Annotated in this window: 59 protein-coding genes, 5 tRNA genes, 1 pseudogene, 1 riboswitch and 1 other annotated feature; of the genes and pseudogenes, 26 read left to right on the top strand and 39 right to left on the bottom strand. The window is 50.3% G+C overall.

The annotated features are described in order from the left end of the window. A partial coding sequence (locus FEK47_RS03205; RefSeq protein WP_138183098.1) for a transposase occupies positions 1 to 294 on the top strand: 294 nt, incomplete at its 5' end. A gap of 158 nt (positions 295 to 452) precedes the next feature. Here FEK47_RS03205 and hisIE read toward each other — a convergent pair. The 9 genes from hisIE to hisL form a co-directional block, all read right to left on the bottom strand. Next, complete coding sequence (hisIE, locus tag FEK47_RS03195; RefSeq protein ID WP_135487595.1) at positions 453 to 1064, bottom strand: bifunctional phosphoribosyl-AMP cyclohydrolase/phosphoribosyl-ATP diphosphatase HisIE; 612 nt, start codon at positions 1062 to 1064, stop codon at positions 453 to 455. After that, positions 1058 to 1834: an imidazole glycerol phosphate synthase subunit HisF gene (gene hisF / locus FEK47_RS03190; protein ID WP_000880192.1), complete on the bottom strand. Its 777-nt coding sequence runs from the start codon at positions 1832 to 1834 to the stop codon at positions 1058 to 1060. The genes hisIE and hisF overlap by 7 nt, the downstream gene beginning before the upstream one ends. After that, a complete protein-coding gene (hisA, locus tag FEK47_RS03185; protein WP_000586449.1) occupies positions 1816 to 2553 on the bottom strand; it encodes a 1-(5-phosphoribosyl)-5-[(5-phosphoribosylamino)methylideneamino]imidazole-4-carboxamide isomerase in 738 nt (245 codons plus the stop codon). The genes hisF and hisA overlap by 19 nt, the downstream gene beginning before the upstream one ends. After that, positions 2553 to 3143: an imidazole glycerol phosphate synthase subunit HisH gene (gene hisH, locus FEK47_RS03180; RefSeq protein ID WP_001103560.1), complete on the bottom strand. Its 591-nt coding sequence runs from the start codon at positions 3141 to 3143 to the stop codon at positions 2553 to 2555. Before hisH ends, hisA begins: the two co-directional genes overlap by 1 nt. Further along, a complete protein-coding gene (gene hisB, locus FEK47_RS03175; RefSeq protein ID WP_000080093.1) occupies positions 3143 to 4210 on the bottom strand; it encodes a bifunctional histidinol-phosphatase/imidazoleglycerol-phosphate dehydratase HisB in 1068 nt (355 codons plus the stop codon). The genes hisH and hisB overlap by 1 nt, the downstream gene beginning before the upstream one ends. Next, positions 4210 to 5280 carry a histidinol-phosphate transaminase gene (gene hisC, locus FEK47_RS03170; RefSeq protein ID WP_138183096.1) on the bottom strand — a complete coding sequence of 357 codons (1071 nt, stop codon included), beginning with the start codon at positions 5278 to 5280 and terminating at the stop codon, positions 4210 to 4212. The genes hisB and hisC overlap by 1 nt, the downstream gene beginning before the upstream one ends. Then, positions 5277 to 6581 (bottom strand): histidinol dehydrogenase, encoded by a 1305-nt coding sequence (gene hisD / locus FEK47_RS03165; protein WP_135487597.1) that lies wholly within the window; start codon positions 6579 to 6581, stop codon positions 5277 to 5279. Before hisD ends, hisC begins: the two co-directional genes overlap by 4 nt. Before the next feature lie 5 nt (positions 6582 to 6586). Beyond that, the gene (hisG, locus tag FEK47_RS03160) at positions 6587 to 7486 is read right to left on the bottom strand and encodes an ATP phosphoribosyltransferase (protein WP_000131782.1); all 900 of its coding nucleotides are present in this window, start codon (positions 7484 to 7486) and stop codon (positions 6587 to 6589) included. A 46-nt stretch (positions 7487 to 7532) separates the two neighbouring features. Next, positions 7533 to 7656 (bottom strand) — a sequence feature (His leader region). After that, on the bottom strand, positions 7632 to 7682 hold the full coding sequence (gene hisL / locus FEK47_RS03155; RefSeq protein WP_001364200.1) for a his operon leader peptide: 51 nt from the start codon (positions 7680 to 7682) through the stop codon (positions 7632 to 7634). Its footprint overlaps the feature before it by 25 nt. A 281-nt stretch (positions 7683 to 7963) precedes the next feature. Here hisL and yefM point away from each other — a divergent pair, with 281 nt between their 5' ends. The 6 genes from yefM (at position 7964) to plaP (ending at position 11973) form a co-directional block, all read left to right on the top strand. Further along, on the top strand, positions 7964 to 8215 hold the full coding sequence (yefM, locus tag FEK47_RS03150; RefSeq protein ID WP_001259255.1) for a YoeB-YefM toxin-antitoxin system antitoxin YefM: 252 nt from the start codon (positions 7964 to 7966) through the stop codon (positions 8213 to 8215). Next, on the top strand, positions 8212 to 8466 hold the full coding sequence (gene yoeB / locus FEK47_RS03145; RefSeq protein WP_000767829.1) for a type II toxin-antitoxin system mRNA interferase toxin YoeB: 255 nt from the start codon (positions 8212 to 8214) through the stop codon (positions 8464 to 8466). The genes yefM and yoeB overlap by 4 nt, the downstream gene beginning before the upstream one ends. Positions 8467 to 8548: 82 nt before the next feature. Continuing rightward, a complete protein-coding gene (locus FEK47_RS03140; RefSeq protein WP_135487598.1) occupies positions 8549 to 9373 on the top strand; it encodes an SDR family oxidoreductase in 825 nt (274 codons plus the stop codon). 45 nt (positions 9374 to 9418) lie between these two features. After that, a complete protein-coding gene (locus tag FEK47_RS03135) occupies positions 9419 to 10348 on the top strand; it encodes a LysR substrate-binding domain-containing protein (protein WP_130216377.1) in 930 nt (309 codons plus the stop codon). Between the two features lie 214 nt (positions 10349 to 10562). Further along, positions 10563 to 10625, top strand: coding sequence for a membrane protein YoeI (gene yoeI, locus FEK47_RS03130; RefSeq protein ID WP_010723108.1), 63 nt, complete (start codon positions 10563 to 10565; stop codon positions 10623 to 10625). Beyond that, positions 10615 to 11973: a putrescine/proton symporter PlaP gene (gene plaP / locus FEK47_RS03125; protein ID WP_000019197.1), complete on the top strand. Its 1359-nt coding sequence runs from the start codon at positions 10615 to 10617 to the stop codon at positions 11971 to 11973. Before yoeI ends, plaP begins: the two co-directional genes overlap by 11 nt. Positions 11974 to 12046: 73 nt before the next feature. Here plaP and sbcB read toward each other — a convergent pair whose 3' ends face one another. After that, positions 12047 to 13471 (bottom strand): exodeoxyribonuclease I, encoded by a 1425-nt coding sequence (sbcB, locus tag FEK47_RS03120; protein WP_135487599.1) that lies wholly within the window; start codon positions 13469 to 13471, stop codon positions 12047 to 12049. Positions 13472 to 13682: 211 nt separating this feature from the next. Between sbcB and dacD the strand changes: the two genes are divergently transcribed. The 4 genes from dacD to FEK47_RS03100 all read left to right on the top strand — a co-directional run bounded on the left by dacD (position 13683) and on the right by FEK47_RS03100 (position 17203). After that, positions 13683 to 14849, top strand: a complete 1167-nt coding sequence (dacD, locus tag FEK47_RS03115) for a serine-type D-Ala-D-Ala carboxypeptidase DacD (RefSeq protein ID WP_135487600.1) — start codon at positions 13683 to 13685, stop codon at positions 14847 to 14849. Positions 14850 to 14967: 118 nt separating this feature from the next. Continuing rightward, positions 14968 to 15441 (top strand): DNA gyrase inhibitor SbmC, encoded by a 474-nt coding sequence (gene sbmC / locus FEK47_RS03110; RefSeq protein WP_130216383.1) that lies wholly within the window; start codon positions 14968 to 14970, stop codon positions 15439 to 15441. Between the two features lie 202 nt (positions 15442 to 15643). Then, on the top strand, positions 15644 to 16702 hold the full coding sequence (locus FEK47_RS03105) for an FUSC family protein (RefSeq protein WP_135405056.1): 1059 nt from the start codon (positions 15644 to 15646) through the stop codon (positions 16700 to 16702). A 171-nt stretch (positions 16703 to 16873) separates the two neighbouring features. Continuing rightward, positions 16874 to 17203: a DUF496 family protein gene (locus FEK47_RS03100; protein WP_000450409.1), complete on the top strand. Its 330-nt coding sequence runs from the start codon at positions 16874 to 16876 to the stop codon at positions 17201 to 17203. 109 nt (positions 17204 to 17312) lie between these two features. Here the strand turns inward: FEK47_RS03100 and FEK47_RS03095 are convergent, their stop codons facing one another. Genes FEK47_RS03095 through pduA form a run of 19 tightly spaced genes read right to left on the bottom strand, consistent with a single transcriptional unit; the run spans position 17313 to position 31844 of the window. Further along, positions 17313 to 17756 (bottom strand): EutP/PduV family microcompartment system protein, encoded by a 444-nt coding sequence (locus tag FEK47_RS03095; RefSeq protein ID WP_135487601.1) that lies wholly within the window; start codon positions 17754 to 17756, stop codon positions 17313 to 17315. Between the two features lie 4 nt (positions 17757 to 17760). Then, positions 17761 to 18111, bottom strand: a complete 351-nt coding sequence (gene pduU, locus FEK47_RS03090) for a propanediol utilization microcompartment protein PduU (RefSeq protein ID WP_130208681.1) — start codon at positions 18109 to 18111, stop codon at positions 17761 to 17763. Next, a complete protein-coding gene (gene pduT, locus FEK47_RS03085) occupies positions 18111 to 18665 on the bottom strand; it encodes a propanediol utilization microcompartment protein PduT (protein ID WP_135487602.1) in 555 nt (184 codons plus the stop codon). The genes pduU and pduT overlap by 1 nt, the downstream gene beginning before the upstream one ends. 2 nt (positions 18666 to 18667) lie before the next feature. Further along, entirely contained in the window at positions 18668 to 20011 is a 1344-nt protein-coding gene (locus FEK47_RS03080) for a 4Fe-4S dicluster domain-containing protein (protein ID WP_135487603.1), read from the bottom strand. Further along, a complete protein-coding gene (locus FEK47_RS03075) occupies positions 20008 to 21120 on the bottom strand; it encodes a 1-propanol dehydrogenase PduQ (protein WP_135487604.1) in 1113 nt (370 codons plus the stop codon). Before FEK47_RS03075 ends, FEK47_RS03080 begins: the two co-directional genes overlap by 4 nt. Positions 21121 to 21130: 10 nt before the next feature. Next, on the bottom strand, positions 21131 to 22516 hold the full coding sequence (pduP, locus tag FEK47_RS03070) for a CoA-acylating propionaldehyde dehydrogenase PduP (protein WP_130257604.1): 1386 nt from the start codon (positions 22514 to 22516) through the stop codon (positions 21131 to 21133). After that, a complete protein-coding gene (pduO, locus tag FEK47_RS03065; protein ID WP_130222289.1) occupies positions 22513 to 23520 on the bottom strand; it encodes a two-domain cob(I)yrinic acid a,c-diamide adenosyltransferase PduO in 1008 nt (335 codons plus the stop codon). Before pduO ends, pduP begins: the two co-directional genes overlap by 4 nt. Positions 23521 to 23531: 11 nt before the next feature. Next, positions 23532 to 23807, bottom strand: coding sequence for a EutN/CcmL family microcompartment protein (locus tag FEK47_RS03060; protein WP_130208669.1), 276 nt, complete (start codon positions 23805 to 23807; stop codon positions 23532 to 23534). 3 nt (positions 23808 to 23810) lie between these two features. Then, positions 23811 to 24302: a microcompartment protein PduM gene (gene pduM / locus FEK47_RS03055; RefSeq protein WP_138183095.1), complete on the bottom strand. Its 492-nt coding sequence runs from the start codon at positions 24300 to 24302 to the stop codon at positions 23811 to 23813. Continuing rightward, positions 24299 to 24931: a phosphate propanoyltransferase gene (locus FEK47_RS03050; protein ID WP_135405071.1), complete on the bottom strand. Its 633-nt coding sequence runs from the start codon at positions 24929 to 24931 to the stop codon at positions 24299 to 24301. The genes pduM and FEK47_RS03050 overlap by 4 nt, the downstream gene beginning before the upstream one ends. Positions 24932 to 24933: 2 nt before the next feature. After that, entirely contained in the window at positions 24934 to 25356 is a 423-nt protein-coding gene (locus FEK47_RS03045; RefSeq protein ID WP_205713533.1) for a BMC domain-containing protein, read from the bottom strand. A 23-nt stretch (positions 25357 to 25379) separates the two neighbouring features. Continuing rightward, positions 25380 to 25655 (bottom strand): propanediol utilization microcompartment protein PduJ, encoded by a 276-nt coding sequence (gene pduJ / locus FEK47_RS03040; RefSeq protein WP_001057752.1) that lies wholly within the window; start codon positions 25653 to 25655, stop codon positions 25380 to 25382. A 19-nt stretch (positions 25656 to 25674) separates the two neighbouring features. Next, entirely contained in the window at positions 25675 to 26025 is a 351-nt protein-coding gene (locus FEK47_RS03035) for a glycerol dehydratase reactivase beta/small subunit family protein (RefSeq protein ID WP_000444000.1), read from the bottom strand. Continuing rightward, entirely contained in the window at positions 26015 to 27847 is a 1833-nt protein-coding gene (locus tag FEK47_RS03030) for a diol dehydratase reactivase subunit alpha (protein ID WP_135487606.1), read from the bottom strand. Before FEK47_RS03030 ends, FEK47_RS03035 begins: the two co-directional genes overlap by 11 nt. Positions 27848 to 27856: 9 nt before the next feature. Continuing rightward, the gene (pduE, locus tag FEK47_RS03025; RefSeq protein ID WP_085458842.1) at positions 27857 to 28375 is read right to left on the bottom strand and encodes a propanediol dehydratase small subunit PduE; all 519 of its coding nucleotides are present in this window, start codon (positions 28373 to 28375) and stop codon (positions 27857 to 27859) included. 14 nt (positions 28376 to 28389) lie between these two features. Continuing rightward, positions 28390 to 29058, bottom strand: coding sequence for a propanediol/glycerol family dehydratase medium subunit (locus tag FEK47_RS03020; protein ID WP_135487607.1), 669 nt, complete (start codon positions 29056 to 29058; stop codon positions 28390 to 28392). 9 nt (positions 29059 to 29067) lie between these two features. Further along, entirely contained in the window at positions 29068 to 30732 is a 1665-nt protein-coding gene (gene pduC / locus FEK47_RS03015) for a propanediol dehydratase large subunit PduC (protein WP_135487608.1), read from the bottom strand. 18 nt (positions 30733 to 30750) lie between these two features. Beyond that, on the bottom strand, positions 30751 to 31563 hold the full coding sequence (gene pduB, locus FEK47_RS03010; protein WP_064529394.1) for a propanediol utilization microcompartment protein PduB: 813 nt from the start codon (positions 31561 to 31563) through the stop codon (positions 30751 to 30753). Further along, the gene (pduA, locus tag FEK47_RS03005) at positions 31560 to 31844 is read right to left on the bottom strand and encodes a propanediol utilization microcompartment protein PduA (protein ID WP_001183614.1); all 285 of its coding nucleotides are present in this window, start codon (positions 31842 to 31844) and stop codon (positions 31560 to 31562) included. Before pduA ends, pduB begins: the two co-directional genes overlap by 4 nt. 513 nt (positions 31845 to 32357) lie before the next feature. On the opposite strand from pduA, the gene pduF reads away from it, so the two are divergent. The 7 genes from pduF to ldtA all read left to right on the top strand — a co-directional run bounded on the left by pduF (position 32358) and on the right by ldtA (position 38717). Further along, a complete protein-coding gene (pduF, locus tag FEK47_RS03000; protein ID WP_135487609.1) occupies positions 32358 to 33167 on the top strand; it encodes a propanediol diffusion facilitator PduF in 810 nt (269 codons plus the stop codon). Between the two features lie 203 nt (positions 33168 to 33370). After that, positions 33371 to 34285, top strand: a complete 915-nt coding sequence (gene pocR / locus FEK47_RS02995; RefSeq protein WP_135410117.1) for a regulatory protein PocR — start codon at positions 33371 to 33373, stop codon at positions 34283 to 34285. 83 nt (positions 34286 to 34368) lie between these two features. Next, a riboswitch (cobalamin riboswitch) is annotated at positions 34369 to 34544 on the top strand. A 217-nt stretch (positions 34545 to 34761) separates the two neighbouring features. Next, on the top strand, positions 34762 to 35196 hold the full coding sequence (locus FEK47_RS02990) for a cobalamin biosynthesis protein (RefSeq protein WP_135487610.1): 435 nt from the start codon (positions 34762 to 34764) through the stop codon (positions 35194 to 35196). A 134-nt stretch (positions 35197 to 35330) separates the two neighbouring features. Further along, positions 35331 to 35876, top strand: coding sequence for a bifunctional adenosylcobinamide kinase/adenosylcobinamide-phosphate guanylyltransferase (gene cobU / locus FEK47_RS02985; protein WP_135487611.1), 546 nt, complete (start codon positions 35331 to 35333; stop codon positions 35874 to 35876). Beyond that, a complete protein-coding gene (gene cobS, locus FEK47_RS02980; RefSeq protein WP_135487612.1) occupies positions 35873 to 36616 on the top strand; it encodes an adenosylcobinamide-GDP ribazoletransferase in 744 nt (247 codons plus the stop codon). The genes cobU and cobS overlap by 4 nt, the downstream gene beginning before the upstream one ends. 24 nt (positions 36617 to 36640) lie before the next feature. Next, entirely contained in the window at positions 36641 to 37720 is a 1080-nt protein-coding gene (cobT, locus tag FEK47_RS02975; protein ID WP_135487613.1) for a nicotinate-nucleotide--dimethylbenzimidazole phosphoribosyltransferase, read from the top strand. A gap of 61 nt (positions 37721 to 37781) precedes the next feature. Then, positions 37782 to 38717, top strand: a complete 936-nt coding sequence (ldtA, locus tag FEK47_RS02970; RefSeq protein ID WP_135487614.1) for a L,D-transpeptidase — start codon at positions 37782 to 37784, stop codon at positions 38715 to 38717. Positions 38718 to 38773: 56 nt separating this feature from the next. Here ldtA and FEK47_RS02965 read toward each other — a convergent pair. Then, a tRNA-Asn gene (locus tag FEK47_RS02965) sits at positions 38774 to 38849 on the bottom strand. Between the two features lie 324 nt (positions 38850 to 39173). Between FEK47_RS02965 and nac the strand changes: the two genes are divergently transcribed. Continuing rightward, on the top strand, positions 39174 to 40091 hold the full coding sequence (gene nac / locus FEK47_RS02960) for a nitrogen assimilation transcriptional regulator NAC (RefSeq protein WP_130216427.1): 918 nt from the start codon (positions 39174 to 39176) through the stop codon (positions 40089 to 40091). 101 nt (positions 40092 to 40192) lie between these two features. Next, positions 40193 to 41143: an HTH-type transcriptional regulator Cbl gene (cbl, locus tag FEK47_RS02955; protein WP_135489138.1), complete on the top strand. Its 951-nt coding sequence runs from the start codon at positions 40193 to 40195 to the stop codon at positions 41141 to 41143. A 36-nt stretch (positions 41144 to 41179) separates the two neighbouring features. On the opposite strand, the gene FEK47_RS02950 is transcribed toward cbl, so the two are convergent. Then, a tRNA-Asn gene (locus FEK47_RS02950) sits at positions 41180 to 41255 on the bottom strand. A gap of 160 nt (positions 41256 to 41415) precedes the next feature. Between FEK47_RS02950 and yeeO the strand changes: the two genes are divergently transcribed. Together yeeO and FEK47_RS02940 are read left to right on the top strand one after the other, a co-directional pair. After that, a complete protein-coding gene (gene yeeO / locus FEK47_RS02945) occupies positions 41416 to 42873 on the top strand; it encodes a toxic metabolite efflux MATE transporter YeeO (protein ID WP_346763439.1) in 1458 nt (485 codons plus the stop codon). A 130-nt stretch (positions 42874 to 43003) separates the two neighbouring features. Next, positions 43004 to 43079, top strand: a tRNA-Asn gene (locus FEK47_RS02940). Positions 43080 to 43173: 94 nt separating this feature from the next. Here FEK47_RS02940 and amn read toward each other — a convergent pair. From amn to FEK47_RS02925, 3 genes are all read right to left on the bottom strand, one after another. Continuing rightward, on the bottom strand, positions 43174 to 44628 hold the full coding sequence (amn, locus tag FEK47_RS02935; protein ID WP_135487616.1) for an AMP nucleosidase: 1455 nt from the start codon (positions 44626 to 44628) through the stop codon (positions 43174 to 43176). Between the two features lie 101 nt (positions 44629 to 44729). Continuing rightward, positions 44730 to 46046, bottom strand: a complete 1317-nt coding sequence (shiA, locus tag FEK47_RS02930) for a shikimate transporter (protein WP_135487617.1) — start codon at positions 46044 to 46046, stop codon at positions 44730 to 44732. 347 nt (positions 46047 to 46393) lie between these two features. Further along, a tRNA-Ser gene (locus FEK47_RS02925) sits at positions 46394 to 46483 on the bottom strand. A gap of 93 nt (positions 46484 to 46576) precedes the next feature. Between FEK47_RS02925 and mtfA the strand changes: the two genes are divergently transcribed. The 3 genes from mtfA (at position 46577) to FEK47_RS02910 (ending at position 48974) form a co-directional block, all read left to right on the top strand. After that, the gene (gene mtfA, locus FEK47_RS02920) at positions 46577 to 47374 is read left to right on the top strand and encodes a DgsA anti-repressor MtfA (RefSeq protein WP_138183094.1); all 798 of its coding nucleotides are present in this window, start codon (positions 46577 to 46579) and stop codon (positions 47372 to 47374) included. 100 nt (positions 47375 to 47474) lie between these two features. Continuing rightward, positions 47475 to 47550 (top strand) — tRNA-Asn (locus FEK47_RS02915). Between the two features lie 161 nt (positions 47551 to 47711). Next, positions 47712 to 48974: an integrase arm-type DNA-binding domain-containing protein gene (locus tag FEK47_RS02910; protein ID WP_135487618.1), complete on the top strand. Its 1263-nt coding sequence runs from the start codon at positions 47712 to 47714 to the stop codon at positions 48972 to 48974. A 983-nt stretch (positions 48975 to 49957) separates the two neighbouring features. Here the strand turns inward: FEK47_RS02910 and FEK47_RS25315 are convergent. Both FEK47_RS25315 and FEK47_RS02900 read right to left on the bottom strand, forming a co-directional pair. Next, a pseudogene (locus FEK47_RS25315) lies at positions 49958 to 50155 on the bottom strand (DNA-binding protein); the annotation flags it as partial. Between the two features lie 175 nt (positions 50156 to 50330). Then, the gene (locus FEK47_RS02900) at positions 50331 to 51215 is read right to left on the bottom strand and encodes an integrase domain-containing protein (protein WP_135487619.1); all 885 of its coding nucleotides are present in this window, start codon (positions 51213 to 51215) and stop codon (positions 50331 to 50333) included. Positions 51216 to 51456: 241 nt separating this feature from the next. Between FEK47_RS02900 and FEK47_RS25635 the strand changes: the two genes are divergently transcribed. After that, positions 51457 to 51588, top strand: coding sequence for a hypothetical protein (locus FEK47_RS25635; protein WP_276606557.1), 132 nt, complete (start codon positions 51457 to 51459; stop codon positions 51586 to 51588). A 479-nt stretch (positions 51589 to 52067) separates the two neighbouring features. Here the strand turns inward: FEK47_RS25635 and FEK47_RS02890 are convergent, their stop codons facing one another. The 3 genes from FEK47_RS02890 to FEK47_RS25720 form a co-directional block, all read right to left on the bottom strand. Then, the gene (locus FEK47_RS02890; protein ID WP_135487620.1) at positions 52068 to 52322 is read right to left on the bottom strand and encodes a helix-turn-helix transcriptional regulator; all 255 of its coding nucleotides are present in this window, start codon (positions 52320 to 52322) and stop codon (positions 52068 to 52070) included. Continuing rightward, positions 52319 to 52552: a hypothetical protein gene (locus FEK47_RS25725; RefSeq protein WP_205713534.1), complete on the bottom strand. Its 234-nt coding sequence runs from the start codon at positions 52550 to 52552 to the stop codon at positions 52319 to 52321. The genes FEK47_RS02890 and FEK47_RS25725 overlap by 4 nt, the downstream gene beginning before the upstream one ends. A gap of 93 nt (positions 52553 to 52645) precedes the next feature. Beyond that, positions 52646 to 52930 carry an ash family protein gene (locus FEK47_RS25720; RefSeq protein ID WP_205713535.1) on the bottom strand — a complete coding sequence of 95 codons (285 nt, stop codon included), beginning with the start codon at positions 52928 to 52930 and terminating at the stop codon, positions 52646 to 52648. Positions 52931 to 53109 lie beyond the last annotated feature (179 nt).

Raw genomic sequence — 53109 nt, 5'->3', positions numbered from 1 at the left:
GCCAGACAGTTCGCCGCTTTTCGGCGTTATGAATCAGGCAGTAGTGTGAGAGGGGTAAGCCGGTTGAGTAAAGCCGGACATGTGTCGCTTCGCAGGGCGTTGTATATGCCCGCAATGGTAGCCACCAGTAAGACTGAGTGGGGACGGGCGTTCCGCGACCGTCTGGCGGCTAATGGCAAGAAAGGAAAAGTGATTCTCGGCGCGATGATGCGCAAGCTGTCACAGGTGGCGTATGGAGTGCTGAAGTCAGGGGTGCCGTTCGATGCGTCACGGCATAATCCGGTAGCGGCGTAAAAATCGCGGAAGGGATGAAAAAAACAGCGCCTGACGGCGCTGTGTCTGGCATGCCTGCAATCCGGGAAACCGGACCAGGAAAAAACTTGCAGGCCATAACAGTATCTACGTGTTTTGGAATTTGTAGGCTCGATGCGCTGGTACGTACAGCCTGCAACTCACTGATGCCGTTTACGCAGGTTCTCAATTACCGTCGTTAAGTCCAGCTCCTGATCCTGCAACAACACCAGCAGGTGATACATCAAGTCAGACGCCTCGTTGGTCAGCTCAAAGCGATCATGTACCGTTGCTGCCAGTGCAGTTTCCACCCCTTCTTCACCCACTTTCTGTGCAATACGTTTGGTGCCGCTGGCATACAGTTTGGCGGTATAGGAGGTTTCCGGGTCGGCAGATTTGCGTTCGGCGAGCAGTTGTTCCAGTTGATAAAGGAACAGCCACTGGTGAGCGGTGTCGCCGAAGCAGCTGCTGGTGCCTTTGTGGCAGGTCGGGCCGATGGGATTCGCCAGCACCAGTAACGTGTCGTTGTCGCAGTCCGGGGCAATACTCACCACATTGAGAAAATTGCCCGACGTTTCGCCTTTGGTCCACAGTCGCTGTTTAGTGCGCGAGAAGAAGGTGACTTTGCCGCTTTCTATGGTTTTGTCTAAGGCTTCCGGATTCATATAGCCCAGCATTAACACTTCGCCGGATACCGCATGTTGCACAATCACCGGCATAAGTCCGTCGGTTTTTTCCCAGTCCAGTTCTCGACGTTGTTGTTCTGTTAACATATCCTGATCTCCACGCCCTGTGTTGCCAGGTACGCTTTTAATTCACCAATATTGATTATTTGTTTGTGGAATACGGAAGCTGCCAGCGCGCCGTCAACGTCGGCATCGCGGAAGGCTTCAAGGAAGTGTTCCATGGTGCCCGCGCCACCGGAGGCAATCAGCGGGACGTGGCAAACTTCACGCACTTTTTTCAGTTGTTCGAGGTCGTAACCGTTACGCACGCCGTCCTGATTCATCATGTTGAGGACGATTTCTCCGGCACCGCGTTTTTGCACTTCCTCTACCCAGTCGAGTGTTTCCCACTGAGTAACGCGGGTGCGGCTTTCGTCGCCGGTATATTGATTCACATGATATTTACCGGTTTCGCCGTCGTACCAGGTATCAATACCGACCACAATACACTGCACGCCAAAACGATCCGCCAGGCGAGTAATTAACGTCGGGTCCGCCAGCGCAGGAGAGTTGATGGAAATTTTATCCGCGCCAAAGGAAAGAATTTTCGCGGCATCTTCCAGAGACTTAATCCCACCCGCCACGCAGAACGGAATGTCGATCACTTCCGCCACGCGAGATACCCAGCTTTTATCTACCACACGGCCATCGCTGGAAGCGGTAATATCGTAGAATACCAGTTCGTCAGCGCCTTCTTCAGCGTAGCGTTTTGCCAGCGGCACGATATCGCCAATGATTTCATGGTTGCGAAACTGTACGCCTTTCACCACCTGACCATCACGAACGTCGAGACATGGGATTATGCGTTTTGCCAGCATGCGATGGCCTCCTTCACGGTGAATTTACCTTCCAGTAATGCACGACCAACTATTACGCCGCGCACGCCAGTGCCACGCAGGGCAGCAACATCGTTAATGTCACCAATGCCGCCGGATGACTGAAATGCCACCTGCGGATATCTGGCGCACACTTCTTCATATAAAGAGACGTTAGAACCTGCCAGCGTACCGTCGCGCGAGATATCGGTACACAGCACATGTTTCAGGCCGACGGGCAGATAGGTTTCCACCAGTTGTTCCAGCGACACACCCGAATTCTCTTGCCAGCCGCTGACTGCCACCTGCTTGTTGCCTTGCTCGTCAATACGGACATCCAGCGCCAGCACTAAGGCATCGGCACCGAAACGTTCAAACCAGCCTTTCACCATTTCTGGTGATTTCACCGCGGTGGAGCCGACCACCACGCGCGCAACGCCCGCTTCCAGTAACGCCGCCACGTCTTCTTCGCTACGCACGCCGCCGCCAACCTGCACCGGAACGTTAACGCCCGCGACCAGGGTTTTAATCAGCGGGATTTGACGTTTAGCCGGATCTTTTGCCCCGGTCAGATCCACCAAATGCAGCACTTCGGCACCCTGCGCGGCGTAATCCTGTAAGCGCGGTAGCGGGTCGTTACCGTAATCGCGCTGTTTGCCGTAATCGCCCTGATGGAGACGCACCACGGTGCCGTCGATTAAATCTAATGCCGGAATAATCATTACATCTCCAGGAAGTTTTTCAGCAACTTAGCGCCAGCGGCACCAGAACGCTCCGGGTGAAACTGCACGCCGTAGAAGTTATCTTTTTGTACCGCCGCGGTGAACGGTTCGCCGTAATTACACTGGGCGATGGTCCACGGATTGACCGGCATTGCGTAACTGTGAACAAAGTAAAAGTACGCGCCGTCTTCAATCCCCTGAAACAGGCGGTTGCCTGCCTGCGGGTAAACGCGGTTCCAGCCCATATGCGGCAGGGGCAGACCAAAGTCGGTCATTTTCGGCACGTCTTCGTCGATGATGCCCAGCAAATCGACGCCGTTGCTCTCTTCGCTGCGCCGCCCCAGCAATTGCATCCCTAAGCAGATGCCCAGCACCGGTTGGGTACAGGCTTTGATGAGATCAAACAGCTCGCGCTCACGCACCTGATCCATCGCTGCTTGTGCGGTGCCAACGCCGGGTAAAAATAGTTTATCGGCCAGCAACACGACGTCCGGGTCACGGCTGACTTTTGGTTCATAACCGTGGCGCGCAATGGCAGACTTCACCGAGTTCAGATTGGCGCAGCCGGTATCAAGGATCACCACGTTCATTACAGCACTCCTTTCGACGAGGGCAGGGTATCGCCTTCCACGCGGATGGCCTGGCGCAGGGTGCGACCAAAAGCTTTGAACAGGCTCTCTACACGGTGGTGATCGTTTTTACCTTTGGTTTTCAGGTGCAGGGTCACGCCCATGGTGTATGAGAGCGAACGGAAGAAGTGCTCGATCATTTCGGTGCTGAGATCGCCCACGCGCTGGTAGGTAAATTCGGCCTTATATTCCAGGTGCGGGCGACCAGAGATATCCAGTGCACAGCGGGCAAGGCATTCGTCCATCGGTAGCACAAAACCAAAGCGACAAATACCGCGTTTATCGCCGAGGGCAATTTTTAACGCTTCGCCCAGCGCCAGGCCGGTATCTTCGACGGTGTGGTGATCGTCGATATAGAGGTCGCCTTTGACGTTGATTTCCATACGGAAACCGCCGTGGGTGGCGATCTGATCCAGCATGTGATCAAAGAAGCCAACGCCGGTGTTAATCTTGCTGCCACCCTCGCGATCCAGCCACACCTGGACGTCAATTTGCGTCTCTTTGGTGTTGCGCACTACATGGGCGTAACGGTCTCGTTTAGTGAGTTGCTCGCCAATCATCGGCCAGTTCAGGGTTTCGCGGTCGTAGCGTAAACCATTAATGCCCATGTTTTCCGCCAGTTGAATATCGGTCGCGCGATCGCCAATCACATAACTATTGGCACGGTCCATCGCTTGCTCAGCCAGATAACGCTCCACCAGTTTTACTTTCGGCTTACGGCAGTCGCACTCATCTGCGGGCAGGTGCGGACAAATCAGCACTTCATCAAACTGCACGCCTTGTGAGGTGAAGATCTGCATCATCAGGTTGTGCGGGCCATCGAAATCCGCCTGCGGGAAACTTTGTGTTCCAAGACCATCCTGATTAGTGATCATCACCAGCTTGTAGCCCGCTTTTTGCAGCTTCAGCAGTTCCGGGATCACGCCCGGTTCAAAGGCGAGTTTGTCAAAACGATCCACCTGAAAATCACTCGGCGGTTCGCTAATCAGGGTTCCATCGCGATCGATAAAAAGATACTTCTGACTCATTAAACTTGCTCCGCACGTAAGGCGTCAATGACGCGCTGGCTTTCTTCACGGGTTCCGACGGTAATTCGCAGGCAGCCGCTTAAAGAGGGTTGTTTATTCTGATCACGTAAGATAATGCCCTGATCCCACAAAGATTTAAACACTGCGCTGGAGGCTTTAAAGCGCGCCAGAATGTAGTTGGTTTCAGAGTCGAAAACCTGCTCCACGCAGGGGATCTCTTTCAGTGCGGCAATCAGGTATTCACGTTCAGCAATAATTTGCGCCACTCGTTCGCGCATGGCGACGATTCCCTGCGGGCTTAACGCCTGGGCCGCAATGTCGGCAACCGGCGTTGAGAGCGGGTAGGGGGCGATCACTTTCATTAGCAGGTTGATGACTTCTTCGTTTGCCAGCGTAAATCCGCAACGAAGCCCCGCCAGAGCAAAAGCTTTCGACAGTGTGCGCAAAATAGCCAGGTGCGGATATTCCGCCAGCCAGCCAGCCAGCGATGCCTGCGGGCAAAACTCGATATAGGCTTCATCGGCAACCACAATCGCTTTACCGCGCGTTAACTCCAGCAGGGTGCGAAAATCCTGCGGGTTGATCAGTTGCCCGGTCGGGTTATTGGGGCTGCAAACATAGACCACTTTTACGCCGTCCAGCTTGTCGGAAACGCCCTGTAAGTCCAGTTGCCAGTTGTCCAGCGTCGGCACTGTGCGGCACTCGACGCCAATGGTTTCAGCGCTGACGCTGTACATGCCGTACGTTGGCGGGCAGTAGAGGATGGCGTCTTTACCCGGTTCGCAAAAAGCGCGAACCAGCAGTTCAATACCTTCGTCCGCGCCACGGCTGACCAGCACCTGCTCCGGTTTTACGTCTGCATACTGCGCGTAATTTTCAATCACCGCTTTCGGCTGGCATTCCGGGTAGCGGTTGAGCGTTTGCTGAGTAAGCTGAAACTCCACGGCAGTGGGGTATTCGTTGGCGTTCAGCCAGACATCGCCGTTACCGCCCAGACGACGCGCTGACTGATACGGCGTCAGGTTGCGGACGTTTTCACGCGCTAAATCGGTAATAGTCACGGTGCTCATGCTTGCTCCTTAAGGGCGTTAACACGCAAAGTAACGGCATTTTTATGGGCGGTCAGGCGCTCGGCGGCGGCCAGTGTTTCTATGGTCGAAGCCAGCACAGAAAAGCCTTCTTTCGACAGTTCCTGCACGGTCATGCGCTTCTGGAAATCCGCCAGCCCGAGGCTGGAACAGGTGGCGGTGTAACCGTAAGTCGGCAGAACGTGGTTGGTGCCGGAGGCGTAATCACCTGCCGATTCCGGTGACCAGTCACCAAGAAATACCGAACCGGCGCTGGTGATGCTATCGACCAGTTCGCGGGCGTTGCGGGTCTGAATGATCAGGTGCTCCGGGCCGTACTGGTTAGAGATCTCTACGCACTGCGCTAAATCGTTGGTCACGATCAGGCGGCTGGCGCTCAGTGCCTGACGTGCGGTTTCAGCTCTCGGCAGTTCTGCCAGCTGGCGTTCGACAGCTTCGGCAACGCGACGCGCCATATCAGCATCGGGCGTCAGTAAAATCACCTGTGAGTCCGGGCCGTGTTCAGCCTGGGAGAGCAAATCAGAAGCCACGAAATCCGGCGTAGCGCCGCTGTCAGCAATCACCAGCACTTCCGACGGGCCTGCGGGCATATCGATCGCCGCACCGTCAAGACGCTGGCTAACCTGACGTTTTGCTTCGGTGACAAAGGCGTTGCCTGGCCCGAAGATCTTGTCCACTTTCGGCACAGATTCAGTACCAAACGCCAGTGCGGCAATGGCCTGTGCGCCGCCGACGTTAAATACGTCCTGCACGCCACACAGTTGCGCCGCGTAAAGAATTTCATCGGCAATCGGCGGCGGTGAGCACAACACCACTTTATTACAGCCGGCAATACGTGCCGGAGTTGCCAGCATTAATACCGTTGAGAATAGCGGGGCGGAGCCGCCAGGAATATACAAACCAACAGAAGCCACCGGACGCGTGACCTGCTGGCAACGCACGCCTGGCTGAGTTTCTACATCAACCGGCGGCAGTTTTTGCGCAGTGTGGAAGGTTTCAATATTCTTTACTGCCACTGCCATCGCCTGTTTCAGCTCGTCGCTCAGGCGTTCGCAGGCGTCGGCAATTTCCTCAGCAGACACCTTCAGTGCGGTAACCGTGGTTTTATCAAACTTCGCGCTGTATTCCCGCAGGGCGTCATCACCGCGTGCTTTCACGTTATCGAGAATATCGTTAACAGTGCGGGTAATGCTTTCAGAAGCGGAGATCGCCGGGCGCATTAACAGCTGGCGTTGTTGCTCTGCAGTACAGCTATTCCAGTCAATGATTGTGTTAAAGCTCATGGCGATCACTCCATCATCTTCTCAATCGGCAGGACCAGGATTGAACTGGCACCCAGCGCTTTCAGTTTTTCCATCGTTTCCCAGAACAGGGTTTCGCTACTGACCATGTGCATCGCTACGCGCTGTTGGTCACCCGCCAGCGGCAGAATAGTTGGGCGTTCGGCACCTGGCAGCAGGGCGATGACTTCATCCAGACGTTCAGTCGGTGCGTGCATCATGATGTATTTTGATTCGCGCGCCTGGATCACACCCTGAATACGGGTCAGCAGTTTGTCGATCAGTTGCTGTTTGGATTCTTCCATTTCGCCATCGCGCTGGATCAGGCAAGCTTTCGAGCGGTAGATAACTTCGACTTCGCGCAGGCCGTTAGCTTCCAGCGTGGCACCGGTGGAAACCAGATCGCAAATCGCATCCGCCAGTCCGGCACGCGGGGCGACTTCAACAGAACCGTTCAGTAAGCAGGATTTAAAAGAGATGCCTTTCTGGTCGAGATAACGCTTGAGCAGGTGAGGATAAGAGGTGGCGATACGTTTACCATTTAAGGAGAGCGGGCCATCCCAGGCTTCATCAACCGGCGTTGCCAGCGAAAGGCGGCAGCCGCCGAAATCCAGTCGACGCAGGGTAAAGTAGCGCGGATCTTCACCCTGAGCGCGGCGGTTAAGCAGCTCTTCTTCCAGCACGTTTTCGCCGATAATCCCAAGGTCTACCACGCCGTCCATTACCAGACCGGGAATGTCGTCGTCACGCACGCGCAGAATATCAATCGGCATGTTTTCTGCCATCGCGATCAGGCGCTGGGTGTGAAGATTAATTTTAATGCCACAGCGCGCCAGCAATTCGCGTGAGTCATCACTTAAACGGCCGGATTTCTGCATAGCTATGCGTAAACGAGTGTTGTCTGTCATTTTCTTATTCCTCTTTAAACCTGTCTGAACCGTTATCAACCGCGCAATAAAAAAGCCCCCGGAAGGTGATCTTCCGGGGGCTTTCTCATGCGTTCATGCACCACTGGAAGATCTGAATGTCTTCCAGCACACATCGCCTGAAAGACTAGTCAGGATGATGGTGATGATGGTGGTGTTTAAATTGAACGCGTGTCATAAAAGTCTCTGTGAATGTTTATTCAACTGATGTCTTTTAACCTAAACCACTTTCACGTTAGAAAGCAAGGGCTTTTTTATATATTTTGTGGCGATGGATTTGTTTAATGAATGAGCGGGGAAAGGAGGGGCTAAGAGGACTGTCCTCTAACCTGACGGCACCATATTAGCGAAGCCTGGATTTTTCGTCACACTGACAATGTCTTGATCTACAAACTAATTAATAAATAGTTAATTAACGCCCATCATTGTACAATGAAATGTACAAAAGAGGAGATTGACATGCGTACAATTAGCTACAGCGAAGCGCGTCAGAATTTGTCGGCAACAATGATGAAAGCCGTTGAAGATCATGCCCCGATCCTTATTACTCGTCAGAATGGAGAGGCTTGTGTTCTGATGTCACTCGAAGAATACAACTCGCTGGAAGAAACGGCTTATCTACTGCGTTCCCCCGCTAACGCCCGTAGATTGATGGACTCAATTGATAGCCTGAAATCAGGCAAAGGAACGGAAAAGGACATTATTGAGTGAAACTAATCTGGTCTGAGGAATCATGGGATGATTATCTGTACTGGCAGGAAACAGATAAGCGAATTGTTAAAAAAATCAATGAACTTATCAAAGATACCCGCAGAACGCCATTTGAAGGTAAGGGGAAACCAGAACCCCTGAAACATAATTTGTCAGGCTTCTGGTCCCGACGCATTACAGAGGAGCACCGTCTGGTATACGCGGTTACTGACGATTCACTGCTCATTGCAGCATGTCGTTATCATTATTGAAGAGATTCATTCATAGAATGAATTGTCAGTTTTGATACGCTGGCGTAGCCTTATAGATCTAAGGTGTATCAGGAGAAAACGGATGAAAAAGGTCGCAATTGTCGGGTTAGGGTGGTTAGGCATGCCGCTGGCGATGTCACTTTCAGCGAAAGGCTGGCAAGTCACCGGGAGTAAAACTACACAAGATGGCGTAGAAGCGGCCCAAATGAGTGGCATTGATAGCTATCTGCTTCGCATGGAGCCCGATTTAGTTTGCGACTCTGACGATCTGGATGCCCTGATGGATGCTGACGCGCTGGTGATTACGCTTCCGGCACGCCGCAGCGGCCCCGGCGATGAGTTCTATTTACAAGCAGTGCAGGAGCTGGTGGATAGCGCGCTGGCTCATCGTATTCCCCGCATTATTTTTACCAGCTCAACGTCTGTCTATGGCGACGCACAAGGTACGGTGAAAGAAACCACTCCGCGTAATCCGCTGACCCATAGTGGACGAGTGTTAAAAGAACTCGAAGACTGGCTGCATAACTTACCTGGTACTTCGGTTGATATTTTGCGTCTTGCGGGGCTGGTCGGGCCAGGGCGTCATCCCGGACGCTTCTTTGCCGGGAAAACCGCGCCAGACGGTGAACATGGTGTGAATTTAGTTCACCTGGAAGATGTTATTGGCGCTATCACACTGTTGTTACAGGCACCTAAAGGCGGACACATCTATAATATATGTGCGCCAGCTCACCCTGCGCGCAATGTTTTCTATCCGCAGATGGCCCGTTTACTGGGGCTGGAGCCTCCGCAGTTCAGAAATAGCCTGGACAGCGGCAAAGGTAAAATTATTGATGGTAGTCGGATCTGTAATGAACTGGGATTTGAATACCAGTATCCCGATCCGCTGGTAATGCCGCTGGAGTAAACCATCACGCCAGCAGGACGCCGCATACACTGCAAGGGGGCGTGTATGAAACCACTGCTGGATGTGTTGATGATCCTCGATGCCTTAGAAAAAGAGGGCAGTTTTGCGGCGGCGTCGGCCAAACTCTATAAGACGCCGTCCGCTCTGAGTTACACCGTTCACAAGCTGGAAAGCGACCTTAATATTCAATTACTCGATCGCAGCGGTCACCGCGCTAAATTTACCCGCACCGGAAAAATGTTATTAGAGAAGGGGCGGGAAGTTCTCCACACTGTCCATGAACTGGAAAAACAAGCGATCAAACTCCATGAAGGCTGGGAAAATGAACTGGTGATTGGTGTTGATGATACCTTTCCCTTTTCACTGCTTGCGCCACTTATTGAAGCCTTTTATCAACATCACAACGTCACGCGTCTGAAGTTTATCAATGGCGTTCTCGGCGGTTCCTGGGAGGCCCTGACCCAGGGCAGGGCCGATATTATTGTTGGCGCTATGCATGAACCACCCTCTTCCAGCGAATATGGTTTCTCTCGGTTGGGCGATCTGGAGCAAGTTTTCGCGATTGCTCCTCATCATCCGCTAGCTCTTGAAGAGGAACCGTTAAATCGCCGTATCATTAAACGCTATCGGGCGATTATCGTGGGTGATACTGCGCAGGCTGGCGCATCTACGGCATCACAACTTCTCGACGAACAAGAGGCCATTACCGTATTTGATTTTAAAACCAAACTGGAATTACAAATCAGCGGTCTTGGTTGCGGTTATTTACCGCGCTATCTGGCGCAACGTTTTCTCGATAGTGGTGCGTTAATTGAGAAGAAAGTGGTTGCGCAATCCCTCTTTGAACCCGTATGGATTGGATGGAATGAACAAACCGCAGGGCTTGCCAGTGCGTGGTGGCGTGATGAGATTTTAGCAAATAGTGCTATTGCTGGTGTTTATGCAAAATATGATGACGGAAAATCAGCCATTTAAATAAAAAATTATATGACAAGCCTCTCATTCTCTTGTCATTTACCCCCCATTTAGGCACAATGCGCCGCTGTCAAAAAATGACTAAAAACCGACGTTTCATCCGCGTCGGTTATTTTTTGCTTCAAACCAATCATTCATACCAAGAGGCCGGGCTTCGTACCGGATAGATATTTACTAAAAATCGACAGTTGTTGTCGCTGAGGAATCCAAAAAAATGGGGCAATTTTTTGCTTACGCGACGGTTATCACCGTAAAGGAGAATGACCATGTCGCATAACGTTACTCCAAACACCTCTCGCGTGGAATTGCGTAAAACGCTTACGTTAGTTCCGGTTGTAATGATGGGTCTTGCCTATATGCAGCCGATGACGCTGTTTGATACTTTTGGTATCGTTTCAGGCCTCACGGATGGTCATGTGCCGACAGCCTATGCGTTCGCATTGATTGCGATCCTGTTTACGGCTCTGAGCTACGGGAAGCTGGTTCGCCGCTATCCTTCTGCTGGCTCTGCATACACTTACGCCCAGAAATCCATTAGCCCGACGGTTGGCTTTATGGTGGGTTGGTCTTCTCTGCTCGACTATCTGTTCGCGCCGATGATCAACATTCTGCTGGCGAAAATCTATTTTGAAGCTCTGGTGCCTTCTATCCCATCGTGGATGTTTGTGGTGGCGCTGGTGGCCTTTATGACCGCCTTTAACCTGCGTAGTCTGAAATCCGTAGCGAACTTCAACACCGTAATCGTGGTGTTGCAGGTAGTGCTGATCGCGGTGATTCTGGGCATGGTTGTTTATGGCGTATTTGAAGGTGAAGGCGCTGGTACGCTGGCGAGCACGCGTCCGTTCTGGTCTGGCGATGCGCATGTTATCCCGATGATTACCGGTGCGACGATCCTGTGCTTCTCCTTTACCGGCTTTGACGGCATCAGCAACTTGTCGGAAGAAACCAAAGATGCAGAGCGCGTGATCCCGCGTGCGATTTTCCTGACCGCGCTGATTGGCGGCATGATCTTCATCTTTGCAACTTACTTCCTGCAACTGTACTTCCCGGATATCTCTCGCTTTAAAGATCCGGATGCATCACAGCCTGAAATCATGCTGTACGTTGCGGGCAAAGCGTTCCAGGTTGGCGCGCTGATCTTCTCCACCATTACCGTACTGGCGTCCGGTATGGCGGCGCACGCAGGCGTAGCGCGTCTGATGTACGTAATGGGTCGTGACGGCGTGTTCCCGAAAAGCTTCTTCGGTTATGTACACCCGAAATGGCGTACTCCGGCGATGAACATTATCCTGGTTGGCGCGATTGCTCTGCTGGCAATCAACTTTGACCTGGTAATGGCAACGGCGCTGATTAACTTTGGTGCGCTGGTGGCGTTCACCTTCGTTAACCTGTCGGTTATCTCGCAGTTCTGGATCCGTGAGAAGCGTAACAAGACGCTGAAAGATCACTTCCAGTATCTGTTCCTGCCGATGTGTGGTGCACTGACCGTTGGTGCGCTGTGGGTTAACCTGGAAGAAAGCTCAATGGTTCTGGGGCTGATCTGGGCGGCTATCGGTCTGATTTACCTGGCTTGCGTGACTAAGAGCTTCCGTAACCCGGTTCCGCAGTACGAAGACGTTGCATAATCTTTAAAGCCGGATGACATAATCATCCGGTAAATCTAAAAAAGCCGGAGTTTATCGCTCCGGTTTTTTTGTTTCAGACGATCTCTTCCGCGTACTGCCAAAGCGCTTTTAACAGCGCTACTTTCTCTTTGTCATCGGCATATTGTTGTGCCAGCATCTGCAATTCATCAGCATAACCTTGCAAAAATTCTGCGGTGAAGACCTGACGGCGGTGCTCCAGCCAGCGTTGCTGCTCGGCGTAATCCAGCGTCCCCGGGAAGTTACGCGCCCGATAATTGAACAACAGTTTCTCAATACGTTTATCGACAAAGGTGATATCCAGTGCCGGTAAATTACGCGGCTCGGTTTCCAGGACAATTTTCATTGCTGCGCGATCGGCGTCACTGAAAAAGCCATTATAGAGCTGTGCATCGACGTTATCTGAAGGTGTAAATGGTTCGGCTTCAGCAAATATCGCCACTACTTTTTCGCGGACTTGCGGGTTATCACGCAGAATTTTCAGGTTATCGAGACAATGCTGACGATTAATTCCTAACCTGTCGGCATCTTCCGGGCGCAGCGTATTCGCCTGCGCCAGCACCGGGCATTTATTGATATGCACCAGCTTAACCGGGACTGCGGCGTTATCGCCCAGATCGGCCTTTGCGGTGTACAGACGCTCGCGCAGCGTGTCGCTGTCCAGCTCCAGGAGTGGCGAGATATCTCCCGCCAAATCCACCATAATCACGGCATTGCGATTTTCAGGATGCCACGCCAGTGGCGCCACCCAGCTGGTATTGCCGCGCCATGCGCCAAACATACCGGAAACATGTACCAGCGGTTTCATCTGCGGCACATCAATCAACGCCGTCAGTTTGTGCTTATTACGATGGGTAAAGAGATAATCAAACAGGCGTGGTTGACGTGTTTTCACCAACTTCGCCATCGCAATAGTGGCGTACACATCGGCCATCGCATCGTGGGCGTTGCTATGTTCAATACCATTAGCTTTGGTTAAATGTTCAAGTCGAAAGCTCGGTAAACCATCTTCATTTTCAGGCCAGTTAATCCCCTCCGGGCGCAGGGCATAACAGGCACGCATCACGTCAAGCAGATCCCAGCGAGAGTTATCCTGCTGCCAACTCCAGGCATAGGGATCGTAAAAATTACGATAAAAGATATTGCGCGTCACTTCGTCGTCAAAACGCACATTGTTGTAACCAAGAATACAGGTCTTCGGTACGGTAAAAAGCGAGTGAATACGGGCGGCAAAGGCAGCTTCGTTTTCCCCTTTTGCACGCGCTTCCTGTGGTGTGATTCCGGTAATTAACACCGCCCCTGGCTGGGGTAAATAATCGTCCGCAGGCTTACAGTAAAAGACTTCAGGTTCGCCGATAATATTGAATTCGCTATCAGTGCGAATGGCGGCAAACTGCGCAGGGCGATCTAACGCGGGGTGCGTGCCAAAGGTTTCGTAATCATGAAACAAAAAGGTAGATTGTTGCTTACCGTCATTCATCGTTAGGTTAAATCCGTTATTTCTGTTGTATGCCAGAGTATCAAATATCACCGTGCTAATCAGCTTTAGAGCGATATTTTGGCTGCGTGTGGAAACAGATAATGTCAGATTAAAATGAGATAACTGTCACATTTTCTTGCACTTTATTCCAGCCAGTTCATCAGGATTTCCGTAAAAAGAACAGCTATTGGAAACACCTGAGGATTTGCTGTTGAAACGCCGTCTTATTATTGCTGCTTCTTTGTTCGTTTTTAATTTATCGTCTGGTTTTGCGGCGGAAAATATTCCCTTTTCACCCCAACCTCCGGAGATTCATGCGGGATCATGGGTTTTGATGGATTACACAACCGGACAGATCCTCACGGCGGGTAATGAGCACCAACAACGTAACCCTGCCAGCCTGACTAAGCTAATGACGGGCTATGTTGTCGATCGCGCTATCGATAGCCATCGCATAACACCAGACGATATTGTCACTGTGGGACGCGATGCGTGGGCGAAAGATAATCCTGTTTTTGTCGGTTCTTCTCTGATGTTTTTGAAAGAGGGCGATCGCGTATCGGTACGTGATTTAAGCCGTGGATTAATTGTGGATTCCGGCAATGACGCCTGTGTGGCGCTTGCGGATTATATTGCCGGGGGGCAACGGCAGTTCGTCACAATGATGAACAATTACGCTGAAAAGTTGCATTTACAGGATACCCATTTTGAAACAGTTCACGGTCTGGATGCGCCGGGCCAGCATAGCTCAGCTTATGATTTAGCTGTGCTTTCTCGCGCCATCATCCACGGCGAACCTGAGTTTTACCATATGTACAGCGAAAAAAGCCTTACCTGGAACGGCATCACCCAGCAAAACCGAAACGGGCTATTGTGGGATAAAACCATGAACGTTGACGGCCTGAAAACCGGACATACATCCGGGGCCGGGTTTAATCTCATTGCTTCGGCTGTGGATGGGCAACGCCGTCTCATTGCAGTGGTAATGGGGGCCGATAGCGCAAAAGCTCGCGAAGAAGAGGCTAGAAAATTACTGCGTTGGGGGCAGCAAAACTTTACTACGGTGCAAATTTTGCACCGTGGGAAAAAGGTCGGTACGGAACGCATCTGGTATGGTGATAAAGAAAACATCGCACTGGGAACGGAACAAGAGTTCTGGATGGTGCTGCCGAAAGCGGAGATCCCTAATATCAAAGCAAAATATACCCTTGATGGTAAAGAACTAACTGCGCCAGTTGCTGCTCACAAGCGGGTAGGGGAAATTGAGCTGTACGACCGCGATAAATTGGTTGCGCATTGGCCATTGGTTACCCTGGAGTCTGTCGGTGAAGGCGGTATGTTTTCCAGATTGAGCGATTATTTCCACCATAAATCCTGACCTTTATTTAGCGCCGACTGGCAGGAGTGCGAGTCTGCTCGCATAATCAACACTCATTCCTTGTGGTATTTACATTGCAAAATACACTGTACAAAAAAACAGTGTATGTGGAGGCGTCATGAACTACGAGATTAAGCAGGAAGATAAACGTACCGTTGCAGGTTTCCATCTCGTTGGCCCGTGGGAACAAACGGTGAAGAAAGGTTTTGAGCAGTTGATGATGTGGGTAGACAACAAAAAAGTTGTGCCTAAGGAATGGATCGCCGTCTATTACGATAACCCAGATGAAACACCCGCCGAAAAGTTACGTTGTGACACGGTGGTTTCCCTAGAGAACAACTTCACTCTACCGGAAAACAGTGAAGGCGTGATCCTGACGGAAATCTCCGGTGGGCAATATGCGGTTGCCGTTGCTCGCGTAGAAGGCGATGATTTTTCTACGCCATGGTATCAGTTTTTTAATACTCTCTTGCAAGACAGTGCTTATCAGATGTCACCTAAGCCCTGTTTCGAAGTTTATCTTAATAACGGAGCGGAAGACGGCTATTGGGATATTGAAATGTATGTCGCAGTGCAGCCGAAAATGGGTTAATGCTGGTGCAACAACAGGGTGTCAACCTGATTGCTTCGCTGTTTTTCGTCATGTAAAAGGGTAAAATTGACCTTCAGACTTCTGATAATCCCTTCGGGAATGTTCCTGATTACTTTTTGTAAGTCGGCTGGACACCTGGTTTAGTGTCTGGCCGCGGTAATCGTTCTGAGTTAACTTTATCCTTATTTAACGGAGTTCCAGCGTGCGAGCTGATAAGTGCCTTAGTCCGTTTGAAATTCGTGTGTACCGTCATTACCGTATCGTGCATGGTACTCGCGTCGCACTAGCATTCCTGCTGACTTTTCTCATTATTCGCCTGTTTACTATCCCGGAAAGCACCTGGCCACTGGTCACTATGGTGGTGATCATGGGGCCTATCTCGTTTTGGGGTAACGTCGTCCCTCGAGCATTCGAACGTATTGGCGGTACGGTGTTCGGCTCGATTTTAGGTCTTATAGCCCTGCAACTGGAGTTAATTTCGTTACCTCTGATGTTGGTCTGGTGCGCGGCGGCGATGTTCCTTTGCGGCTGGTTGGCGCTGGGCAAGAAACCTTATCAAGGCTTATTGATTGGCGTGACGCTGGCGATTGTTGTTGGTTCCCCGACAGGTGAAATTGATACCGCATTATGGCGAAGCGGCGATGTGATCCTCGGCTCCCTACTGGCAATGGTTTTTACTGGCATCTGGCCGCAGCGAGCCTTCATCCACTGGCGTATTCAACTGGCGAAAAGCCTTACCGAATATAACCGGGTTTACCAATCAGCATTTTCACCGAACCTACTGGAACGCCCACACCTGGAAAGCCATCTGCAAAAACTCCTGGCTGATGCCGTGAAAATGCGTGGGCTGATTGCACCCGCCAGCAAAGAAACCCGTATTCCAAAATCGATATATGAAGGTATCCAGACGATTAACCGTAATCTGGTTTGTATGCTGGAGCTGCAAATCAATGCTTACTGGGCCACGAGGCCCAGTCATTTCGTGCTACTGAATGCGCAAAAACTGCGCGACACACAGCAAATGATGCAGCAAATAGTGCTGACTCTTGTTCATGCCCTGTACGAAGGTAATCCACAGCCGGTTTTTGCTAATACAGAAAAACTGAACGATGCTGTGGAAGAGTTGCGCCAGTTGCTCGCTAATCATCATGATCTGAAAGTCGTTGAGACGCCGATTTATGGCTATGTATGGCTAAACATGGAAACGGCGCATCAACTGGAGTTGCTGTCAAATCTGATTTGTCGGGCTTTGCGCAAATAAATTCCGACCTTCAGAATCAAATTGCTGCTGCTTCGATTCAGCAAGGATAAAGGGTATGATAGTGAATAGGGATAAAAGCATTGTCATCTGCGGCAGCTATGAGTAATGTTGGCCCTAACGAATAGCGGTTGCTTAAACGAATCCGACTCTCACATTATCAGGGGTATAAAAATGGAAACTACCAAGCCTTCATTCCAGGACGTGCTGGAATTTGTTCGTCTGTTCCGCCGTAAGAACAAACTGCAACGTGAAATCCAGGACGTTGAGAAAAAGATCCGTGACAACCAGAAACGTGTCCTGCTGCTTGACAACCTGAGCGACTACATCAAACCTGGTATGAGCGTTGAAGCAATTCAGGGCATCATCGCCAGCATGAAAGGCGACTATGAAGATCGTGTTGATGATTACATCATCAAAAATGCTGAGCTCTCCAAAGAACGCCGCGATATCTCCAAAAAGCTGAAAGCTATGGGCGAAATGAAAAACGGCGAAGCGAAGTAATTTCTACTTTATTCAATGAGGATTGCCGGGCAATCCTCATTGTTCATTGATTCTTTTCTCACTGTTGTAAGTCATCATTCCCATCTCATAACATTTTGAAATTTCTGGCTTAACGACAGCCTTCTTCTGTATGTAATAAGGCAAGAAGTTCTGCAACCCCTATGTTATTTACCGCACTGGTCACTAACACCTTTCGTGCTCCAGCTTCCCGTAGCCAGCATTTCACCAAAGATATCTGTTCTTCACTGGCTAAATCCACTTTGGTGACTATTCCAATAACTGGACGATTCATTGACGTGGTAAAACCAGGTGAAAAAGGTGACCACGGTGCGTCCGCATTAAGCACCAGCGCGATAATGTCTGCTTCACAGGCGCTGACCAGCAGCGCACTGTAAAGACTGCGGTTTTCGAGGTATTCCCCGGGAGTGTCAATGGTGGCCGGTGACCAGACGATGGCCTGCGTTTTCTGATACTGAATATTCTCCCCGCGCAGGCATTGCGTGAGTGACGTTTTTCCGCACTGGCTGGGTCCGATGAGCATCATACGTTGCATCGAGTCAGGTCCGGGTAATGGGGCAGGCGGTAAAGCGCATCATTTCGCCCAGCGTGCGGGTAACCTGGCTAAGTGCATATTCGATAGCAGAAACATCGCCAGTCAGAACTACCGCGCCGGTAAAACGATCAAGAAAACCAATCTCTACAGCGCCTGATTTTGTAGCGATATCACATGCGATGATAGATGCTTCGCTGGGGGTAATCGTCAGAATGCCAATAGCGGAAACGGTGTCCGGTAAGCCTAATTTTTTAAACAGATCCTTTCCAGGATTTGCAATAACATGTGCCAGCGTGACCTGTTTACCGGGGACATATTCCTGAATCATTCGTTCAGTCGTGTGCTGAGTTGACATTATCCCTCCACCATCTGACGCCACATGGCTTCATGCGGACGGGCAATTACTGAGCGATAGACCAACAAACCTTTTTCCCCCGCTCGCTCGCTGGCGACAGATACCGCGTTATTAACATCAGAAATATCGCCTGCCACTACCATGTAGCATTTACCGCCAATACCAAAGGCCATATGTACCCGTACGAGCGTGACGTTTGCCGCTTTCACTGCACAATCGGCAGCGTCAATGCAGGCCGCTACACTCCAGGTTTCGACTACACCGACAGCCCGTCGCTGGTCAACATGGTTCAGACCGCTGATTGCGGGCAGGATAGTGGGATGAATATTAGGAAGGACCAGACTGTCGACCAGCATTTCACCTGCAAGGGAAGCGCCGCTGTTGATGGCCTGCTGTACTGCACCGACATCGCCGCCGAGCATCAGCAGAAATTTACCGGGGCAAAGCGTTTTGCTGACCAGTAATTCAACGTTGGCGCTTTTCAGCATGGTATCGCCGGTTTCCATCCCTTTCGCGATACTACTAAGTTCTAAAATACCTATCGCTTTCGACATGGTTAACCTCTCACAAGCGTAATCGCGTTTTCTGTCACATCGCTGACCATGCCATCAATACTGGCATGAATAGGGGCACCTAATGTGCCGTGTGGAATTTGCCCCACGCATTGCCCACGAACGACGCAATCGCCTTTTTGTACACATGGAATTGCGCTGGCACCGATGTGCTGGCGTAACAATAGTGTCACTTTTTCGGGTTGTGGTACGTGTTCAGACAATGGCGCGTCCTGATACCACGGGGTTAAGCCCAATCTGGTTACCAGCCGTTTTACGGGAATCAGCCGATAATTTGCCATGGCATCCTCAGGATTTAAGGCACCTTCGTAGCGGAGATTTTTGGCGCGTAATTCCTGCTTAAGCAGGCGGTTTATGCGCATGGGTGAAATACCTACCGGGCAGGCAACGCTGGCGCAGACGTTGCACTCCGAACAGGTGAGCGCTGTCATTAACAGTTGCGGTGTAGCGAGCTGTTGGTAGTTAACTGCACGTACTAACAAATGCGGTGACAGTTCGTGACCAATTAAATGGCGTGGACAGAGATCGGTACATAAGCGGCATTGTTCACAAACGGTTTTCGCGACGGCAAGTATGCTGCGGTCATCCTGCATTCGACGCTGGATCAGTGAATGAGAGTTGGGTAAAACCAGCAAGCCGCCAGTGGTTTTGCTGACTGGCGTATCGAGCGATGTGATCAAACTCCCCATCATCGGACCGCCATTGATAAAACCAGGATTATCTACCGTTGCGCCTCCCGCCAGCGCCAGTACCTCGCGTAAAGACATTCCAATGGGGACGGTCACCGTTATTGGTTTCGCAACCGCACCATTAATGGTTAGCGTGCGGCGCGTTACTGGATACTGTTGCTCAACGGCTCTGGCAATATTGAGTACGGTCTGGACGTTATTGACGACTACGCCGACGCTAACGGGTAACGCAGCGGGTGGAACACGGCGACCTGTTGCCATCCAGATGGTCAGCACTTCGTCTCCTGCGGGGTAAACGTCGGGCAAAATATGCAGACGGATATCCGGCGGTAGCAGTGGTGTGAGGGCGTTTATTGCCAGTTGATATTTCTCTTTCAGCGCGATGATTCCGCTACTGGCCCCGGTGGCTTTCATCGCGTAGTGAACGCCGCGAAGCAGGCGACTGGCTTGCTGCGCCATTAACTGCTGGTCCACTTTCAACATTGGTTCGCATTCCGCCGCATTCACCAGGAACGTATCAACACGTGCTTGTAGCTTGATATGTGTCGGAAAGCCAGCCCCACCAGCACCAACAACGCCTGCTGCTTGTACTCGCTCGTGGATCGTCTGACCGTCGCAGGATGTAAACTCGACGTTCATAACAACTCCTCAAGCAGTTCGGCAATAGCATTGGCATCAGCCACACGTGGGTTGGTACGCAATGTCGCATCCGCCAGCGCCGCCTGAACCATATCGGGAATACGTGATGACCATTCTGCTCTTTTTTCTTTCAGAGCATTGGCGAGAGTCGGTATTGAACACGCTTTTTTGAGCTGTTCAATATGTTGAATGAGTGCATTCAGGCTTGCGGTGTCATTGGCATTGTCCGGGCATAAATGACACGTTTTAGCCAGCCGGGCGTAGCGTTTGGCGGCGCGAGGATCGCCAGCATTAAAACGAATAACTGACGTCAGCAGGAGCGCATTCGCCAGACCGTGGGGCAAATGAAACTGCCCACCGAGTTGATGGGCAATCGCATGATTTAATCCCAGTCCGGCCTGGCTAAAGGCAATTCCTGCAAGTGTAGAGGCATTATGCATTTTACCGCGGGTGGCAAGACAATCGCCTTTCTTCACTGCCGTGGGCAGGTAACGAAAAACAATTTGCACGGCTTTTTCGACCAGTGCATCCGTGAAGTCGCTGGCGCGGGGAGAAACATAGCCTTCAAGCGCATGGGTTAAAACATCCATTCCAGTATTGGCTGTTATTGCCGGTGGCACGCTGACGACCAGAGATGGATCAAGGATCGCGATATCCGGATAAAGTTCATTATCGAAAAGGGGATATTTAATCCCCTTCTCAGGATCGCTGATGACACAGGCGCTGGTCACTTCTGAACCAGTGCCGCTGGTAGTGGGGATGGCTACGCAGGTTTCAATTTCGATAGCACACTGGCGACTAAACCAGACAATCGCTTTTGCAGCGTCCAGTGCAGAGCCGCCGCCAAAACCGATAACCACATCCGGGCGTAAAGTTTGCATCTGAGTGATGCCTTTTACCACTGTCTGGATAGTTGGATCGGGCGTTATTTCGCTAAAAATACTGAGGCGATTGCTGTCGGGTAGCGCCAGGCGCAAGGTATCAATCAACGGTGATCGCGCCAGAAAGGCGTCGCAAATAATCCAGATGTGCCTATTCGTGAAACGGCTAAGTACTTTGAGACTTCCCGGTCCGCTGTATAAACGCGTCTGCAGTGAAAAAGTATTCATTTCCGTTTCTCTAGCGAATGGAAAAGCCGCTGGTTAATACACAGCGTCGTGAGCGGGCAAAAGTCCGGGCTGACGTTGTCCCTTCTCCGGTCGGTGTAGCAATGGTGAAGGTCGTAAAGCCTTCGCCGCCGACCCCAATACCCGCCCAGGAAGGACCGTTTTTGACAAAGATTGAAGTTTGCATAACGCGCGCGGCAAGGTTGAGCCGTGAGATGTTCTGCGAGTGCATGATTGCGGTGTGATGCAAACTGTCTTCTACATTCAGCGCAAGTGTGAGGGCGCTATCAAAATCGTTGACCTTCACAATGGGTAGCATTGGCATGAGTTGTTCGCTGGTAACCCAGCTATCATCGGCGTCAACAACGGCAATCAGCAAGCGGGGCGCTTTTGCTGGCAAAGGGAGGCCTGCGGCTTCCAGCAAGGCTGATGGACTTTTGCCGACCAGTTTTTTGTTGGCCACGCCGTCTGGCAGGCAAACAGCACGCAATTTTTCAGTTTGTTCATGGTTAAGAAGAAGGGCGCCAAAACTTTGCATCTGCTGAATTAAATAATCTGCCACTGAGGTCACGACGATCAGGCTTTTTTCAGCGATACACGGCAGGTTGTAATCAAATGAGGCTCCGTTGATGATGTCTTCGGCAGCTTTCACAATATCTGCCGTTTCATCGACGATGCAGGGGGGATTACCCGCACCGGCACCAATCACTTTCTTGCCACTTTTCATTCCCATGGCGACGATACCCGGACCACCGGTAATCGCCAGAACGCTGATTTTAGGGTGCACCATCATCTGTTCGGTTGCGGCAAAGGTCGGTTCAGATACAGTAACGATCAGGTTATGAATGCCACTACAGCGAAACGCGATGTCTTCGATTATGGCGATCAATTTCAGCGAGACGTTTTGGGCTCCCGGGTGTGGACTGAAGTAGACGCTATTACCAGCTGCCAGCATGCTGATGCTGTTGTTAATGATGGTTTCCGTGGGATTGGTACTTGGCGTGACCGAGCCAATAACTCCAAACGGGGAGTATTCAAACAAAACCATGCCACCATCACCGGTCAGTGCGGTGGTGGTTAAATCTTCAATTCCAGGTGTGTTATCGAGCGCCGCTTTGTTTTTTAAGTACTTATCTTCTTTATTTCCCATTCCCGTTTCGTTAGCGCTCTCTTCCGCCAATTCTGTAAGACGTGGCGTTAATTCTTCGCGAATAGCGCTGATAATGGCGCTGCGAGTCTTAAGCGGACACTGTTGAAAGCGCAAAAAGGCCTGGTGTGCAGCGCCGATAGCTTCATCGACAGTCTGGAAAATACCGTTTTTTTGCGTTTGTGATGTCGTGGGGACTAGCTGCTCGCGCAGAATATTGCGGATCAGTGTTTCTAATTCAGAGTTATTCATTGGTTTTCTCCCACGTTAATTGCCGTCATTGCGCTTTGGGCAATATCCATGTCTTGTTCAACGCTACCACCACTAATCCCAAGCCCTCCAAGCAATATTCCGTCACGCCAGAGGGGGAAGCCGCCACCAAAAGTGACGACTTTGCCTTGCATATGGCTTTCTAGCCCGTAAAGTGGCGCCCCCGGTTGCACGGTATCCGTAAGCTTGTGTGTTGCCGTTTTCATCGCCACGGCGGTCCAGGCTTTTTTCGGTGCCAGTTCACTGCTAACCAGCAGTGCATCAGGCATCCGCCAGGTAACACTTTCTGTTCCGTTGGCATCGACAATGCTGATAACAACGGGAATATGCAGTTCATCCGCACGCATTGCCGCGCTACGGATGAGCTGATGAAGATCCTGAAAAGTGAGCGACATCGTGCGTTCCTTCAATGCTGAAGTGTGGTTGGCTTCGTGATAACGTTTTGTGATTTCCTGAATCATCAGGTTCTGATGAGCAACGTTGTCTTCCACGCGGGCGAGGGCATACAGGCAATCGGAAAGTCGGTTGATATAGTGCAATAAAACATGGCGGACGCTGGATTCCGTTGTCAGTTCAACCAGGCGTCTTTCAGCCCGCCGGGCTACCGTGCGCGCGAAATGCATGCGGCTCGCGGCTTCACAACGTCCAGGCAGAATGAAGCAGTGAACTGGAGGAACAGCGCTCATTGCGCTATCGATCGCTTTTTCAAGTGCGGCAATTTCTTCCGTACTGATGTAACGCTGCTGCGCTGATGGCTGTTCGCTTTCACTGGCGAGCTCGGCGCTAAACCAAAATATCTGTTGCTGAATGGCTTCCAGTAATATGCGATGGCTTTCGATGGCGGTGGCGCAATAACACAGACTGAGTGTCGCGTTCAGTTCATCCAGTGTGCCGTAGGCTTCGACGCGTAGATGAGTTTTACTCACGCGTTGTCCGGTAAATAGAGACGTACTTCCTGAATCACCTGTGCGGGTATAAATCGCCATCTTTCAACTCCTTAGCGCGAAATCGTATCTACAATGCCGACCACTGCCAGGTCGATGGCTTCGTTGGGGCCGCTAAAAACATGTCTGGCGCTGGAGCCACTGCTGAGGAGTACCAACTCACCGACGCCAGCGCCAACTGAATCAACAGCAACTTCGTCGCCAGTTAATGGCGTGAGAGGCAATTCGCCGTCAGCACTGACCCGGCGAACCAGCAGCAGTTTTTTCCCGACCAGGGAAGGTGATTTTTGCGTGGATACCACCGCGCCAGTGACTCGAGCCAGATGCATGGGTTACTCCTGCCTGATTAACTGAATGTTTCGGGTCATTGCCGCTTCACGCGCAAGTGCGGTCACACAGCATTTCCGTTGCAACACCACTATCCCTGCGCATAACTGCACTACGTCGGCATAACTTAAAAGTTGACCACGATGAAGGTAGATCGGTTGTCCTTGTTCGTCGCACCAGGTTAGCGGTAGATGGGCGAGATGCTTCAATTTGATGGCGTTCAGGAAATGACTCTGCAACGACAATTGAATGTGTATTCCCCAGGCTAACGCCTCGTGAATGTGGATTACCGCTCGATCTGACGTTTCGTTCTCCGCAAGTTGTCGCAGCAACGGTAAATCGACGAATCGAATTTGTAACGAAGCATACTGATGAACTATCTCGTGAACGCTGGCTGCTCGCAGTTGCGAAACCGTCAGCACGAGTGTTTTCCCCGCACGTTGTTTCAGGCGAAAAATCACTTCTTCAACAATGTGTTGCATCAGTTTGTTATTCATGGCACCGACACCAGCGTGGCAAAAACGTCAGGATTATCAGCGCCTGCGGCGTTGGCCTCGTCGGTATCAATATGCATTTCAAGGCGCATATCTGGTGAGACGCGAACAGCAACGTTATCGAATATCAGTCGTCGTTCATTACCTTCAATGGCGACCGCCACTTTATCGCCATGTGTAACGCCATAAATCAGGGCATCAAGCGAAGACATATGAATGTGCCGTTGTGCGACAATAACGCCAGAAGCGATTTCCAGCTCTGCAAACGGGCTTATCAGACGAATCCCCGGTGTGCCGCTGAGATCGCCAGACATACGTAGCGGGGCGGTGATCCCTAATGTTCTGGCGTCAGTCCGGGAAATCTCCACCTGGCTTGAGTTACGTAGTGGCCCTAACAAGCGAACGTTGTGTAATTTGCCTTTTGGTCCCACTAGCGTAACAACCTGTTCAGCAGCGAATTGACCAGGTTGCAGTAATGACTTTTTCTCGCTGATCGGTTGTTCAGGAAAAAGGCGCACATAATCCGCCGTTGAAAGATGAATATGGCGACTGGAAACGCCCAGTGGGATAGGGCGCTCGCGCATTTCATCCAGAACCTGGCTAACAGTCTCCTGCAAGGTTTGTTTATCCATTGCTACTCCCCTCGCTTATCAGAGTGCAGACAAAGTGAACGTGGCTCACCTTTTTGCCGTTGACACGCGGGATCAAGACACAAATTACAGCTGATAATCTCTGAGGGGGCGACTGTTGCTGGCGTTTCGCTTACTGCCACCGTCATATTCATTGCTTCTGTTGGGCGGGGCAGTATTCCCTCACCCGGGCGGGCAATCACTTTGTGTGCGACGAGGCCATTTCGCTGTTCGGCGAAACTGGCACCCGTCGCGATCGCCGCATTAACCGAGGCGACGTCACCGGTGATTTTAATGAGCGTCCAGCCTGAGCCATTGGTCTTCTCAAGGCCAACCAGCGTGATGGACGCGGCTTTTGCCATAGCATCTGCGCAACTGATGGCGAGTGCCAGACCACTGACTTCAAGTAATCCCAGTGATTGCTTCACGCTGTGCTCCTTAGCGAATGGGGTTATGCAGATTTAGGTAAAATGGCCTCAACATCGCTGTGTGGCCGCGGGATGACATGGCAGGATTTCACTTCGCCAACGGCGCTTGCGGCGGCGCTTCCTGCGTCAACGGCGGCTTTTACTGCGCCAACATCGCCACGGACCATCACTGTAATCAGACCCGAACCAATCTTTTCATAGCCAACCAGTTGCACGTTGGCGGATTTAACCATGGCATCTGCGGCTTCAATTGCGCCAACTAACCCTTTTGTTTCAACCAGTCCTAGTGCGTTGTTCATACAGCGTTTCTCCTGTGGATTATGAGTGGCATTCCCTGAAGGGAATGCCTTTTACCAGGCGGGCAGCGTTATTGCCGATGCTGCGCCGGGCATGGTTATCTTGTTGATACATCAGCGTAAACAGTGGCGCTGATGCCGGTAAGTTTTTGTAATGCACAATCAGCTTTTCCCGGTCGCAGGCTATGCCAACCAACAGGGGGGACTGACGAGCAGCCTGCCAGGCGCTATCGATGACTTCACCTGACGGGATATGTTGAATGCGAAAGGGGATACCTTCTTCTTCAATGCCAAGAAGCACCTCATTCCATGTACTGATACAGTCACCTATTTCCGTAACGACAATAGCGGGCGTATGTTCTTTACTTTCCATGAGCCAACTCCCTGTGCCAGGAAATCAGTAGCCCGGTAGCTACCGCATTGCGCGGGCCTTCACTACCACGGATATTCCCCCGTCCGGCGACCAATCGATAATGCGCCAATGCATCGGTGACTAACTGCGGTACTTCGAAATCCAGGGAAGAACCGCCTACCAGAACGACGAACGGAATATCGCGAATATTTCCGCCTGGACTTACCTGACGTAGCGCGCGCAGGGCATTGGTTACGAAGACGCGCTCTTTCGCACTGCGGCGAACAGCACGTACTTTTTCCAGTGTTAAATCGCCGGGAATAGGCACCAGTTCGTCAGGTTTCACCACACAAACGCGGGCAAATACATGAGGGGACAGCGGAGTAGGGAAGAACTGAACGCTGCCGTCTTCATGGCGTAAATGGAACAGGCTTTCTACTTTTGCCAACGGGTATTTTTTGATTTCTTCTGCCAGATAACGATCATTTAAGCCCAGTTCCCTGGCAATAATCATCGTCACCATGTCGCCCGCTCCCGCAAGGTGAGTAGCTATCATTTCCCCTTTCTGATTGATGATGGAGGCATCGGTAGAACCTGCGCCTAAGTCCAGAATTGCCAGAGGGCGTGTGGTTCCAGGGGTAGTCAAGGCTCCCTGAATTGCAGCTTCTGCTTCAGCGCCTCCGACCTGAACATCAACATGCAGTTTTTGCTTAATTTCACTGGCGATCATCGCCATTTGCAGTCGGTCGGATTTCACCATTGAAGCGATACCCACAGCCTGTTCCAGTGAAAATTCACCAGCCAGCCCACCGGTTACGCTGACGGGAACAGAGGTATCTATCGCCAGTAAATCCTGAATAAAAATTTCGTGGCTGGGTTTATTGGTCAGTTCCGCCATAGTCTGGCGAACATGTTCCAGCATACCGCCGATGTTGGTACCCGGTTCTCCCGTTACGTTTTCCAGTTTTGAGCACTCGCCGACCGCTTTCATAATGGCATTGGCACCAGCAGCAACATCAACTCGTATTGTACGTCCGGCAGAAAGCAGCTCGATGTTTCCGGCGGGTATCGAACGGGCTTTAACGTCGCCAGAAGGTGTTTTCACCACTACTGCAGAACGGTTGCCTATGAGTGCTCGTGCAACAGGAACGATATTTTTAGTCTCTTCAGCATTGAGGGCGAAAACAGTGGCAATCCCATACGGATTAGACAGGGTTTCGATAACCTTCCCGGGAACGGCGACTTCAATCGCGGCCAGCATGCCGAGCGGAATACGATCGATGTAGAGGACTTCATCAACAATGGGTAAAGGGATTTCCAGGCGGTTACTGACCAGCACGCCATCATCACGTTGCAGAATAACGCCAGTCAGTTGATATCCGGCACGCACGGAGGCGTTTATCATGGTCGCGATATCGGCAAAATCAAACGCCGATGACACGACCAGAATGTACGGTGTATCCGCCGGGCGTGTTAACAACTCTTGTGGTGTGATGGTGAGCCCCACGCCCAGTCCCACTCCGCCCGGAGTTTTTGGGTTGTGACCAATCATGGTTGATTCGGTGATGATGGTTTCCGTAATGGTTTCCATCGCCACATCGCCAATGACAGGAGTTGCTTCGTTGATACGAATAAGCGAAATATCGCTGACATTGATGCCGACTTTTTTCGTTGCCTGTGCGAGCGCCTCCTGAATACCATGGACGTTACGCAACGTACCTTTGATTCCGGTGGTTTCCGCAAGGGCGCTGCTCACGAACGACAATTCTCCAGACGTACTGAGCGTCGCCAGTGCAACTTCTGTGGATGAATTGCCGATATCAATGCCTGCTATATATCGCATAGTTCGTCCTTAATCGTCGCCTTTCAGTTTTTTACGCTCGACATAGAGTTCTGCGGCTTCGCGGACAAATGCAGCGCAAATTTTGGCTTGATAACGACGTTCAAGATCGTCAGCAATGGCAATGAGTTCTTGCTTTGTCGAACGATAAGGGCGTAACGCATTGTAGATTTCGAGGATGCGATCGTCCGGCACTGAGGTAAGCTCGGCAGCGCGTTCAAAATTCATCGCCAGGCGATCACGACCCGCATCTCTGGCAATCGCGGCCTGAATACGCAATGTTTCAGGGGTTATACGCATATCCTGGGCGGTGACTTTATCGCTGAGGACATTCTCCAGAGTGAAATCGTCGAGCGTTTTATTGGTCGCCGTTTTAACCCATTCTGGATGTTTATTTGCCAGTGGATAATCCGTCACTTTGGCGCTCTGTATTGACGCGTTGGGTGCCGCAGAAACAGGAGCTGCATCCTGTAGACTGTTCATGCGGTTCAACACGTCCCTGACCATCGACTCAATTGCATCGGTATTCATGAAGGTTTCCTTTGTTAAAACGTCACGCGCAGTTCTTGCGGTTTTTTGCCAGTGACCACGTACTTCGTCTCTTTGATATGTAAAATGGCTGATTTGGCCTGGTATTTAGGTCGCGCCATTTGATCGTTGAGGGTCGGAACTGGTTGTGGAGACTCACGCTTCGCATAACGCGCGGCGTTTTTACCAATCTGGCGATAAGTTTCCAGCGTCAACAAAGGCGCTTGCGGGAAAAGTTCCAGGTTAGACAAAGGGGGAAGCCCCTGCTGGTGGATAACCGTGGTGCCTTTTGACTGAATACCAATAGCAATGCCGGAACCACTAAGGCGATCGCCTTCGACCGCCACGAATGCGACATCAGACGATTTAAAGCAGCGAATCACACGGGCTTTAATACCTTCTTCTTCGATACCGGCAATCACTTCGCGCAAGATGTTTTTATGCGGAATACCGATGATATTGACGGTTTGCGCCAGGCCGAACGCCGGGCCTACAGCAATAATGACTTCATCTTGCTGAGTGCCTTGTTGGGCTTCGCCAATTTCGGTCAGAAAATTTCCGGTATCTGGCACTGAAGAGACAGTTGCAGAGACAGGTGCGCGAAATGAAACGGACTTGTCGCTGGTTTGCATTTCTGCCAGCACGTCTTCGATAATTTGACGCAGTAATTTTTCGTTAATTTCCATTTCTCACCCTTAGTCAATTTCGTTGGGATCAAGTGCACCGGGAATATTTTTGATCTCTTCCCAGCGTTCCCCTTGCAGGCGGTAACCTGTAGCCGGTCCGGCGTAATCATTGACATCATTGACCGCAGACAGCACTTGTCCGTCATCGACGATAATGGCTGAGGTATGGAGATAATCGCCGGTCAGTTTCGCTTTTTGCATGTTGAGCATGTCCTGAGCGACATCGGTAAAACCGCCTTGCGCCAGGGCTTTCACCACTTCCAGGCTGTTACGGTTTTTATTGATAATTTCCTGGGCGAACTTAATGTCTTCTACGATGTTGCGCTCTGGCATATCTTTCGAACCGTGGGCATAGGTCGCCGCTTCGACCTCTTCATCGGTAATAAGGGGTAATCCCATACCGGCAAAGACAGCCTGTAAAGCGCGTGCGGCTTTATTGCGGATGGCGATAACATCTTCTTCGCGCACCGGTCGCAGACCGCCATCAACCTTCAGGTCACGCTGAATGACGTTGTAATCATCGAAGTCTTCGGCGTCTTCGTTTGAACCGGCAAACATGTTGTCGTAGTTCGGCACAGCGGAAAAACCGGAAGAGATAAAGTCAGTACCCGGCAGAAACTGCATCAGGAAACGCGCGGTACGGCGCATATCTGAGTGGGTAAAGGTCTGGTCATTACTGGAGGCACATTCCAGATCCAGCGATGAGCAAATTAAGTTTTCCGCCAGCACTGCGCGGATGCCTGACGGCACAGCTGATGGAACACCGATGCAGCTTACGGAACCATTCTGCAGCCCCTGTACGCCTGCGGCTTTGGTGATGTAAATGCAACGAGCCTCAAGATAAAGCATTGATTTGCCTTCCGCGTAACCCATCTGTACTTCAGAGCCGGAGCCGGAAGTAAAGCGCATTTTTAAGCCGCGAGAAGCATAAGATGACGCGAGAAATCCTTTTGACCACGGGGTATCATCGCCATCGGTGAAAACAGGTTCTGTACCATAGACAGAAATTGTTTCGGCGTAACAGGTGTGGCCTAACATACCGAGTTTCAGTTCGGTGGCTTCTTCCAGTGAACACTGGGTCAAAACGCCCGGGCGCCCTACCTGTGAACCTACCAGCAGAGCGATGGCGTTGAACGGCGCATAGCGAGCAACGGCAACGGTGGTTTCCTGTTCATCAAACCCGCGCCATGCGCCTTCAGCTGCGTCGGCGGCAATTTGTACCGGGTTATCTTTGACGTTGGTGACGTGAGCCTGTTGTGATGGTGTTCGACGGGCGCGCATTTTCTGCATCGCCATCATCATCTCTACCACGTTCATCTGCGAAACCACTTCGACGATTTTGGCGGGCGTCATTGCTGTGGTAAGGGGAACGATATCGCTACGTTTGACATTCGGATCGCACAGCATATTGGCAAGTTTGACCGAATCCATCGCGATGACTTCTTCGGCGCGCGCGAGATTGATGCCGTAACGGGCGATAAAGTGGTCGATCAGGTCAAACTGGCTGGCGGGTTTTCCATCCAGCTCGGTGACAACGCCGTTAACAATTTTGATTGACGGTTTTGGATCGTTCGGGCTTTCCATCGCAATGAAGCCTTCTTCAATCCACTCTTTAACGAAACCGTCCTGGTTGACCGGGCGTTTTGCCAGTGCTTCAAATCTTTTCGATCTCATGAATCTGCCTCAGGGAATTCAGATGTAGGAAGGGCGATCGTTTTTCGGTGTATCGCCGAGAGTCGAAAGTACGGTTTTACCGATTTCGCGTGCGGAGATGACCGCCTGACGGACTGCGCCGGAGTCACCCGAGATAATCAGAATGACTTCATTGCTGTAGCTGGTGCCATGAGCAGGCGAGCTGTATGCCACCACGTCCACATTGGCGGACTTCAGCGCAGTATCGGCCATCAGAACACCAACAGCGGCCGGAGCGCCGACAATAACGCCGCAAGCGCGACCCAGAGGTGCGCCAAACGCTTTTTCCAGTGCATAGCTGGCGCGGGCGGTGTATTGCAGTTCAAGATGTCCGGCTTCGTTGGCATAGACATCACCAAAGGTCCGATCGAGTTCTTTCAGGGCAACTTCAATACCGCGTTTCACGTCGGAAACATCGTTGCCACCTAAGAGGATCAATGAGCCGTGTCCGGCACCGCCTTTGGTATCGCGAGGAAGTTCAATGCTAATAACTTCAGTGTTCGTAGCTTTTACCGCTTCATCAGCGGCCATAATGTGTGGACCTGCGCCAATACGTGCACCCAGAATGCCAATGGAGCGATAGCGTTTTTCAAGTTTCATCGCGTCCAACAGGGCGCTATCAACGTTCGCAATGACCAGACCTACAGTGTCGCCAATAGCGGTGCCAACAAATTCCGTTAACGTGCAGCTTTTTTCTGCCATAGCCGTCTCTCGTGTTTGATGAGTGGTTTCCGGGAGAACCTCATGCTCTGGCGTCGCTACGCGAGCGATGACCTGCGCCATGATCTGTTCGACCAGTTCATTGCTGCTCATGGGTTAATTCCCTTTGGTAAGATTTTTTCGACATCGGTATGTGGGCGGGGAATAACGTGTACGGCTTTTACTTCACCGACGTTACGCGCGGCGGCGGCACCTGCGTCTGTTGCCGCTTTTACAGCCCCGACATCACCACGAACGATGACGGTCACCAGCCCGGAACCTATTTTTTCGTAGCCAACCAGCAATACATTTGCCGACTTCACCATGGCGTCTGCGGCCTCTATGGCGGCAGTTAAGCCTTTGGTTTCTACCATTCCTAACGCTTCTTGTTGCATAAAGACCTCGCCTGGATTTTTTGACGATATGACTATAAAAAAAAGCGAGGAAAAAGAATGGCTGACTTAATCGGCCAATGAGAAAAATAAATAGAGGGCAAATATTATAAAATTGCTTTTATAAACTATATGTTATTAATTTATTGGTTATTTTGTGGATTTTTCAATGTGAATTAATTGCGTTGGCTGAGAGGGTTAATCGCGGATAAAATTTCGTTGGGTTTGGTTCGCGGAAGGGAATTGTGATATTTGTTTAAATTTTATTATATCATGATGACAATTTTTTATTGTGAAAGTTTGGCAGTAATTATTACTTTCAACACTGATTAACGCTGTGTTGGATGCTTCTGCAATGACAATAATTTGCTATGTCAGCACGATTTTTCCACGAGTCTGTCATGAATGTTGGCAATATTTTTTGCAGAGCAATTTTTATAGTTGCCCTCGATATACACAACAATCAGCAATTCTGTTGGCTGATGAAGAAACAAACTCCGCAAAGAAGGTGTCACTATGAATGATTCACTCAAGGCGCAATGCGTTGCCGAGTTTTTGGGCACCGGACTGTTCCTCTTTTTTGGCATTGGTTGTTTGTGTGCCCTCAAACTTGCTGGGGCAAGTCTGGGGCTGTGGGAAATTTGTATTATTTGGGGGTTAGGTATTTCACTTGCTGTTTATCTTACGGCAGGAATTTCCGGCGCTCATCTCAACCCAGCGGTTACGATTGCTCTATGGTTGTTCGCCGCTTTTCCTGGCCGTAAAGTGCTGCCATTTTGTATGGCCCAATTAGCGGGCGCCTTTGGTGGTGCGGTTCTGGCGTATTTTTTATACAGCAATTTGTTTACCGATTTTGAATCTGCCCACAATATGGTTCGTGGTAGTGCAGAAAGTTTACAACTTGCCAGTATCTTCAGTACTTACCCGGCCGCGGCAATAAATGTATGGCAGGCGGCGCTGGTTGAAATAGTCATCACGTCTATGTTGATGGGATTGATTATGGCGTTGACCGATGACGGCAACGGTGTACCGAAAGGGCCTCTTGCACCTTTACTGATTGGTATTCTGGTTGCTGTTATTGGTGCTTCTACTGGACCATTAACCGGTTTTGCCATGAATCCAGCGCGTGATTTTGGGCCAAAAATTTTCACCTGGCTTGCGGGTTGGGGAGAAATAGCGATGACTGGCGGACGCAATATTCCTTATTTCATTGTACCCATTATTGCCCCGGTCATTGGTGCCTGCGTTGGCGCGGCGATTTATCGCTTTCTCATTGCGCAAAATTTACCTGTCAATAGTGTTACGCCTAAAGATATCCGCGAATAGCGAAATAACCTGGCGGTTATAAACGTTTATTTTTTTACTGTTTGTGATCTGCTTTCCGAACTTATTAAAAAGTCTCCCGCTTCATGGAGGCTTTTGTTATTGTCCTTTGTGCTTCTCGTCAGTAAATCATCAGGGATGATGTGAAGATTAAATGTAAAACAATTGTTTTTACAATAACAATAAATTAACTGGGAGGTTTTATCATGATTTCTGCGGCGACACTTAATTCAGAACTCATTAATAAAATCGCGCAGGATTTTGCGCAGGCGACCAGCCTTGCGGTTGTCGTGGTCAATATCCACGGTGATGAAATTTCCGAACTTTTTAACTTCACCCCGTTTTGTCAGATGATGCGGCAACATCCACAGCTTAGCACTCGCTGCCGCATGAGCGATCGTTGTGGAGGCCTGGAAGCTTCTAAATCCGATCAACCTTGTATTTACCGTTGCCATGCAGGATTAACTGATTTCTCTATTCCTTTGGTGATTGCCGGGCATTTAGTCGGCTTTGTGTTGTGTGGACAAGTCCGCCTGCGTAATGGTGATGTCGATTTGATCGATATTCTGAATGTCGATGATCGTTGGCAAGCAGATCCCGAATTACTTAATGAATTTCGCAAAGTCCCGGAGATGGATTACTCGCGAGTTATGGCCTCTGCTGATTTGTTGAAGTTGATTGTGGAAAATTGCCTCAAAAAGCAACTCAATTTTGTCGTGATTAAAGAGAATAAACCTCATTCGGATTCAGTTCGTCAGACCCGTGCGTCTAATCCCCACGATAATAAAATGAAAAAAGCATTGCGCTATATTGATGCGCATTTATCAGACGATTTACGCCTGGAGGATGTTGCCTCGCATGTTTATCTAAGCCCTTATTATTTCAGTAAATTGTTTAAGAAATATCATGGAATTGGTTTTAATGCATGGGTAAACCAACAACGCATGGCCAGCGCCCGTGAGTTGCTGTGCCATAGTGACTGGAGCATCGCCAGCATTGCGCGTAATTTAGGCTTCTCTCAAACCAGTTATTTTTGCAAAGTTTTTCGACAGACCTATCAGGTAACGCCGCAGGTTTACCGTCAGCAAATTAGCGATAATACGGCTGCGGAAACGGCATAAATTCAATGTAAAAAATGAGGGATGATTAAATATACTCTGGCAGTAATAATTCATTTACGTGTTATGGGAAAATTGAAATCGGCTCATAACATACGCTGACATGTTTGGCACATTTGTGCCTGGGAAGAGGGTGGAAATCCCTCGCAGCCCCCGCTGCTGTAATGCTGACAACCTCGAAAATGCCACTGATCGTGAGATCGGGAAGGTCGGGGGAGGATGACGCTAAGCCAGAAGACCAGCCTGTCAGTTAATACCAACAACTTCGGTGGGAAGTGGGTTGTCTGGAAGCGCCCGGTTGAGCACTGGCGCGTCTTTATACCCCTACCACCCTGAAAGGATCAGGGGATGGCGGCAGCATTTATTTCATTCATCGTCGTGTCGACAGGCACCAGGGCTGCACTTATGGTGTGGCAATCTTTTTTTGTGGCATATCAACCTGACCGTTATTACAGGAAACTAAGCGGAGGGTGGTGGTCATGAAAACGATAAAACCTGAATCGATAGCTCTTTTTTGCCTCTCATCTGGCGATATTGAACTCGCTAAACATCTGGCTGAAATGTTGCCTATTACCTGTTTTGTCGGTGAGGATTGGCAGCAAGGTTTCCTGCCTTTTAACGGTGGGCCAGAACAATCATTATCAGATGCGTATAGCGATTATTCAGTGCTGTTATTGATTGCTGAAAGCGGGACACTCATACCAGAAAGGCTCCCTCTGCCTGATGGTGTGACGGTAATCTTAATAGCAGAGCACAATGCTCGTTTGCTGAATGGTACGGCTGGTGGGGCTGTTGCGTTAATCCATTATCTGAATGAAATGTGTCAATTCAGAGAAAACGTTGCTAATGACACATTTTGTCGGTCGTTAACGCAGGGAAATCGGGCTATTTCACAATGCCTCCCTCATTCGTAATGGATTGAGAATGCTGGATTTTTATTTTTAATACGCGCAGTATTAATCGAAGAAATGTTATTACGGTCAGTAACAGTGGAATATCCATTGCTCTGGTCAATGAATACCATCATACAATTGAACCGGGAGTCCGTATGATGATTTTGGTGACGGGGGGCGCACGGAGCGGGAAGAGCCGGCACGCCGAGGCGCTTATTGGGGACACTCCACAGGTCCTGTATATCGCTACTTCGCAAATTTTTGATGATGAGATGGCCGCACGGATTGAACACCATCGGCAAGGTCGCCCGGCGCACTGGCACACGGTGGAACGCTGGCACAATCTTGATGAGTTAATTAACGCAGACATTAATCCGCAGGCTGCCGTGTTGCTGGAATGCATTACAACAATGGTGACTAATCTTTTGTTTGAATATGGCGGCAATAAAGATCCTGAAAAATGGGATTATGACGCGATGGAGCAGGCGATTAATGGTGAGATTCAATCGTTGATTGCCGCCTGTCAACGTTGTACTGCAAAGGTCGTATTAGTGACCAATGAAGTGGGCATGGGGATTGTGCCGGAGAATCGTCTGGCGCGACATTTTCGTGATATTGCCGGGCGGGTAAATCAGCAGTTGGCCGCTGCGGCAGATGAAGTATGGCTGGTGGTTTCGGGTATTGGAGTAAAAATCAAATGAGTAAATTATTTTGGGCGATGCTCTCTTTTATTACGCGTCTGCCTGTACCGCGTCGTTGGTCCCAGGGGCTGGATTTTGAGCATTATTCTCGCGGTATCATTACTTTTCCCTTAATTGGTTTATTGCTTGGCGCCATTAGTGGACTGGTCTTCATGGCGTTGCAGACATGGTGTGGCATACCGCTGGCGGCACTGTTTAGCGTGCTGGTGCTGGCGCTGATGACAGGGGGATTCCACCTGGACGGCCTCGCAGATACCTGTGATGGCGTATTTTCTGCACGTAGCCGCGATCGCATGTTGGAAATCATGCGTGATAGCCGTTTGGGTACTCACGGTGGTCTGGCGCTGATTTTTGTGGTTCTGGCAAAGATTCTGGTGCTAAGCGAGTTGGCACTGCGTGGCGAACCGATCCTTGCATCGCTGGCGGCAGCATGTGCGGTTAGCCGTGGGACTGCCGCATTGTTGATGTATCGTCATTGTTATGCCCGGGATGAAGGGCTTGGTAATGTGTTCATTGGCAAAATTGACGGGCGACAAACCTGTGTCACCCTCGGTTTAGCCGCTATTTTTGCTGCCGTATTATTGCCAGGTATGCATGGTGTGGTTGCTATGGTGGTGACGATGGTGGCGATTTTCGTCCTCGGTCAGCTTCTCAAACGGACTCTGGGCGGGCAAACCGGCGATACGCTGGGAGCAGCCATAGAGCTTGGTGAACTGGTCTTCCTGCTGGCACTGCTATAAGACTGATTACCGAGGAGACGTTACATGCAAACACTCGCCGAATTATTGAATACGATCCCTGCCATCGATCCTGCCGCTATGTCGCGTACCCAACGGTATATTGATGGGTTACTCAAACCTGTCGGTAGTCTGGGAAGACTGGAGGCGCTTGCCGTACAACTGGCAGGAATGCCGGGACTGAATGGTGTGCCTCATGTGGGCCAAAAAGCAGTGCTGGTTATGTGTGCCGATCATGGTGTCTGGGATGAAGGTGTCGCTATTTCTCCGAAAGCAGTGACAGCCATCCAGGCTGAAAATATGACACGTGGAACAACTGGGGTGTGTGTGCTGGCAGCACAAGCGGGCGCTAAAGTTCACGTGATTGATGTTGGGATTGATACCGTTGAGCCTATCCCTGGGCTTATTAACATGCGTGTCGCACGAGGTAGCGGTAATATTGCCTCGGGTCCGGCAATGAGCCCCTGTCAGGCTGAAGCGTTACTTCTGGACGTCATACAATATACGCGCGAGTTAGCGAGAAATGGCGTCACGCTGTTTGGTGTGGGTGAACTGGGGATGGCAAATACCACACCGGCAGCGGCGATAGTCAGTGCGATTACTGGACGCGATCCTGAAGAAGTGGTCGGTATTGGCGCAAACCTGCCGACAGATAAACTGGCTCATAAAGTTGATGTTGTTCGTCGGGTAATAACATTGAATCAACCGAATCCACAGGATGGTATTGATGTGCTGGCCAAAGTCGGTGGGTTTGATTTGGTCGGAATGGCTGGCGTAATGTTAGGTGCCGCTTCCTGCGGTTTACCCGTGTTGCTGGATGGATTTCTTTCTTACGCCGCTGCACTTGCCGCCTGCCAGATGTGTCCTGCAATCAAACCGTATCTCATTCCTTCTCACCTGTCGGCAGAAAAAGGGGCGCGTATAGCGCTGTCACATTTGGGGCTGGAGCCTTATCTCAATATGGAAATGCGTTTAGGTGAGGGGAGTGGCGCAGCGCTGGCGATGCCCATCATCGAAGCCGCCTGCGCGATATACAGCAACATGGGTGAACTTGCCGCCAGTAATATTGTTCTACCGGGAAAGACGACTTCTGAATTGAACAGTTAAAAACGAAAAGTCAGATAAAAGCTATACTTATCGGATAGCTTTCGCGACTTAGGAAAGGGACATGATGCGTCGTGTAAATATTCTTTGTTCATTTGTTCTGCTTTTTGCCAGCCATAATAGTCTGGCGGTAACTTACCCACTCCCTCCGGAGGGTAGCCGTTTAGTAGGGCAACCACTGACAATAACGGTTCCTGATCACAATACCCAGCCGCTGGAAACCTTTGCTGCACAGTACGGGCAAGGCCTGAGTAATATGCTGGAAGCGAATCCGGGTGCTGATGTTTTCTTGCTGAAGTCTGGCTCGCAACTCACCATTCCGCAGCAACTGATTTTGCCCGCCACTGTTCGTAAAGGGATTGTGGTTAACGTCGCTGAGATGCGTCTTTATTACTATCCGCCGGACACAAATACTGTGGAAGTGTTTCCTATCGGCATTGGTCAGGCCGGGCGTGAAACGCCGCGCAATTGGGTGACTGCCGTTGAACGTAAACAAGAAGCACCAACCTGGACACCAACCCCTAATACTCGCCGTGAATATGCAAAACGAGGGGAGAGCCTGCCAGCATTTGTCCCTGCGGGTCCCGATAATCCTATGGGGCTTTATGCCATCTATATTGGTCGGCTTTATGCCATCCACGGAACTAATGCCAATTTTGGCATTGGCTTACGGGTGAGTCAGGGCTGTATTCGTCTGCGCAATGATGACATAAAGTATTTGTTCGATAATGTTCCAGTCGGGACGCGCGTGCAAATTATCGATCAGCCGGTGAAATACACAACGGAACTGGATGGCTCAAAGTGGCTGGAAGTTCATGAACCGTTATCGCGCAATCGGGCGGAATATGAGTCCGACAGAAAAGTGCCATTGCCGGTAACGCCTTCATTGCAGGCATTTATCAATGGACAAGAGGTTGATGTAAATCGGGCAAATGCTGCGTTGCAACGTCGATCGGGAATGCCTGTGCAAGTTAATTCTGGTTCCAGGCAGATGTTTTAAAATAGTTGTTACGTAGAAAGCAAAAAACCTGCTCGAAAGCAGGTTTTTTTTGAATTTGGCTCCTCTGACTGGACTCGAACCAGTGACATACGGATTAACAGTCCGCCGTTCTACCGACTGAACTACAGAGGAATCGTGTGAACGGGGCGCATATTAATGGCAGCGTTCCGCGATGTCAAAGGGGGAAATGCATTTTTTTGTTCGTTTGCTGGCAATTTCGACAAAGCGATGAACATTCAATCTTTTTTGTAATGTTCCATTGTAGTGCATGCCATCCTTTTATGGGGCAATTAACGCTCGTTCTGTAACCCGGATGAAAGGACAAAACAATCATAATCTCTTATTTGACAGGCGATTAGCTTTCGCGTTAGCGCCAAACTTAAACTGGCAAGCATCTTGCAATCTGGTTGTGAGTAATACCGGCACTTGGGCCGATTCTTAAAAACCGGAGGCAACATGAACTTCAGACGCCTGAAATACTTCGTAAAAATTGTAGACATTGGTAGCCTGACCCAGGCTGCTGAAGTGTTGCATATCGCGCAGCCTGCGCTCAGTCAGCAGGTCGCTACACTGGAAGGCGAGCTGGATCAACAACTTTTGATTCGCACTAAACGTGGCGTTACTCCAACAGACGCCGGAAAAATTCTCTATACCCATGCGCGGGCAATTTTACGTCAGTGTGAACAGGCCCAACTGGCAGTTCATAACGTAGGTCAGACATTATCGGGTCAAGTCTCAATTGGCTTTGCGCCAGGAACTGCCGCGTCGTCTATTACCATGCCCTTATTACAGGCGGTACGTGCCGAATTTCCGGAAGTGATTATCTATCTACATGAAAACAGCGGCGCTGTTCTTAACGATAAACTTATAAATAGCCAGCTTGATATGGCGGTAATTTACGAGCATTCCCCTGTGGCAGGCGTATCCAGCCAGGCTTTGTTAAAAGAAGATCTTTTTCTTGTCGGAACTCAGGATTTTCCAGGGCAAAGCGTTGATGTTAATGCTATAGCGCAAATGAATCTCTTTCTTCCCGGCGATTACAGTGCCGTAAGACTCCGCGTTGATGAGGCTTTTTCTTTACGGCGACTCACGGCAAAAGTCATCGGTGAAATTGAGTCTATCGCCACGCTTACCGCAGCGATTGCCAGCGGCATGGGGGTTGCAGTGTTACCCGAATCAGCCGCGCGCTCGTTATGTGACGCAGTTAACGGATGGATGTCACGTATTACCACACCGTCAATGAGTCTCTCCTTGTCATTAAATTTACCTGCCAGAGCAAAACTGTCGCCACAGGCACAAGCAGTGAAAGAGCTTTTATTGTCAGTGATCAGTCCTCCAGTCATGGAAAAAAGACAATGGCAATTGGTTAGCTAAACGTTATATCTGGATGGAATAAGATGCGGGTTTTTATTATTTGTTATGCCGGGCGTTAGACTTTAACAATGGCGGAATGTCTGATCTGCCCGGAGTTTGCCGTGAATTTCCAACAACTAAAGATAATCCGCGAGGCTGCACGTCAGGATTACAACCTGACAGAGGTTGCGAATATGCTTTTTACCTCACAGTCAGGTGTCAGCCGTCATATTCGAGAGCTGGAGGATGAGCTTGGTATAGAAATATTCGTTCGTCGGGGCAAACGACTGCTTGGTATGACTGAACCGGGCAAAGCATTGCTGGTAATTGCAGAACGCATTCTGAATGAAGCCAGTAATGTTCGTCGACTTGCCGATCTCTTTACCAACGATACATCTGGCGTTCTCACTATCGCAACGACGCATACTCAGGCACGCTACAGCTTGCCAAAGGTCATTAAAGCCTTTCGCGAACTTTTCCCGGAAGTGCGGCTTGAGCTTATCCAGGGAACACCACAGGAAATTGCGACGTTGCTGCAAAATGGCGGGGCCGATATTGGCATCGCCAGTGAGCGTCTGAGCAATGATCCGCAACTCGTCGCCTTCCCGTGGTTTCGTTGGCATCATAGTTTGCTCGTTCCAGATAATCATCCCTTAACAAAAATTACGCCATTGACGCTGGAATCAATAGCGAAGTGGCCGTTGATCACTTACCGACAGGGGATTACTGGTCGCTCGCGGATTGATGACGCATTTGCCCGCAAAGGTTTGTTGGCAGATATTGTATTGAGTGCACAGGATTCTGATGTTATCAAAACCTACGTAGCCCTTGGTCTGGGGATTGGATTAGTCGCCGAACAATCCAGTGGCGAACAAGAGGAAGAGAATTTAATTCGTCTGGAAACGCGCCATCTTTTCGATGCTAATACCGTCTGGTTGGGACTAAAACGAGGACAATTACAGCGTAACTATGTCTGGCGTTTTCTGGAACTGTGCAATGCAGGACTGTCGGTTGAGGATATTAAGCGACAGGTGATGGAAAATAGTGAAGAGGAAATTGATTATCAGATATAGCAAAAAGCCCGCTATAAAGCGGGCTTTTCAGAAATTTGGCTCCTCTGACTGGACTCGAACCAGTGACATACGGATTAACAGTCCGCCGTTCTACCGACTGAACTACAGAGGAATCGCTGTTGAGGCACATCTTAACGGCGAAAAATCTTTTGTCAAACCTGATTTTTAAATTTCTCAACCGTTTGCCGTTTCTATCAACAGTTTGTTGCATTTGCAGACAATTTGCTGGCGAAAATCTTTGCAGCTTTGCTCATTCTCCCTCATTATTTGAAATGTGGTTTCACTTTCTGCAATTAAGGTCAGTTTTGAATATCTCCTCAGCTTTACGCCAGATTGTTCATGGCACTCGCTGGCACGCAAAACGTAAGAGCTACAAGGTGTTGTTCTGGCGTGAGATAACCCCGCTTGCTGTTCCTATCTTTATGGAGAATGCCTGTGTCCTGTTGATGGGCGTACTGAGCACGTTTCTGGTCAGTTGGCTGGGAAAAGATGCAATGGCAGGCGTTGGGCTGGCGGACAGTTTCAATATGGTCATTATGGCTTTTTTTGCAGCTATCGACCTTGGTACTACAGTCGTTGTGGCATTTAGTCTCGGTAAGCGTGATCGACGGCGAGCGAGGGTAGCGACACGGCAGTCATTAGTGATCATGACATTGTTTGCCGTACTGTTGGCAGCGCTTATTCATCATTTTGGTGAGCAAATTATCGATTTTGTTGCAGGTGAGGCCACGCCGGAGGTAAAAGCACTGGCGCTGACTTATCTGGAACTGACCGTCATCAGTTACCCTGCGGCGGCAATCACCTTGATTGGCAGCGGAGCACTTCGCGGCGCAGGGAATACGAAAATACCGCTTCTTATAAATGGTAGTTTGAATATCCTTAATATCATCATTAGCGGCATATTGATTTACGGTCTTTTCTCCTGGCAGGGGTTAGGGTTTGTCGGGGCAGGGCTGGGATTAACTATTTCCCGTTATATTGGCGCAGTCGCCATTTTGTGGGTCCTGGCGATTGGTTTTAATCCTGCGTTACGGATCTCGTTAAAGAGCTATTTTAAGCCATTGAATTTCAGCATTATCTGGGAAGTAATGGGGATTGGTATTCCGGCAAGTGTGGAATCCGTATTATTTACCAGTGGCCGGTTATTAACACAAATGTTCGTTGCCGGAATGGGGACGAGTGTAATTGCCGGGAATTTTATCGCTTTTTCGATTGCGGCTCTTATCAATTTACCAGGAAGTGCACTTGGTTCTGCTTCTACAATCATTACGGGTCGAAGGTTGGGGGTAGGGCAGATAGCACAAGCAGAAATTCAATTGAGGCATGTGTTCTGGTTGTCCACTATTGGGTTAACGGCAATAGCCTGGTTAACAGCCCCCTTTGCCGGGATTATGGCGTCGTTTTATACCCAGGATCCGCAGGTTAAACATGTCGTTGTGATTCTGATTTGGTTGAATGCTTTATTTATGCCGATTTGGTCTGCCTCCTGGGTACTACCTGCTGGTTTTAAAGGTGCTCGAGATGCACGCTACGCCATGTGGGTTTCTATGCTGAGCATGTGGGGATGCCGGGTAGTAGTCGGTTATATGTTGGGAATCATGCTTGGCTGGGGTGTGGTTGGCGTCTGGATGGGGATGTTTGCCGACTGGGCCGTGCGGGCTGTGCTGTTTTACTGGCGAATGGTGACAGGGCGATGGCTATGGAAATACCCTCGTCCTGAGCATAAATAGTATGAAAAAAAGCCAGGCGTGTCGGAATAAACGACAAAGCGCAGATTATTTCAGCAAACGAATTCAAAATTAAAAAACAGGCTTTGACATTGTGGATGGGCATCGTTAATATTCGCCCCGTTCTCGCGATTCCTCTGTAGTTCAGTCGGTAGAACGGCGGACTGTTAATCCGTATGTCACTGGTTCGAGTCCAGTCAGAGGAGCCAAATTTCTGAAAAGCCCGCTTTTATAGCGGGCTTTTTGCTTTGTTACTTAATCAAATCCTTCACATCTTTTCCTGACGCAAAGGATCTGAACTCATTATCGGAACGGTGGTTCATTAAAGGTCCGCAGCTTACGCGAATGCAGTCGGTCGCCTTCTGCGCGCAGCAAGTCTATCGCCCGAATGCCAATTTGCAGGTGCTCGGAAATTGCGCCTTCATAAAAACGGTTAGCCTGACCGGGAAGTTTAATCTCACCATGCAACGGTTTATCTGAAACACACAGTAGTGTCCCGTATGGCACGCGGAAACGATATCCTTGCGCGGCAATGGTGGCACTTTCCATATCAATCGCCACGGCCCGACTTAAGTTAAAACGAAGTGCAGAAGCCGAGTAACGTAGCTCCCAGTTCCTGTCATCAGTGGTTACTACAGTTCCAGTGCGTAGCCGCTGTTTAACTTCCTCACCCGGCCTGCCGCTGACGAGTTTGGTGGCGTCATAAAGTGCACGTTGTACTTCAGCAATGCTCGGAATAGGAATATCGGGGGGCAGAACCGCATCAAGAACGTGGTCATCGCGTAAATAAGCATGCGCAAGTACGTAATCTCCAATAGCCTGGCTTTCACGTAATCCTCCGCAGTGACCAATCATCAACCAGACATCCGGGCGCAGCACCGCCAGATGATCGCAGATAGTTTTGGCATTTGACGGCCCCACGCCAATATTAACCAGAGTAATACCCTGACCATCGGTAGTGATTAAATGCCATGCGGGCATCTGGTGTTTTTTCCATGCGAGGTCGGAAATGGCTTCTTCAGGTGCTTCGGTTTCAGCGGTGATCCAGTTCCCGCCAGCACAAGAAAGGGCAATGTAGGGGCTATGAGGATCAAGGATCTGGCTGCACCCCCAACGTACGAATTCATCCACATAACGTGTGTAGTTGGTAAACAAGACGAACGGCTGAAAATGTTCAACTGGCGTACCCGTATAATGGCGTAACCGTGCGAGGGAAAAATCTACCCGGCGTGCATCAAAATGCGATAACGGGGAGAATTCCGTTGGATGATAAATGCCGTCTGCCGTTTCATCGCCAATTTGTGCCAGTTCGGTTGTCGGGAAATAACGAGTTAATCCGGCGCTCATTGAGCGATCAAGCGTCAGCTCTGAGCCGTCGATGACATAGGGATAAGGAATTTCATGCTCTGACGGTTGCACGGAAATATGTGCACCATAATCCTGGTACAGCAGAGTTAATTGTTCATTAAGATATGAACGAAAGAGAGCAGGGCGGGTGATGGTGGTCGTGTAGCTGCCAGCGTGAGTAAAACGACCAAACGCGCGTGTTTTGGGAGGGTTTGTTGCGCTACCGTCCCAGGTCACGGTCAGCGATGGATAGACAAAAAGACCGTGTTTTCGGGCGCTTTCATCAGGCAGTTCGCCACTTTTAATATATTTGCCAATGGCGTTGCGTAAAGCGACTACAGATTTTTCATATAGCGCGTCAAGTTTATCCAGTGCCTGAGCTGGGGTCAGACCGGAGCCCTTATTATTCATGTGTGTCTCCTGTTCCATACAATTACCGCTTTTCCGATAGTATGTCACAGGAATGTGAAACAAAAGTGTAAGGCGAAGATCGGACGATCTTCGCCAGGCTATCAAGCGTGTTGATTGTCTTTCATCAACAAAGCGGTTATTGCGGAAATCAGGCAGCCAGCCAGCAAATAAATGGCGACGCTATGCCAGTCTCCAGCAAAATAAGTAATCAGAGCAGCAGCAATAAAAGGTGTAAATCCACCGCCTACCACGCTGGCAACCTGATATCCGACGCCAGCGCCGCTGTAGCGATAACTGGCACCAAACATCTCGGTGAACATCGGCTGTTGCACGCAAACCACCATGTCATGCGCAATGTTCGCCAGCATAATGGAGAAGAAAACGATCCAGAAAATGGACTGTGCCTCAAGCGCTATAAAAAAAGGAAATGCGCTTAACGTTCCGATTATTGCGCCGGTGATATAAACCCTACGGCGACCAAAACGATCGGCAAGCCAGGCAAAACAGGGAATTGTCAGGCAGCTTAATCCACCCACCAGCAAACCAATATTGAGGAACAATTCGCGCGGCAGCCCCATATTCTGGGTCGAATAGTTAAGTGCAAAGGCGGTAACGATATACATTGTTAGCAACTCGCACAGTCGCAGCGCAATAATCTTAAGGAAAGCACCGGGATGTCGTAACAGAGCTTCGATAACCGGGATGCGTTTTTGCACTACCGCTTGATTATGCTGCTGTTGTTCAAATTCAGCGGACTCCTCCATGCCATTGCGCACCCACAATGCACCCAGCACCAGTACGATGCTAAACAGGAAAGGAATGCGCCAACCCCAGCTCAAAAATTGCTCGTCAGTTGTCATCATACTGATCAGTGACACCAGTCCGGTTGAAAGGAGTAACCCTACACCGTAACCAACTTGTACGCCGCTACTGTAAAAGGCTTTTTTGTTTTTGGGCGCGCTCTCAACGGACAGCAACGCAGCGCCTCCCCATTCGCCGCCAACAGCAAATCCCTGAATAGCTCGCAGCATCACCAGTAAAATTGGTGCCCACCAGCCAATAGTTGAGAATGAAGGGAGAATGCCGATCAATGCTGTGGCGATGCCCATCATCCAGACGGTAAGCATCAACATGCGCTTACGCCCCAGTCGGTCGCCGAAATGGCCGAAAATGACGCCACCGAGCGGACGAAAAAGGAAACCGACACCAAAGGTAGCAAATGCAGCGAGCGTTCCCATTGCCGGGCTTACCTGCGGGAAAAACTCGCGATTAAACACCAATGCGGCGGTAATGCCATAGAGTAAAAAATCATACCAGTCGACGACGGCACCCGCGAAACTGCCTAACGCAGCGCGTCGGGCGCGACTTAACGAAAGCGTTCCTTCATCGGGACGCGTGGAGATGAGCGTGGAGTCCATAGTGATCCTGTTTGTACTGTCTTTTTATAATTAGTATGGAAAAGGTAACTCACATTGCCGTCGATCTATAAACGAACCTTATGAGACTAACGCGACAGAAAGCATCTGCAAATGTTTTTATGCCAGGAACTGAGGATGAAGGGCCGGGAGGGGGTAACGGTAATATGCTGGAAACGAAACATAATTATAGGTTCAGTTGCATATTACAACCGCGTTGAACAGAAAAATGTGAATGCTAAAGCCGCAAAACATGCTTGGCTGATGCTATTTATCTCTGATGGGGTTTTTTGAATTTTCCTAATGGGATTTGTGTCACTGACACCAGGCGAGCTAATTGCTTGAATGATTGGCGGAGAGAGGGGGATTTGAACCCCCGGTAGAGTTGCCCCTACTCCGGTTTTCGAGACCGGTCCGTTCAGCCGCTCCGGCATCTCTCCGTTCAGATGGTTGCCATGATGCCAGGAAATTTGGCATTTTAACAGTCCCTGTCCGTGCAATTTTGTTCAAGTGACGAGTTTGCGAGCAAAACGATGATTAAGTGGCCCTGGAAAGTACAAGAAACAGATCATGAAGATACGCTGCCATGGAAGGAAGCTCTGGCGATACCTCTTTTGACATGTCTGACAGAGCAGGAGCAAAGCAAACTAGTCACTCTTGCCGAACGTTTTTTACAGCAAAAAAGACTGGTCCCGCTACAAGGATTTGAACTTGATGCATTGAAAAGTAGTCGCATCGCCTTACTTTTCTGCTTGCCTGTTCTGGAGCTTGGACTGGAATGGCTGGATGGTTTTCATGAAGTGCTAATTTACCCTGCGCCATTTGTGGTGAACGATGAATGGGAAGACGATATAGGACTGGTACATAATCAACGTATCGTTCAATCAGGACAAAGCTGGCAGCAAGGCCCAATCGTGCTGAACTGGCTCGATATACAAGATTCTTTCGATGCCTCGGGCTTTAATCTGATTATCCACGAAGTTGCACATAAACTGGATACGCGAAATGGCGATCGCGCCAGCGGAGTTCCCTTTATTTCTTTACGTGAGGTCGCAGGATGGGAACACGATCTTCATGCGGCGATGGATAATATTCAGGAAGAAATTGAGTTAGTGGGCGAAAATGCCTCCAGCATCGATGCTTATGCTGCCAGTGACCCTGCAGAATGTTTTGCCGTGCTTTCCGAATACTTTTTTAGTGCACCGGAGCTTTTTGCGCCACGCTTCCCCTCGCTGTGGCAACGTTTCTGCCAATTTTATAAGCAGGATCCATTACAACGGCTACGAAATGCCAATGGGCGAGACACCTATCCAGTACCAAATGTTCATTAAATATAAATTTTGTTGCTTAATTAACCGATTGAAATGGCTTGCGAATTTTAGTGTTGACACTCGCTGCGCTGCTAAGTAATATTCGCCTCGTTCTCACGATTCCTCTGTAGTTCAGTCGGTAGAACGGCGGACTGTTAATCCGTATGTCACTGGTTCGAGTCCAGTCAGAGGAGCCAAATTCAAGTTTTCATGCTTATCTGTACGTATCTATTTGTTTACGATTCAGTAAGTTAGCGTGAGAATCTTTCCCGGTGCGTATCTGGTTTTCTCTCCGCATCGGGATAATTTGGTGGTCAGATCTGGGGTCAGTTTGGTTCGATTCTGGAGTGACCCCCAAATGTCTTTAAACGATTCTAAAATCCGCAAGTTAAAACCTTCTTCCCGTCCGGTAAAACTCTCCGACTCTCACGGTCTGTATCTGCTCGTCAATCCGGGCGGTTCACGCATCTGGTATCTCAAATATCGTTTCAACGGAAAAGAATCCAGAGTCAGTCTTGGCGCATACCCGCTTGTCTCACTGGCAGAAGCCAGGCAACAGCGCGACGGTATCCGCAAGCTACTGGCGCAGAATATCAACCCGGCGCAACAGCGCATGGCAGAGAAATCCGCCTGCTCCCCTGAAAAGTGTTTTAAGGCGGTGGCGCTGGCCTGGCACAAAACCAACAAAAAATGGTCGGCTGATTATGCCGCCCGTATTCTCGCCAGTATGGAAAACCACATCTTCCCGGCGATTGGTCATCTGCCCGTTACTACGCTTAAAACGCTGGATTTCACGGCCCTGCTGCGGGTTATTGAGGATAAGGGCTTTCTGGAAGTCGCGTCCCGAACACGACAGCAACTCAGCAACATCATGCGCTATGCCGTTCAGCAGGGACTTACCGAAAGCAATCCGGCGCAGCATCTGGATGGCGTTGTCGCCTCACCCGTAAAAAATCACTATCCCGCTTTACCGCTGGAGCGGTTGCCTGAACTGCTTGGCCGTATTGGCGACTACCAGCAGGGCCGGGAGTTAACCCGGCTGGCGGTGGTGCTGACGCTGCACCTGTTCATCCGCTCCAGCGAACTGCGTTTCGCCCGCTGGGGTGAGATCGATTTCAGGCACAAAATCTGGACCATCCCCGCCACCCGAGAATCCATCGACAAAGTGCGGTTTTCGGAGCGTGGCGCAAAAATGCGAACTCCGCATATCGTGCCGCTGTCCCGCCAGGCTGTCGCCATTCTGAAGCAGATACAGGAGATTTCCGGCCATCTGGATCTGGTATTCCCCGGCGACCATAACCCGTATAAGCCAATGAGCGAAAACACCACCAACCGGGCACTGCGTCTGATGGGGTATGACACGAAAACCGATGTGTGCGGACATGGACTCAGAGCGATGGCCTGTAGCGCCCTGGTGGAGTCGGATCTCTGGTCGCGCGATACGGTAGAGCAGCAAATGAGCCATCAGGAGCGCAACAGCGTGCGGGCGGCATACGTGCATAAGGCGGAGCATCTGGAGGCCAGAAAAGTCATGATGCAGTGGTGGTCGGATTATCTGGATGTGTGCCGCGAGGAGTATGTTGCGCCGTATATTTATGCGCGGCAGCATAAGGCAGCCTGAATCAGAAATAGAGGGAATCATTAAAAATGTAAAAGCAGATACTGATTGACCGGGATCTGCTTTTTTGTATTGAGCTGTATTGCCGCTGTTTTTCCATTATTAATCGGAGAACGTCAAAAATTATTCCAGTAGAATAATTTTGGGCAGAAATCTATTAATTAATATCTTATTAATAGGCAACAGACCATTTTGATTTGCGTGCAAATCAAAACAGGTGAAAATCTATCAATAATCGATATTTTCACGGAAAAAACAATTAATACGCAAAAATATCTGTGCCACAAACCACTCGGGAAATATATCCTGTAACCCTTAAGAACTGCACCAGATATGCAGAAACTAAATCCTGCCCCATTCCGAATGAACCGGTATCTGCATCAGTATCCTGCTGTTTAAAATATTCAGGGCTGCGCCAGTTTCCGGCCCTTTGGTTTCAGCCCTTTCCGGTCAGGCGCTGTTACCCTTACCAGCCTTTACCATTATGACCTTTTCCCTTTATACCATAATAAATTCATCCTGATACAGGCCACAACGACCTGCGCCAGATAATGATGAAGCAGAAATAATATATCATGAAAAAATGCTTACATAATGTGGTGAGACAATATAAGAGGTCGAGATATTTATTCAGACATAATACTGCGCCAGAATTAATTTATTATAAAAGGTATTGGCGATAGGTGTAATTTCTTTGAAAGGAAATCGTACAAAAAATTTTGGGGCCAAAATTTTTTGTACGGAAATCTATCAATCAGGTATTTATGCAAGGTTACAGCTATTATTTTTTCACCCGGAGACGTCATCAGATATGGCAGGATAGAGTACCAGATTATAACAGGAAAAATAATAAATCATTTGCTATCGTGATTAACAATAATATGACCCCGCGCCAGCAAAACCCGTCTGCCCACTGCGCCAGATCCGATACAGAGGGTGCTGCAAATGGCTGGCGTTACGCAGTAACGTACTGTTTGCGCCATTCATTAATACCGCAATTCCTCCTTCCAGCGGTAGCCGTACACCTGTTTCATCTGGCGACCGCAACCACCGCCATGGCCCAGATCCGTCGCCGTCAGCGCAAGTGATTACTTTTCACTGAATCCCTGTGCCAGATAATGGCAAATCGCCTCCTGCGCTCACGAATAACGCAGCGAGTGCGGGGAAAATTCACCCTTCAGCCCTGTATTATCGATAAAAACGATTGAAACATCTATTATCAATAGGGAGCGTTTCGAGTGATTACAGGGGTAATCACTGCAATGTTTCAGTAAACTCACCCTGATGAAGCGGGAAGGTCTGATCTGCTGAAATTTACTCGTCACGCAGTAACGATATTTGAGTCATTCATGAAATCTGTCATTCCTCCTTCCAGCGGTAGCCGTATACCTGTTTTACCCAACGCCCACGACCGTCGCCATGCCCCAGATCCATCGCCGTCAGCCCCAGGGATTCCTTTTCACTGAATCCCTGTGCCAGATAATGGCGGATCGCATCCTGCGCCCACGCATACCGCAGGGAATGCGGAGAAAATTCACCCGTCAGTCCCACTTTAGCCGCCTGCCTGTGCCAGTGATTCATCGCTGTTTTGAGGTCGGGCTTGCCGATCAGTCTGCCATTACGTTGCTCTGCGACCAGTAACGCCTTTTCCAGGGCTTTCCTGACTGCGCCAGTATCCAGGGTTGTCGTATGGCGGGGACGCCCGCCTTTAGTGCCAAACACCACTTTTAGCCGGGTTTCTCCGCGCTCAATAGTTCTCAGCCACGTTTTCAGCGACTGTGAACTCTGTACCGCCTCCTGCGAACGCAGCCCCATCAGCCGCGCGATCTCCAGCGCCGCAGCCAGCCCCGCATCCTCAGCGCGGGCTTTCTCCATCACCTGCTGGTAATGTTCCGGCGTAATGGCGCGGCGCGTGCCGTTGCGTGAAGCGCCCGACAGCCCCAGAGCCTTATTGGTCAGGCGCGGATGCTCCACCACCTGCCTGCGTCCAGCCTGTCTCAGCACGGCCCGCAACGCTGCCATTTCGTTTTGCAGCGTTCGTAAACCAATATCCTGCTCCAGCCGTTCCTCAATGTAGCATTCGATATGGCGAACCTTGATCTGCGCCACCCGCTGGATCTGGATATTCAGCGCCCGTAAATGTTCACTGAACCGTTTTGTAATATGGATACGATCATTCACCGTTTTGAAGCTGCCGCCCGCTTTCTTCGCCAGCGCCTTCATTTCACTGCTTAATTTACTCATGACTCCCCCTGCAACAAAAACAAACAGTCTCCGGCGTGTGCTTTTTGGCTGCGCCAGAACGATACCTTCGCGCCGGAGTGGCAGTCTGTTGAGGTTTAGGGAGTTTCAGGCTGTACGCGGTACAGACTGCCTGACGAAGCAGGGGTGTCTCCGGGGCGTTGTGCCCCCCTCGGTATCGATCTTTTTCTCCTCTTACTCTGGACTGACAGCGGCCCCAAAGGGCATGCCAGACGGCGGAAATATGGCGCAGGCCAGAACTGGCGCGGCTTGCGGCGGTATGTTGTGCGGCGTCACTTTGCTTTTTCGCTGGCGCAACCAAAGTGACGCCTCGTCTGGTGCAGGGGGTAAACGTTGCGTTTCTGGTGCAGGGTGACGGTCACGCGGCAGCAAAGCCTGACGGCAATTCAGGCTGCAGCCCGTCAATGTAAGGCGCTGGTTGTCAGCAGAATATAAAACCCGGCAAAGCCAGAGTGTCAGCCCGTAAAGCCGGTTGTCTGGTGCAGTGAAGGTGTATATGTACTTCTGTCTCAGATGCCGATATTTTTGCATCCCCGGCATTTTCAGAGATCAACGCCGGTAAAGGATGCCATGCTGGCGAAGCCTGGCGCTTCTTTCAGCCGTGAAGCGACAAAGGGACTGCCCGGAGGCAGTTTGTTGCAGGCGGGAGACTGCGCCATTATTTCTGGTGCAGGAAGGAAAAACTGTTTCCAGGTTTAAAAGATTGTTTGCTTACCTGATGACGGAAAAATTGCCGAGCTTCGCTTGTCTTCTCCCGGCGCACTGCCTGCTTTTGCTGGCAGCGCGCCGGGAGAGTCTGGTTTTACTGTAACAGTGCGCCTGACGGTTCAGCCATCAGGATCGGCGTTTTTGCATGAGTCTTCCGGTACGGTTGCCCTGATCATCGAAATATCCGGAGGGCCAGATACTTTCCGGTGATGTTTCCAGCGCATCCGCAATCAGTTTTTCGCCGCGCGGCCTGGAGCGGGTCAGCGCATTTGCCAGCGTGGAAGACGCCAGCCCGGCCCTGCGTGAAACCTCAGCCAGCGATGTTCCCTGTTTCCTCAGTCCTGCGATAATATTGGTTGGGTGCCAGTCCGGTTGCATCATACTGGCCTCCCGTCAATAACCTGTACGCCGTCAGCGGTACGTATCCAGCGCGGGGCGTTCAGACTGTCAGCAAAATACCAGACCAGTTCGCACACCAGTCCGGTCAGCGTTTTTTTCAGTTTCCGGCAACAGTGACCGTCACGCCAGTACCTGCGCCAGCGCCAGGCGTAATCACAGAGCAGGTCTGCATCAGGGGTAAATTCCGGTAAAACATCAGGAAGAACATCCACAGTAAAGCGGTCGATCAGGTGCCGCGGGATCGGTTCGCCCAGCGTGGGCCGCAGCAGTCAAGACAGGTACTAGCCTGCCGCAGAGCGCCATTTTCAGCGCCAGATCGTGGCACTCAATGATCGTGCAGCGAAACGATCGCAGTAATCAGCCAGATCGGTGAAGTTGGTAGTGGCGCTGAAGGGAACGGTGAGTAAACTGCATTCAGAAGTGAGGATAGTTGCCATAGGGGCAGCCTCCAGTGAGTGATGATGATCTCCACCACCGGAAATGCCAATTTCACGGGTGGTGGAACCGGACGGAGTTGGCATTACCGGCCTCACTGACACGGGCGCGTCTTGCGACGCCCCCGCCCGATCCCACCATTGAGATGTGACCATACGCAACACAACATATTGTGTTGTCAGTGAAGTATTACAGGATGCCAATCCCGACGCCTGATTTTGCAGACGCGGCGCAACAATACAATGATCGGTAATTTGCGGGAAGAGGTTTGCAGAAAGCAGGTAAACTCAATCACACCATAAATATTAAAACTAAATATATTTATATAAAATAT

Origin of the sequence: Escherichia sp. E3659, assembly GCF_005781135.1 — a bacterium.
Classification (GTDB): domain Bacteria; phylum Pseudomonadota; class Gammaproteobacteria; order Enterobacterales; family Enterobacteriaceae; genus Escherichia.
This window is presented reverse-complemented; position numbering and strand designations above follow the sequence as displayed.

What these genes read in the sequence shown, in the direction of transcription:
- FEK47_RS02910 (WP_135487618.1), top strand. Translation starts at nt 47,712, where the DNA reads ATGTCTTTAAACGATTCTAAAATCCGCAAGTTAAAACCTTCTTCCCGT.
- hisC (WP_138183096.1), bottom strand. Translation starts at nt 5,280, where the DNA reads ATGAGCACCGTGACTATTACCGATTTAGCGCGTGAAAACGTCCGCAAC.
- cobS (WP_135487612.1), top strand. Translation starts at nt 35,873, where the DNA reads ATGAGTAAATTATTTTGGGCGATGCTCTCTTTTATTACGCGTCTGCCT.
- FEK47_RS02990 (WP_135487610.1), top strand. Translation starts at nt 34,762, where the DNA reads ATGAAAACGATAAAACCTGAATCGATAGCTCTTTTTTGCCTCTCATCT.
- pduE (WP_085458842.1), bottom strand. Translation starts at nt 28,375, where the DNA reads ATGAATACCGATGCAATTGAGTCGATGGTCAGGGACGTGTTGAACCGC.
- hisA (WP_000586449.1), bottom strand. Translation starts at nt 2,553, where the DNA reads ATGATTATTCCGGCATTAGATTTAATCGACGGCACCGTGGTGCGTCTC.
- mtfA (WP_138183094.1), top strand. Translation starts at nt 46,577, where the DNA reads ATGATTAAGTGGCCCTGGAAAGTACAAGAAACAGATCATGAAGATACG.
- FEK47_RS03080 (WP_135487603.1), bottom strand. Translation starts at nt 20,011, where the DNA reads ATGAACGTCGAGTTTACATCCTGCGACGGTCAGACGATCCACGAGCGA.
- yefM (WP_001259255.1), top strand. Translation starts at nt 7,964, where the DNA reads ATGCGTACAATTAGCTACAGCGAAGCGCGTCAGAATTTGTCGGCAACA.
- hisG (WP_000131782.1), bottom strand. Translation starts at nt 7,486, where the DNA reads ATGACAGACAACACTCGTTTACGCATAGCTATGCAGAAATCCGGCCGT.
- FEK47_RS03050 (WP_135405071.1), bottom strand. Translation starts at nt 24,931, where the DNA reads ATGGATAAACAAACCTTGCAGGAGACTGTTAGCCAGGTTCTGGATGAA.
- pocR (WP_135410117.1), top strand. Translation starts at nt 33,371, where the DNA reads ATGATTTCTGCGGCGACACTTAATTCAGAACTCATTAATAAAATCGCG.
- hisB (WP_000080093.1), bottom strand. Translation starts at nt 4,210, where the DNA reads ATGAGTCAGAAGTATCTTTTTATCGATCGCGATGGAACCCTGATTAGC.
- ldtA (WP_135487614.1), top strand. Translation starts at nt 37,782, where the DNA reads ATGATGCGTCGTGTAAATATTCTTTGTTCATTTGTTCTGCTTTTTGCC.
- pduT (WP_135487602.1), bottom strand. Translation starts at nt 18,665, where the DNA reads ATGTCGAAAGCGATAGGTATTTTAGAACTTAGTAGTATCGCGAAAGGG.
- FEK47_RS25635 (WP_276606557.1), top strand. Translation starts at nt 51,457, where the DNA reads ATGGCGCAGGCCAGAACTGGCGCGGCTTGCGGCGGTATGTTGTGCGGC.
- pduA (WP_001183614.1), bottom strand. Translation starts at nt 31,844, where the DNA reads ATGCAACAAGAAGCGTTAGGAATGGTAGAAACCAAAGGCTTAACTGCC.
- pduP (WP_130257604.1), bottom strand. Translation starts at nt 22,516, where the DNA reads ATGAATAACTCTGAATTAGAAACACTGATCCGCAATATTCTGCGCGAG.
- pduU (WP_130208681.1), bottom strand. Translation starts at nt 18,111, where the DNA reads ATGTCAACTCAGCACACGACTGAACGAATGATTCAGGAATATGTCCCC.
- pduJ (WP_001057752.1), bottom strand. Translation starts at nt 25,655, where the DNA reads ATGAACAACGCACTAGGACTGGTTGAAACAAAAGGGTTAGTTGGCGCA.
- shiA (WP_135487617.1), bottom strand. Translation starts at nt 46,046, where the DNA reads ATGGACTCCACGCTCATCTCCACGCGTCCCGATGAAGGAACGCTTTCG.
- FEK47_RS03060 (WP_130208669.1), bottom strand. Translation starts at nt 23,807, where the DNA reads ATGCATCTGGCTCGAGTCACTGGCGCGGTGGTATCCACGCAAAAATCA.
- pduC (WP_135487608.1), bottom strand. Translation starts at nt 30,732, where the DNA reads ATGAGATCGAAAAGATTTGAAGCACTGGCAAAACGCCCGGTCAACCAG.
- FEK47_RS03100 (WP_000450409.1), top strand. Translation starts at nt 16,874, where the DNA reads ATGGAAACTACCAAGCCTTCATTCCAGGACGTGCTGGAATTTGTTCGT.
- hisD (WP_135487597.1), bottom strand. Translation starts at nt 6,581, where the DNA reads ATGAGCTTTAACACAATCATTGACTGGAATAGCTGTACTGCAGAGCAA.
- FEK47_RS25720 (WP_205713535.1), bottom strand. Translation starts at nt 52,930, where the DNA reads ATGGTCACATCTCAATGGTGGGATCGGGCGGGGGCGTCGCAAGACGCG.
- FEK47_RS03035 (WP_000444000.1), bottom strand. Translation starts at nt 26,025, where the DNA reads ATGGAAAGTAAAGAACATACGCCCGCTATTGTCGTTACGGAAATAGGT.
- yeeO (WP_346763439.1), top strand. Translation starts at nt 41,416, where the DNA reads ATGTGGTTTCACTTTCTGCAATTAAGGTCAGTTTTGAATATCTCCTCA.
- FEK47_RS03075 (WP_135487604.1), bottom strand. Translation starts at nt 21,120, where the DNA reads ATGAATACTTTTTCACTGCAGACGCGTTTATACAGCGGACCGGGAAGT.
- FEK47_RS03095 (WP_135487601.1), bottom strand. Translation starts at nt 17,756, where the DNA reads ATGCAACGTATGATGCTCATCGGACCCAGCCAGTGCGGAAAAACGTCA.
- FEK47_RS03135 (WP_130216377.1), top strand. Translation starts at nt 9,419, where the DNA reads ATGAAACCACTGCTGGATGTGTTGATGATCCTCGATGCCTTAGAAAAA.
- sbcB (WP_135487599.1), bottom strand. Translation starts at nt 13,471, where the DNA reads ATGAATGACGGTAAGCAACAATCTACCTTTTTGTTTCATGATTACGAA.
- hisF (WP_000880192.1), bottom strand. Translation starts at nt 1,834, where the DNA reads ATGCTGGCAAAACGCATAATCCCATGTCTCGACGTTCGTGATGGTCAG.
- hisIE (WP_135487595.1), bottom strand. Translation starts at nt 1,064, where the DNA reads ATGTTAACAGAACAACAACGTCGAGAACTGGACTGGGAAAAAACCGAC.
- FEK47_RS03020 (WP_135487607.1), bottom strand. Translation starts at nt 29,058, where the DNA reads ATGGAAATTAACGAAAAATTACTGCGTCAAATTATCGAAGACGTGCTG.
- FEK47_RS03140 (WP_135487598.1), top strand. Translation starts at nt 8,549, where the DNA reads ATGAAAAAGGTCGCAATTGTCGGGTTAGGGTGGTTAGGCATGCCGCTG.
- FEK47_RS02890 (WP_135487620.1), bottom strand. Translation starts at nt 52,322, where the DNA reads ATGATGCAACCGGACTGGCACCCAACCAATATTATCGCAGGACTGAGG.
- pduB (WP_064529394.1), bottom strand. Translation starts at nt 31,563, where the DNA reads ATGAGCAGCAATGAACTGGTCGAACAGATCATGGCGCAGGTCATCGCT.
- pduF (WP_135487609.1), top strand. Translation starts at nt 32,358, where the DNA reads ATGAATGATTCACTCAAGGCGCAATGCGTTGCCGAGTTTTTGGGCACC.
- nac (WP_130216427.1), top strand. Translation starts at nt 39,174, where the DNA reads ATGAACTTCAGACGCCTGAAATACTTCGTAAAAATTGTAGACATTGGT.
- cobT (WP_135487613.1), top strand. Translation starts at nt 36,641, where the DNA reads ATGCAAACACTCGCCGAATTATTGAATACGATCCCTGCCATCGATCCT.
- amn (WP_135487616.1), bottom strand. Translation starts at nt 44,628, where the DNA reads ATGAATAATAAGGGCTCCGGTCTGACCCCAGCTCAGGCACTGGATAAA.
- sbmC (WP_130216383.1), top strand. Translation starts at nt 14,968, where the DNA reads ATGAACTACGAGATTAAGCAGGAAGATAAACGTACCGTTGCAGGTTTC.
- FEK47_RS02900 (WP_135487619.1), bottom strand. Translation starts at nt 51,215, where the DNA reads ATGAGTAAATTAAGCAGTGAAATGAAGGCGCTGGCGAAGAAAGCGGGC.
- pduM (WP_138183095.1), bottom strand. Translation starts at nt 24,302, where the DNA reads ATGAATAACAAACTGATGCAACACATTGTTGAAGAAGTGATTTTTCGC.
- cobU (WP_135487611.1), top strand. Translation starts at nt 35,331, where the DNA reads ATGATGATTTTGGTGACGGGGGGCGCACGGAGCGGGAAGAGCCGGCAC.
- plaP (WP_000019197.1), top strand. Translation starts at nt 10,615, where the DNA reads ATGTCGCATAACGTTACTCCAAACACCTCTCGCGTGGAATTGCGTAAA.
- pduO (WP_130222289.1), bottom strand. Translation starts at nt 23,520, where the DNA reads ATGGCGATTTATACCCGCACAGGTGATTCAGGAAGTACGTCTCTATTT.
- FEK47_RS03030 (WP_135487606.1), bottom strand. Translation starts at nt 27,847, where the DNA reads ATGCGATATATAGCAGGCATTGATATCGGCAATTCATCCACAGAAGTT.
- hisH (WP_001103560.1), bottom strand. Translation starts at nt 3,143, where the DNA reads ATGAACGTGGTGATCCTTGATACCGGCTGCGCCAATCTGAACTCGGTG.